Below are 54,877 nucleotides of genomic sequence, written 5' to 3'. Positions count from 1 at the left end.
GAGTGTTCTCCCTGCCGCGCAGGTTCGCGCAGGAGACCGGTGTCGCGGGCGCCCTGATCGCCTGGGCGGTGGCAGGCACCGGCATGCTGATGCTCGCCTTCGTCTTCCAGACGCTCGCGCTGCGCCGCCCCGAACTCGACGCCGGTGTCTACGCCTACGCCAAGGCCGGCTTCGGCGAGTACCTCGGCTTCTTCTCCGCCTTCGGCTACTGGGCCAGCGCCTGCGTCGGCAACGTCACCTACTGGGTGCTGATCATGTCGACGATCGGCGCCATCGCGCCCGCGCTCGGCGACGGCGACACGGTCCTCGCCGTGGTGCTCTCCTCGGTCGGACTGTGGCTGTTCTTCTGGCTGATCAGCCGCGGAGTGAAGGAGGCGGCGGCGATCAACCGGATCGTCACCATCGCCAAAGTGGTGCCGATCATCGTCTTCGTCATCATCGCGCTCTTCTACTTCGAGCCGAGCGTCTTCGCCGACAACTTCGCCGGGGCCGACTACGCGGGGTCCCTCTTCCAGCAGGTCAAGGGCACCATGCTGGCCACGGTCTTCGTCTTCCTCGGCGTCGAGGGCGCCAGCGTCTACTCCCGGCACGCCCGGCGCCGCGAGGACGTCGGCAAGGCGACCGTGCTGGGCTTCCTCAGCGTCTTCTCGATCTTCGCCTCGGTCACCATCGTGTCGTACGGCCTGATGCCGATGGAGGAGATCGCCGAGCTGCGCCAGCCGTCCATGGCCGGGGTGCTGGAGCACGCGGTCGGCGACTGGGGGCAGGTCTTCGTCAGCGTCGGCCTGATCGTCTCCGTCCTCGGCGCCTACCTCGCCTGGACGCTGATGGCGGCCGAGGTGCTGTACGTGGCCGCCAAGGACGACGACATGCCGCGCTTCCTCAAGCGCGCCACGCCCGCCGACGTGCCGATGCCCGCGCTGGTGATGAGCACGGCGCTCAGTCAGATCGTCCTGATCGTCACCCTGTTCTCCGACGACGCCTTCGACTTCGCCCTCAACCTGACCAGCGCGCTGACCCTCATCCCGTTCCTGCTCGCCGCCGCCTTCGCCCTGAAGATCGCCGCGGCCGGGGACCGGCAGCGCACCGCCGAACTCGTGATCGCCGCGCTCGCGACGGTCTACACCGCGTTCCTCCTCTACGCGGCCGGGCTGAAGTACCTCCTTGTCTCCCTGATCGTCTACGCGCCCGCCACGGTGCTGTTCGTGATGGCCCGCCGGGAACAGGGCCGACGCCTGTTCACGCCGCCCGAACTGGTCGTCCTGGCCGTCTCGGTGGCCGGAGCGGTGATCGGCGTGGTGGCCCTGGCGCTCGGCTGGATCAGCCTCTGAACCCCGAAAGGTGCACCGTGACCAGTCAGCAGAACCCTCCCGAGTACGGCGTCCACTCCGAGGTCGGACGGCTGCGCAAGGTACTGGTCTGCGCGCCGGGACTCGCGCACCGCCGCCTCACCCCGACCAACTCCGACGACCTGCTCTTCGACGACGTGATGTGGGTCGAGAACGCCCAGCGCGACCACCTGGACTTCGTCAACAAGCTGCGCGAGCGCGGCGTGGACGTGGTCGAGCTGCACGACCTGCTGGCGCGGACGATGCGGGTGCCGGGCGCCCGGGACTGGCTGCTCGACCGCAAGATCGTGCCCAACGAGGTCGGCCTCGGCCTCGTCGACGGCACCCGCGCCTACCTGGAGACCCTCGAACCGGCCGAACTGGCCAAGTACCTGATCGGCGGTCTGGCCGTCGACGACCTGCCCGACGACTACCGCTCCGGCTATCTGGCGCTGGCCCGCGAGTCGACCGGCGTGCGCGAGTACCTGATGCCGCCGCTGCCCAACACCCTCTACACCCGCGACACCACCTGCTGGCTCTACGGCGGCCTCACCCTCAACCCGCTGTACTGGCCCGCCCGGCACGACGAGACGCTGCTGATGAAGGCGGTGTACAGCTTCCACCCCGACTACGCGGGCTCCACCGTGTGGTGGGGCGACCCCGAGCAGGACTGGGGGCAGGCCACCTTCGAGGGCGGCGACATCATGCCGGTGGGCAACGGCGTCGTCCTGATGGGCATGAGCGAGCGCACCTCGCGCCAGGCCATCACCCAGGTCGCCAAGGCCCTGTTCGAGGGTGGCGCCGCCGAGCACGTCGTCGTCGCCGGGATGCCGCGGCTGCGCTCGGCCATGCACCTGGACACGGTGTTCACCTTCGCCGACCGCGACCTGGTCACCCTCTACCCGGCCATCATGGACGGCGTCCACCCCTTCTCCCTGCGGCCCAGCGACAAGGCCCCGGGCCTGGAGATCGTCGACGAGGCCCCGGCGTCCTTCGTGGAGGTCGTCGCCAAGGCCCTCGGGCTCCCGAAGCTGCGGGTGGTGGAGACCGGCGGCGATGTCTACGCCTCCGAGCGCCAGCAGTGGGACAGCGGCAACAACGCCGTTGCCCTGGAACCCGGGGTGGTCTTCACCTACGACCGCAACACCCAGACCAACACCCTGCTGCGCAAGGCCGGCGTGGAGGTCGTCACCATCGTCGGCGCCGAACTGGGCCGCGGCCGGGGCGGCGGCCACTGCATGACCTGCCCGATCGTCCGGGACCCGGTGGACTTCTGAGGCGCCCTGATCAGGCCGCCGCGGGAACGGAGATCGTTCCCTGCGCCACCGCGCACAGCGCCGGTTCGCCGTCGCCCGTGACCGTGCGCAGATCGCAGCGCACGACCACCCGGGTGCGGCCCGCGCGGACGACCCGCGCGTGCGCGCGCAGCACGTCCCCCTTGGCGGGGCGCAGATAGTCGATGGTGAAACCGGCGGTCAGCAGCCGCGGGCCGGCCACGGTACCGGCGGCGAAGGTCAGGGCGTTGTCCGCCGCATAGCTGAGCACCCCGCCGTGCACATGGCCGTTCTGCTGGAGCAACTCCTCGCGGATGTCGAGTTCCAGTACTGCCTCTCCGTCGCCGAAGGCGGTCAGCCGGGCGCCGAGCAGCACGCTGAAGGGCTGCGCCGCCAGGATCCGCCGGGCCAGGTCCAGTTCCGCTGTCTCGTTCACATCGAACCTCACTTCACTAGTGAACTGAGGGTGGCGGGGCTCCGGCGCCTCTGTCAAGATCGGCCCATGTCCGAGCCCGGCCAGCGCCTGTACTTCCTGCTCCAGCGCGCGGCGCACCAGCTGCGCACCGCCGCCGACCGGCGCTGTCTGGCCGCCGCCGGAATCACCACCGCCCAGCTCGGCGCCCTGTTCGCCGTCGAGGACCGCCCCGGCGTCACCCAGCAGCAGCTCGCCCGCACGCTCGGCCTGCGGGAGTCCGCCGTCACCGGCCTGGTGGCCCGGCTGACCGCGGCCGGGCTGCTCGCCAGGAGCGCGCACCCCACCGAACACCGCGCCGTCGTCCTGGAACTGACCGAGGCCGGGTCCGCCGCCCTGGACGCGGCCCGCCCCGAGATCGACCGCTTCAACGCCGAACTGCGCGCCCTGCTCGGCGACGACGGCTTCGACCGGACCGCCGCCGCCCTGCACCGCATCGTGCACGGCGGGGAGTGAGCCGGCTCAGCGCGCCTCGTCCTCGTCCTGGCCGCAGGAACTGCCGTTCGGGGGCAGGGAGCCGTACAGCAGGAAGTCGTCCACCTTGCGCTGGACGCAGGCCGAGGAGGCGTACCCGGTGTGGCCGCCGTCGCGGTTGTCCAGGACCACCGCGGGGGAGCCCAGCCGCTCGGCCGTCTGGACCGTCCAGCGGTACGGCGTCGCCGGGTCGCCCCGGGTGCCGACCAGCAGCATCTTCGGCGTGTCCAGGTCCTTGACCTGCTCGCGGATGAAGTCGGTGCCCTTGGGGCGGCCGTAGCACATCAGCACCTCGGTGAGCCGGTACGGGCCGAAGACCGGGGAGGCCCGCTCGTACTCGGCGCGCCACCGGTCGAGGTTGCGGGTGATGCTCTCGGCGGTGGGCCGGTCGGGGTCGTCCGCGCAGTTGATCGCCATCAGCGCGGCCGGGAGGTTGTCCAGCGGGATGTCCTCCGGGTCGGCGAGATCGCCGTGGTCGCCGCGGAGGGGCACGGCGAGTCCGCCGCCCGCCAGGCTCTGCAGAGCCCGGGTGTCGCCGTCCTCGACCAGGGCGGCCAGCGCCCGTTCCAGGGTCGGCCACATCTCCTCGCTGTACAGCGCCTGGCTGAGGGCGCTCACCAGGTCCTGCCCGGTGAACACGCCCCCGAAGTCCGTCGGCACGGGATCCTCGTCCAGCGACTCCACCAGCCGTACGACCTCCTCGCGGGCGGTGCGCGCGTCCTGGCCGAAGGGGCAGGCGATGTCCTCGGTGCACCAGTCGATGAACTCGTCCAGCGCCGCCTGCTGCCCCTTGGCGCCCGCCACGCCCTGCTCGGTGAGCGGCTCGGTCAGGGTGTCCACGCCGTCCAGCACCATCCGGCCCACCCGGTCCGGGAACTGCTTGGCGTAGACCGCGCCGAGCCGGGTGCCGTAGGAGAAACCGAGGTAGTTGAGCCGGTCGTCGCCGAGGGCGGCGCGCATCACGTCCATGTCCCGGGAGGCGTACACCGTGCCGATGTACGGCAGCACCGGCCCGGAGTGCTTCGCGCACGCCCTGGCGGTGCGGCGGATCTCCTCCAGCACCGCCCGCGGGTCGGCGCCGAGTTCGCTGCTGTCGTCCGTGCCGTCGGGGATGTCCTCCACGCCCTCGCCGCAGCTGACCGGGGAGGACCGGCCGACCCCGCGCGGGTCGAAGGACACCACGTCGTAGCCGTCGGTCAGGCCCATGAAGTCCTTGCCTCCGTAGGCGAGCTGGTCCACGCCCCCGCCGCCCGGCCCGCCGAAGTTGAGCAGCACCGAGCCGCGGGAGTCACCGGTGGCCCGGTAGCGGGCCAGCGCCAGGTCGAGCGTCCCGGCCTTCGGGTCGGCGTAGTCGAGCGGGACCGTCACCTTGCCGCACTGGAGGTCCTTGGGCGCGTCGAGGGTGTCGCACCTGCCCCACTTCACGTGCTGCCGGTAGAACCGCTCCAGGCCGGGGTCGTCCTCCTGGGCCGTCGGCAGACCGAGGCCCAGCAGCGTCACCACGGCCGCCGCGAGTACCGCGCAGCCCCGCAGTGCGGGCCGCTTCGACAGCTTCACCGGCATGAAGGCCTCCACGGGCGCCCGTCGGCGAACCGGGTTCCGGCGCCCCCCGATCACGATAGGCGGCCCCCGGACGGCTCGCCTCCGGGGCGCGCGCCCCGCATGCGCATACGCGGGCCCGTATTCCCATACGTCGGTTTTGCCCCGCGTTCGATATCTGTGCCGCTCGATGGGGTGAAAGTTCGATCAGCCATAACTCGCATGGTTCGCCCGCGTTTTATCCGGTGCGGGCGAGTGCCCGTATATCCATGTGTGGAAGGCAGGGAACCTATGAGAAGGGTTACCCGAAACGGTGTGATCGCCGTCGCCGCGGCCTCGGGAGCGATGGCCGTCGCGATGCCCGCGTACGCGGACTCCGGGGCGAACGGCACCGCGGTGGGCTCGCCCGGGGGGATCTCCGGCAACACCATTCAGCTCCCGGTCCATGTGCCGGTCAACGCGTGCGGCAACACCGTCAACGTCATCGGGCTGCTCAACCCGGCCGCGGGCAACACCTGCGTGAGCAAGGGCGAGGGCGCGGGCAGGCACAAGGGCCGCGCACCGAGCGGGGCGACCGCCGAGAGCGACGCGAAGAACTCGCCCGGCCTGGTCTCCGGCAACGGCCTGGAACTGCCGGTCGACCTCCCGGTCAATGTCAGCGGCAACAGCGTCAACGTGGTCGGCGTCGGCAACCCCGTCTTCGGCAACCAGTCGGTCAACTCCCCGGAGGGCCGCCCGGTCGTCCCGGAGCGCCCGCGGACCCCCGAGCGCCCGGAGAAGCCGACCCCCGAACCGCCCAAGGAGCACACCCCGCACCAGCCCCCGGCGCACGAGCCGCACGGCCCGGCGCCCGTGCTCGCCCACACCGGTGCGGACCACACCGTCCCCGCGGTCGCCGGAGCCGCGGCCCTCGTCCTCGGTGGCGCCCTGCTCTACCGGCGCGGCCGCCCCGGCGCCCTGCGCTGACTCCCCCTGGACGGAAGGCCCCACCGGGCGCACCACCGGTGGGGCCTCCGTCATTGCCGGACTCCGCGCGCCCGGCCGGTCAGCAGCACCATCCCGGAGTCGCCGTAGTCGGGGAGTGTCGGGTCCTCGTCGATGTGGGTGACCGACAGCTCCCGGGTGAGCGGGGTGAACACCTCCTCGACCCGGCCCGGGTCGATGGGGCAGCCCGGCCAGCGCGAGGCCGGTCCGATCCGGTAGGTCGGCATGTTCTCCATGAACGCCGCCACCAGATGACCGCCCGGCTCCACACACCGCACAAAGGCCCGGCAGAACGCGGTGAACTCCGCGAAGTCCTCCGTGGCGCCCTCCGCCACGAAGTGCATCGAGGCCAGCTGATAGGAGTGCGGCGGCAGATCGCGGACGTCGGCGTGCACCACGTACACCCGGGCCAGCGCCTGCGCCGGGGTCGGCGGGACAGCGGGGTTGAGCCGCCGGCACAGCTCGTGGAAGGGCAGCCAGCTCGCCTCGGGCCCGCACAGGATCTGCCGCTCCAGATAGGCCACGTTCCCGGCGCCCGCCTCCACAGCCTCGATCCGCCGGCTCACCGCCGAGGCCAGCATCAGCGGATACAGGTTCGGGCCCGCCCCGAACTCCACCGAGCGGGCCACCGAACCGGGGGCCAGCCCCCGGTAGTACGCCGAGTGGTGCGCGATCACTGCGGCGTCCGAGGGGTGCACGTCCCGGTAGTTCTCGGCCAGGTAGTCCGCGATCGGCCAGCGGTCCCAGTCGACGTCGTCGTTGTGCGTCGTCACGAGCGGCTCACCCCTCCCGACCCGGCCACGGCGCCCTGCCTTCCGCCGCGCCGCAGCGGGAACCTGGCCGCCAGCCGGGTCAGCGTGTCGTTCAGCCGGTCGATGTCCTCGTCGGAGTTGAGCGCCGTCAACTGCACCCGGAACCCCACCCGGTCGCGCGGCACCAGCGGGTACGCGGCCAGCGTGACGTAGATGCCCTCGTCCCACAGCATGCGCGCCACCGCGTCCAGATCGTCCGGATCGGCCAGCGGGATCTCCACGATCGGCAGCTCGTCCCGGTTGAGGGTGTAGATGTCCAGCGCGTCCAGATGACGCAGCACCTTCGTCGTCTTGCGGTACAGGTCGGCGCGCACCTCGTCGCCGCGCCGGTCGTTGACGTCGAGCCCGGACATCGCCGTGGCCAGCGACGCCGTGGGCGAGGGCCCGGAGTACAGGTAGGGCGCCGCCGCGGTCTTCAGCCGGTTCTTCAGATCCGTCGGCAGCGCCAGGAAGGCCAGCAGGGAGGAGTACGCCTTGGAGAACCCGGCCGCCATCACGATCCCGTCGTACGACTCGCCCGTGTGCCGCACCAGACTGTTGCCGCGCGAACCGTACCGGCACGGCTCGTTGGGCGAGCGCTCCCCGATCACCCCGAAGCCGTGCGCGTCGTCGACGTACAGCAGGGCACCCCGCTCGCGGCACACCGCCGCCAGCGCGGGCAGGTCGGGGATGTTCCCGCTCATGCTGTTCACCCCGTCCAGGCACACCAGCCGGGGCACCCCGGCGGGCGCCGAGGCCAGCAGACCGTCGAGCTCGTCGGGCTGCTCGGCGTGGAAGCGGCGCAGGGTCGCGCCCTGGCTGCGGGCCACCAGACAGCCGTCGTAGACCGTGCGGTGGGCGGTGGCCTCGACGAAGACATGGCCCTGGTCGGCGAGGACGGGGATGACCGAGGAGTGGATGAGGGTGAGCGTCGGCAGCAGCAGCGTGTCCGGCGCCCCCAGGAGGTCCGCGAGCCGCTCCTCGATGTCCGGGTACAGCCGCGGACTGCCCAGCAGCCGGGACCAGCTCGGATGGGTGCCCCAGTGCTGTACGGCGGGATCGATCCCGGCCATGATCTCCGGATCCCAGTCGAAGCCGAGGTAGTTGCAGGAGGCGAAGTCGATCAGCCAGTGGTCGCCGCAGCGGATGTGCCGGCCGCGCACCTCGTCGAGCACCGCGTCGCTCATCGGGTTGGTGCGGCGCAGCCGCTCCAGCTCCGCCGCACGGCCGAGCCGGTCGGTGGGCGTACCGCGGGTGGCCAGCGGCCGGGGACGCTGCGGCGGCCTGCGGCTGCCGCTGTTGCGCCGCCGCAGCACCCGCTCGGTCTGGTCCACTGTCATCGGCCGGGCGAACAGGTACCCCTGGCCCAGCCGGCACCCCATGCCCGCCAGCAGATCCCGCTGGGCCGGGTCCTCGATGCCCTCGGCGATCACCTGCAGGCCCAGCGTCTCCGCGAGCCGCACAATGCCCTCGACCAGCGCGACCTGCTGGGGGTCCCGGGTGATGTCGTCGATGAAGGACTTGTCGATCTTCAGTACGTCGATGGGGAAGTCCCGCAGATAGCGCAGCGAGGAGAACCCGGTGCCGAAGTCGTCCACCGCGATCCGCACGTCCAGGTCCTTGAGCGCGTGCAGCACCGACTGGATCTGGGCGTCCCGGCGCAGCAGCACCGTCTCGGTCAGCTCCAGCTGGAGCGAGCCCGGCGCCAGCCCCGGGGTGCGCAGGGCCCGGCCGACCTGGTCCAGGAAGGTGCTGTCCCGGAACTGCCGGGCGGAGACGTTGACGCTGATGAACGGCGCCCCGTCCCGCTTGTGGGTGAGCGGCTGCAGCCCCGCGAAGTCCTGCACCGCGTTCCGCAGCACCCACGCCCCGAGCGCGCCGATGTGCCCGGTCTCCTCGGCCAGGCCGATGAACTGCTCCGGCAGGATCGGCGGACGCGGCGCGCCCGGCCAGCGCACCAGCGCCTCGAAGCCGACGACCTGGCCGACGCTGATGTCCACCACCGGCTGGTAGCGCAGCGTGAACTCCTCCTCGGCCACCGCGCGGGCCAGCCTGCTCTGCAGATCGTGCCGCTCGACCATGCGCGTGTGCAGCAGCTGCCGGAAGCGCCGCCACTGCCGCTTGCCGGCCGCCTTCGCCGCGTACAGCGCGAGGTCGGCGTGGCGCAGCAGCTCCTCCGCGTCGGTGCTGTCCCGCGCGGTGGCCACCCCGACACTCGCCGACACCGTGACCGTCCCCTCGCTCAGCAGGAACGGCCGCGACAGCGCCTGGATCACCTGCGCCGCGAGCAGTTCGGCGTCCAGCGGCTCCCGGGCGTCCTCCATCAGTACGGCGAACTCGTCGCCGCCGAGCCGGGCCGCGGTGTCGCTGCGGCGCAGCGTACGGGACAGCCGTGAGCCCACGGCCTCCAGCAGCCGGTCACCCGCGGAGTGCCCGAGGGTGTCGTTGACCTGCTTGAAATCGTCAACGTCGATGAAGAGCAGACAGGTCAGCGCCGACTCGCGGCGGCCACGCAGCAGGGCACGCTCGATCCGCTCCAGCAGCAGGGTGCGGTTCGGCAGACCAGTCAGCGAGTCGTGGAAGGCGCGCTGGGTGAGCTCGTGCTGGAGCCGCCGCTGCTCGGTGACGTCCCGCAGGGTCACGACCAGGCCGCCCACGGTGGGCTCGGAGACGAAGTTGGTGCACCGCACCTCCACCTCGACATGGCCGTCGCTGCGCCGCACCCACCAGTGGTCGTGCCCGGCCCGCGACTCCTCCTCGCGCACCGACGCCAGCGCCTGGGTAGCCCGCTCCGTGTCCCGGGGGTCCACCAGCGCCGGGAGGGACTTGCCGGCCAGGTCCGCGGTGCCGAACACGGCGCGCGCCGAAGGGCTCGCGTAGCGGATGGTGTTGTCCCTCTCCACGATCAGGATGACGTCGGAGGTGTTGCGCACCAGCGTGCGGAAGTACGCCTCGCTCTCCCGGCGCACCACCTCCCGGCGCAGCATCACCCGCTCCATGGCGAGCCCCGCGTGCGAGGCGAGGATGTCCAGCGAGCCGCGGGTCTCGGCGAGCGGCCGGGCGGGACCGGCCACCAGCAGCGCGCCCGCCACCCCGCCGGGCGGACGGTCGGGTGGCGTCATGGGACACACCAGCACGGACGGCAGCCCGGCGAACCGGGCGGCCAGTTCGGGCCCCAGCACGGCCGGTTCGACCACGTGGGACTTGCGCAGGACCGGATCGGTGGCCTCCTCGGCCGAGAGCACCAGCGTCCGGTGCCGGACGGTCGGCCCGAGCAGGGTCTGCACGCCGTCCGCACAGGAGCGGGTCACGTCGGAGCTGCGGAACGCCGAGACCAGGGACGCCGCCGCCCCGCGCAGCGCCAGCTCCCTGGCCACCGCCTTGCGGTGGGCCACCACCATCACCGACAGCCGCAGGATGACCAGCAGGAACAGTGCCGCCGAGAAGGCGGCGATGGCGGCGGCGTCGTGCATGGTGCCGCGCGCGGCCGCGTGCAGGAGCACCGCCGGGGCGATCAGGGTCGCCAGGGCGAGCATCATCAGACGGCGGGTGGGCGGGAGGAGGGAGGCGCGCGTGGGCACGGAGGCGGTCAGCTCGACCATGGCCGGGTTGAGCGCGGCCAGGCCCCAGGCCGTGTAGAAGACGACCCACCCGGTGTCGAGGATCGTGCGGGTCTGCCACAGGTCGTTGAGCTGGAGGATGCCGTAGGCGATGTCGAAGCAGAGCAGTGTCAGGGTGCCGACGACCAGCAACTGCACCGAGCGGTTGGGCCCCTCCAGCGGGTTGGGCGCGAGCAGGCGGACCAGGAGGGCCAGCACCAGGACGTCGCCGAGCGGATAGGCGATGCTGATCGCCCGCTGCTCCCAGGTCAGCCCCTCGATCTCGGTCAGCGGCTCCACCAGATAGACCCAGACCGGCAGGCCGAGCGCGGCAGTGAAGATCAGCGCGTCCAGCAGGCTCGGCAGGTCGTGGCCGGCCCAGCGGTAGCGCACCAGCCCGGACAGGCCGATCGCGAAGAGGACGTAACAGACGAGGTAGAAGGCGTCGGCGGGGGAGGGGAACGGGTTGGAGGCGCCGAAGTACTCCTCCATCGCGTTGTAGTAGGTGTCCCCGGTGATGAAGGCGAGCAGTCCGGCCGCGAGCACCCACCACGGCCAGCGATGGGCGGGGCGGTTGAGCCGGACCCCGATGAGAACGGCACCGACGCCCATCAGACCGATCAGCGCCCACATCGGGGTGTGGGTCACGGGTACCGCCATGTAGACGACCGTGGCGACCGCGACCGATGTCACCAGGGCAACCGCGAGGCGCTGAGCGGGTTGCAAGAGCATCGCCTCCCCGGCCGGGGCCTTTACCGATCGTAGGCAGCGCCGACCGGCCCCTGCATCTCGGCGGGAGCGACGTCGTGCTCAGGCCTGCCGCTGGTGGAAGCGGACGTGCAGCGCGCGTACCTCGTCGGTCAGTTCGGGCACCGGGCCCTCGACGACCACGCCGGGTGCGATGTCGTTGACCGGCAGTGGCCGCACCGGCGCGGCGGGCGCGCCCAACTCGGTCAGCCAGGCGGACAGCTGGGCGGAGGAGGCCACGTACACGATGCGGCCGAGGCCCACCCAGGCATGGGCGGCCGCGCACATCGGACAGTGCTCGCCGGAGGTGTAGACGGTGGCCGCCGCCCGCTGCTCGGGCGTGAGATGCGCCGCCGACCAGCGCGCCAGCTCGAACTCCGGGTGCCGGGTGCGGTCGCCGGAGGCGACCCGGTTGTGGTCCTCGGCAAGGACGGCGCCCTCGGACACGAGCACCGACCCGAACGGTTCGTCCCCGGCCTCCAGCGCCTGCGCGGCCAGCTCCACACAGCGCCGCAGATAAGTCAGCTCGGACTCCTGGACGACCATGACGGGTACGCCCCTTTCCGACTCGGGTGATCTTCTCCCGCACCTTACGCTCGGCACCCCCGGCGGCGCGGCTGGGATACTCGGCCGGGTGGCGGAGCACTTTCTGGACGGCGGAGCCGTCAACCAGGTCGTACGGGTGGGCGCCACGGTGCGGCGCACCCCCTCGCCGCGAGTGCCGTACGTGCACAGCCTGCTGGCTCACTTCGAACGGCACGGCTGGCCCGGCGCCCCGCGCTTCCTCGGCACCGACGACCAGGGGCGGGAGACGCTCGGCCACATCGAGGGGCGGGCGGCGCTGAGCGCCGGCGAGCGGGCCGCCGTCCGCACGGACGAGGCACTGACCCGGATCGCCCGCATGGTGCGCGAGTTCCACGACCTGACCCACGGCACCCCGCTCGCCGGTGACGCCGACGTGGTCTGCCACAACGACCTGGCGCCCAAGAACACCGTGTACGACCGGCACGGGCGGCCGAGGGCCTTCATCGACTGGGACCTCGCCGCGCCGGGCGAGCGCGTGCACGACATCGCCCATGTGTGCTGGCAGTACCTGGACCTCGGCCCGGGCGTCACCGATGTGCCCGAGGCGGGCCGGCGGATCGCGCTGGTCCGTGACGCGTACGGCGCGGCGGACCTCGACGGGCTGGTCGACACCGTCCTGTGGTGGCAGGACCGCTGCTGGCGGGGGATCGCGGCCGGGGCCGGGCGGGGCGAGGCGGCCATGGTCGGGCTGCGGGACCGCGGCGTCGTGGAGGAGGTGCGGGCCGCGTACGAGTGGGTCGCCCGGCACCGCGGTCGGCTCGGGTGACCCCGGGCATGTGGAGCCGGCCGGTCCCGGGTGCCTGGGCCGGCCGGCGTCTCCTCCTTCTACCTCTCGTTTCCGATCACTTCGTGGCTCCTACGGCCTCGGGGCGCTCTTCGCCGCCGTACCGGCGCACATCAGCCCGAGGATCAGCGCCAGCGCGCCGATGATGATGTTGTTCCACACCACGCCCGCGTCGGGGCTGTCGCCGACGATCCACGGCGACACGATCATCCAGACGCCCAGCGCGCACATGGCCCAGCTCAGGCCGTACATGCGCTCCGGAGCCCGGGTGAACCCCAGGGCGAGCAGGGCGATCGCGATCCCGATGACCAGGTTGTGCGGGACGAGGTCCGGCTGGCTGGTCGTGTAGTGGACGATCCACGGGGATACGGCGCAGTACAGACCGAGCAGGAACACCGGTCCGTCCATGAGCGCCACATCACGACCGCCGAGCATGCGGGCGTACCGTTCCCGCATTTCCATGGCATCCGGGTGGCTCGTTATGTCACCTCTGGTGGGCGAGACGTTGGCCATGACTCGTCTCCTTTGACTAGCAGGGCCTGACCGCGTCTGGTGCGGTTGTGCGGGTAAGCGCCGCTTACCAGCATTCTGCGCTTATTTGGTCCTTATGTGTAGAGGTCACAGCGCGAATCAGACCCATGCCGTCTCAGCTTTTGACCAGCAGGCCGCGGCTGAGCAGGACGCGGCGTTCGAGGGGGCTGAAGATGAGCAGGTCGATGGCGATGCCGACGAGGAGGATGAGGAGGATGGCGAGGAAGACCTGGGACATGCTGGCGTTGTTGCGGCCGTTCTCCAGGAGCTGTCCCAGTCCGACGCCGAGGTCGGGGGAGGAGGCGATGATCTCGGCGGCCATCAGGGAGCGCCAGGAGAACGCCCAGCCCTGCTTGAGTCCGGCGAGGTAGCCGGGCAGGGCGGCGGGCATGACGATGTGCCGGGCGCCCTTGAGTCCGGTGGCGCCCAGGGTGCGTCCGGCGCGCAGGAACAGCGGCGGGATCTGGTCGATGCCGGCGACCAGGCCGTTGGCGATGGACGGGACGGCGCCGAGGAGGATGACGGCGAACATCATCGAGTCGTTCAGGCCGAGCCAGATCACCGCCGGGGGCACCCAGGCGACCGAGGGCAGGGACTGCAGGCCGGACAGGATCGGCCCGATCGCGGCGCGCACGAACCTCACCCGGGCGACGATCAGGCCGAGGGGGGTGCCGATGGCGAGCGCGAAGAGGAAGCCGAGCAGGCCGCGCGAGACGCTGGTCCAGATGTAGTCCAGCAGCGTGCCCTGGAGCCAGGCGGTGCGGACCTCCTCCCAGACCGCGCCGGGGGAGGGCAGCTTGTAGGAGGGGGCGACCTCCAGCCACACCAGCAGCTGCCACACCGCCAGCACCAGCGCGACAGCGGTGATGGGGGGCAGGACCTTGCGGAGGAGGGTTTCGCGCAGGGGGGTGCGGGTGGTGGTGACGGCGTCCAGGGCGTCGAGGCCCGCTTCCAGGCCGGCGAGGTCGGTGCCGTCCTTGGCGGTGGTGTCAGTGCTGGCCATGGCGGCGGATCTCCCCACGCAGTTCTTCGGTGATCTCGACGGACAGCTCGGCGACCGCACTGTCCTCGATACGGCGCGGATGGGCGATCCCGACCGTCCACTCCCGGGCGATACGCCCGGGCCGGGAGGACAGCAGCACCACCCGCTGGGCCAGGCGCACGGCCTCACGCACGTTGTGGGTGACGAACAGCACCGACAGGCCGGTCTCGCGCCAGATCCTCGTCAGCTCGTCGTGCAGCACATCCCGCGTGATCGCATCCAGCGCCGCGAACGGCTCGTCCATCAACAGCAGCTTGCTGTCCTGGGCGAGCGCACGGGCCAGCGCGACCCGCTGGCGCATACCGCCGGACAGTTCGTGCACCCGCTTGCCGTACGCGCCGTGCAGGCGGACCAGCTCCAGCAGCTCCTCGGCCCGCCCGCGCCGCTCGGCCTTCGGTACGCCCCGCAGTTTCAGGGCGAGTTCGATGTTCTTGCCCGCGGTCAGCCACGGGAACAGGGCGTGCTCCTGGAACATCAGCGCCGGACGCCCGTCCGTGCTGATGCTGCCCGCGCTGGGCTTGTCCAGGCCCGCGACCAGGTTCAGCAGCGTCGACTTGCCGCAGCCCGAGGCTCCCAGGAGGGTGACGAACTCGCCCGGTGCGACATCGAGGGTGATGTCGTCGAGGACGAGCTGCTGCCCCGCGGGGCCCGCGAAGGACTTCGAGACGTGCTCGATACGCGCGGCGTGCGCGGTCGCTGTGCCGCCCTCGGCGGCCTTGGCGATCGTGGTGGCCATGGTCGTCACCTCCTGGGAAACTCGACGGGATCCGCTACTTGACGCCGAGACCGGCGTCGTCGACCTCGGGCTCGCCCTCGGCCTTGAGGACCTTGTTGAGCGGGGCGAGGTCGTAGATGCCCTTGAGGTTGGGCTCCTCCAGCAGGCCGGCCTTCACGGCGTACTGCGCCTGCGTGTCGAGGGTCGAGGCCAGCGGGTCGTTGAGGAAGGTGATCGACTCCCAGGCCGGGTCGAGGATCTCGGTGGGCAGCGCCTTGCCGGTCAGGCCCTCAAGCGCCTTGTTGGCGGAGGCCTTGGCCTGGTCGGGGTTGGCGGTGATCCACGCGTTGGTCTTTACCGAGCCGCGCAGCACGGCCTCCACCACGTCCGGGTGCTCCTTGAGGAACTTCTGGGACACGATGATGTTCGTGATCACGAACTTCTTGTCCGGCCACAGGTCCTCGGCCTCGTTCAGCAGTACCTTCGCGCCGTCCGCGATCAGCTTGGACGCGGTCGGCTCGGGCACCCAGGCGCCGTCGATGGAGCCGGACTTGTAGGCGTCCGGGGTCACCTTGTTGTCGGTGCGGACCACGGACACATCGCCCCGGCCGCTCTGCGCGTCGACCTTCCAGCCCTGCTCGGCGATCCAGTTGAGGAAGGCCACGTCCTGGGTGTTGCCGAGCTGCGGGGTGGCGATCTTCTTGCCCTTGAGGTCCTTGAGGGACTTGACCTTCTTGGGGTTGACCACCAGCTTCACGCCGCCGGAGGCCGAGCCGGAGACGATCCGCAGGTTCTCGCCGTTGGACTTGGTGTAGCCGTTGATGGACGGGGACGGGCCGATCCACCCGATGTCGATGGACCCCGAGTTCAGCGCCTCGATCTCGGAGGGGCCGGCGTTGAAGGTGGACGGCGAGATCTTGGTGCCGCCCAGTTCCTTCTGCAGGATGCCCTCCTGGACGCCGACCAGGGCGGTGGCGTGCGTCAGGTTCGGGAAGTAGCCGATCCGCACCTCGTCGACCGAGAGCTTCTTGGCGTCTGCGGCGACCTGGGCCTGCTTGGGGTCGTCGTCGTTGTCGGAACCGTAGCCGCAAGCGGTGAGCAGGAGGGGGAGGGCCGCTATCGCGGCGATGGCACGCAGGGTGGTGAGCGGTCGTGCGGCAGACACAGAGGTGTCCTCTCGAAGTCAGGTGGAACAAGGGGTACGTCGGGCGAAGGACCTCAGAAGGGTCGACAGATCGCGCTCGACGTCCGCAGGAAGTCGATGTGGCGGCGAGAGGTCAGCAGGGGTGTCGCCAGCCGGACGCGCACGGAAGTGCCCATGGCTGTGTCCCCCCATCGATTCCTAGTTTTCCTACCTGGTTGCTAGGGATCGTGGCAGACGGCGGCCCTTGCCCCAAGGGGTTGTTCAGATGTTGGACGGCTTGATCTCATGAGGTGAGAAACCGCAGGTGAAAAGGGGAGAGCCGTTCCGGCGAACGGGCGGCCTATACCGGCAACTTGAACGCCGGGTGCGCCCCGTTGAGGAAGTAGTCGCCGACATCCCGCAGCCGGTGGGCGACGGGTTCGTACAGGGTGTGGGTGCGGGCGTTGCGCCAGAACCGGTCCAGGCCCAGGCGGGCGGAGGCCGAGCGGGCGCCGATGATGTCCAGGGCGCGCGCCGTGGACTCGTGGGCGGCGCGGGCCGCGGCGGCCTCGGCGACCGCCACCAGGATCGAGACCTCCGCGCAGTCGTCGTAGGTCAGGCCCGGCCCGGCGCGCAGCCCGTTCTCCAGGGCCGCCACCGCCTCGGCGGCCAGCGCGGAGGCGGACCGGGTGAGAACGGTGAGTTCGCCGTAGGCGGCCAGGGTCTGCGGGTCCTGCGGTGAACCGGCGGGCCACTCCGGGTGCCAGGGGGAGTGACCGGCCCTGCTGTATTCGCGGGCCTCGCCCAGCACGCCCTCCGCGATCCCGAGGCGCAGGTGGACCGAGACGAGCCGGCCGAGCGGGGCGGCCAGCGAGGCGGCCGGGGACAGGACGTCCTCGTCGGCGGAGAGCGGGCCGAGTACGTCGTCGGAGCCCAGCCGGACGCCGTCGAACTCCACGCTTCCCCCGGCCGCGAGGCGCTGGCCGAAGGGGTCGGCATCGTTGTCGATCCGCACGCCCGGCCCGGCCGGGTCGACGACGACCGCGAGGGGTTCACCGGTGTCGGCGGACACGGCGCGTACCGCCAGCCGGTCGGCGACCAGCACGCCGGTGCTGTAGCTCTGCCGGCCGTTGAGGACGTACCCGTCGCCGGACCTGACCAGCGCCAGCCGCGGCTCCTGGCGGCCGACGCCACCGCCCCAGCACCACTGCCCGGCCGCCGACCGGCGCTCGATGTGCTCGGCGGACCCCGGCTCGGCCAACAGCCGGGCGGCGTACGCCAGGACGTAGTGACAGCCCAGGAGCTGGCCGATGGCCGCGTCGGCGGTGGCGATCTCCCGGACCACCGCCAGGGCGGTGTCCCAGTCGGCGCCGCCGCCCCCGGACCCGGCCGGGACCAGCAGGGTCAGCAGGTCCGCCTCGCGCAGCCGGGACACCTCGTCGAAGGGCGCCTTGCCCGCCTGCTCCCTGGCCACCGCGTCCGTGGCCAGGTCGTCCGCCGTCTCGCGCGCCACGTGCAGCCAGTGCGCGCGGTCGAACCGGGGCGGGCCGGACGGGCCGGACGGCGGGAGCTGCGGGACGGTGCGGGACGGGGCAGGGGCGACGCCCATGAGGTGCACTCCTAAGGTCGGCCGCGTCGCGCGGCGTCGGGGCTGACGCGCCGTCCGGGCACGTACTTGTAGCCCACGCTGCGCACGGTGACGATCCGTTCCCGGTGGGCCGCGCCCAGCTTGCGGCGCAGCCGTGCGATGTGGACGTCCACGGTGCGCCCGTCTCCGACGTGGTCGTATCCCCAGATCTCGGACATCAGCCGCTCACGGGAGTGGACGTGGTGGGGGTGGCCCACCAGATGCGCCAGCAGCGCGAACTCCAGGTAGGTGAGGTCGAGTTCGTGCCCGTCGACCTCCGCGACATGACGCTCGGGGTCGATGCGCACGGCATCGTCCTCCCGGTGCCGGGTCGGGACGGGCCTGGTGGAGCCGACTCCGGCCCGGCTGAACAGCTCGGCGGGGTCGGTGCCTTCGGGTACGAAGACCAGGTAGCCGACGAGCGGCGCGGAGCCGGGCTCGGCCGGGAGGTCCTGCGGGAGGTCGTCGACGAGGTGCAGGTGGCGTACGTCGGACAGCGTGGTGGAGGGAAGTGCCGTGGTCATGGCGTTCGTCCTTCGGGAGCGAGGAAGGGGGGTGACCCCAGGTAGGAAGGAGCGGAGCGGCAGCGCGGATGCTTGCCTTACGCGCGACAGCAGGCGGCACTGACGACGTGACCAAAGTCGACATGCCGACGACGTACGAGTCGTTGCTGCGTGTGGGGCATGGTCCCCATCCTGCGCAACGCCCACGGCTCCCGTCAATGCTTTCCTAGTAACTCGATAGGAAAAGTGGAGAACGAAGGCCCCGAGCTTGACGGAACGCGAAATGCCCTGCTCAATTGGGGGCATGAACCTCCAGCCGCACCTGGTCTCACGCGACCACATCGACTTCGGTCGGGTGTGGTCCGCCGCGTGTTGCGCCTGACGCGGCTCCGGGCCGCCCGACCGGCCCCGCGCTCTCTCTGACCCCCGTTCCCGGGTCGAGCCCTCTTCTTCTCCTCCGCGCTGCCGCGGCACTGACGTTCTCCCCGATGCCCCGCGCCGGGCGTCGGCGCCCACTCCTGTCCCCGTCCCGCTGACGGACGGTCACCCCTGCCCCGCCGCCGCAAGGCCGCCGTGCCGCTGCCGCGTGCGCCCGTCCCCGAAAGGCCAACGCCATGCCCGTGGAGTACCCCGACATCCCCTCGGCCCGCGCCGTCCGGCACCCCTCGGCGGCGCGCCGATGACCTCCGCACCCGAGCTGACGTTCCTGCGCACCGTCGTCTCCGACCCGCGGGTGCGGCCCCTGATCAGGGAACTCGGCGAGGAGTACTCCGCCCGCTACGGCAAGAACGCCCACGCCGAACTCGCCCGCTGCACACCGCTCTTCGATACCGCCGCCTACCACGCCGCCAGCACCGGCAAGACCGAGGTCGTCGGCACCTACTCCGGCGCCGGCGCCACCCTGCAGGGCCTCATCGCGGCCACCACCAAGAAGGACAGCGGCCTGGCCGAACCGCTCGCCGGCGCGCTCAACGAGGTCATCGACAACGGCACCTACGCCCAGGTGCTGAAGCGCTGGGGCCTGTCCGACGAGGCCGTGCAGAAGTCGGAGATCAACCCGCCCGGCCTGCCCAAGAACGCCTCCTGACCACACCCTCGTACTCCCCGAAAGGTCTCCCTTCCCATGGCCACCGTTCTGTCCGTCTCCGGCAGCCCCTCCGCCACCTCCCGCACCGCCCGCCTGCTCCGCCACCTCGACGACCGCCTGCGCGCCCAGGGCCACGAGGTCATAGCGCTCGACGTCCGCACCCTGCCCGCCGAGGCGCTGCTCGGCGCCGACTTCGGGCACCCCGCGATCGTCGAGACCACCGCCCTGTTCGAGCGCGCGGACGGGATCGTGATCGGCACGCCCGTCTACAAGGCGGCCTACTCCGGGCTGCTGAAGTCCCTGCTCGACCTGCTCCCGCAGTACGCGCTCGCGGGCAAGACGGTGCTGCCGCTGGCCACCGGCGGCAGCACCGCCCATGTCCTCGCCATCGACTACGCCCTGCGCCCCGTCCTGAACTCCATGGGACCCGCCCACATCACCCCGGGCTGGTTCACCCTGGACAAGGACATCACCGTCGCCGACGACGGCACCCTGACCGTGGCCCCGGCCTCCGCCGAGGCGCTGGCCCAGGTCACCGACCAGTTCTCGCTGGCCCTCGGCGTCCGTCCCGCGGTGCTGGCCGCGGCGAGCTGAGCCGGTCCGACAGCGGTGGGCGCGGCTCGGCGCCGCGCCCACCGCACATCAACCCGCGGAACCCGTCACCGGGTAGTGGTCCGACAGATTGGTGTACGTGTACTCGGTGCCCCAACTCGACACCGTCCAGGGCGCGCTCTGCTCCTTGACCACGTCGTTCTTCCACACGGCCGGACGGGCGTGACCCGCGCGGTGCAGGACGTAGTCCAGATCCTCGCGCGGGTCGTCCGGGTAGCGGTCCCGGGCTATGGAGTTGTCCCGGGTGTCGAAGGAGTACGGGTGCCCGGTGCGCTCCTCGGCGCCGACCAGGCCCGCGTCGGCGAGCATCGTGCCGTACTCGGCGGTGCGCGAGTCGACGTTCATGTCACCGGCGACCAGCACCTGTTCGTCCGCCGGGATGTTCTTGGCGTCCAGGAACGCGTCGATCGCCCTGAACTGACGGCTGCGCATCGCGGCCGCCTCACCGGCACCGCACCCGGGGTCGGTGGACTGGGCGTGCGTGCCCAGGACGTGCACCTTGGTGCCGTTCACGTTCAGAACGACGTACGCGAACCCCTTGTTGGACCACCAGTCCGCCCCGCACGCGTCCTTGAACACGTACTGCTCCTTGCGCAGGATCGGCCACCTGCTGAGGATCGTGACCCCGCCGTCCTCCGGCGTCAGCGCCGAGTAGGCGCCGCCCGTCGCGTCCCACCCGGACTTGCTGCGCCCCACCACCGGCGTCTGGTACGGGTACGCGCCCGCCGCCGCGGACTTCAGCGCGTCCGAGGAGGAGTTGTCGAACGCCTCCTGCAGCACCACCACGTCGTTGCCCTGGAAGAACGGCGTCCTGACGATCTCGGCGGCGCGGTGGTCCTGGCCCCAGTTCGGGTAGAGCGTCTTGCTGAAGAGGAAGGTGTTGTACGACAACACCTTCAGCTCCGGCGCCGGAGCGGCCGCCACCGCGGGCGTCGTACCGGACAGCGCGGCGGCGGCGAGCGCGAGGACGAGCACGGCCGAGCCCTGTGCACGGCGCTGTGCGAAGAGCGTCACGGGATCTCCTGAGGGTGAGGGGGGTGGAGTGGCGCCGCACATCAAACCACCGGGGATTACTCCCTGGTAACTCCCGTGCACGAGGAGAATGACGTCCTCCGGAACACCCGGCTCACACCAGCCAGTTGCCGTCCCGCAGCAGGAACCGGCCGCGCATCTCGTGCTCGCCGTTGCGCGCCTGCACCGTGCGCGGACGCACCCGGAAGAAGACGTACGGCGCCTCGTCGGCCCGGGGGTCCCAGCCCGTCTTCGCGAGGAACGCCGCCGCAGCGTCGGCGGGCACCTCGTCCACGCCGTACATCTCCGCGTCGCCGTCGATCAGCACCACGTCCAGGGTGTCACCGAGAGCCAGCCGGGCCCGGCGGCCCTCGCGCAGATTGCGGCCGGTCGGGGTGGCCGGCCGGGTCGCCAGCCACAGGCACTCCTCGTGCCGGACGAACCAGAGCGGGACCAGACACGGCACCCCGTCGGCGTCGGCCGTGGCCACCCAGATGTCCATCTCCGTCTCCAGCCGGCGCAGGAGATCGCGCTTGCGCCGCTCGGGCGTGCGGGGCGTTCTGGTGATCTTCATGGGGCGGACGGTACCTGGGGAGCGGACGGCGCGGATCGGGCCCGGGACCCGGCTTCGACCGGCCCGGAGTCCTAGGTCCAGGGGTCTGTGCGGCGGGTGTCGGGCGGGGTTGCGGGGGTCCGTGCGGCAGGCGATCGGCGCGCTCCGGGAGGTCCGTACCGCAGGCGATCGGCGCGCTCCCGGAGGTCCGTACCGCAGGTGACTGGCGCCCGTCGGGTTTTACGTATAACCTCTCCCGTCAATCACACCTCCGGAAGGCATCGATGAGCCGTATCGCCCTGGTCACCCTCGTCGTCGACGACTACGACGAGGCGATCCGCTTCTACACCGAGGCCCTCGGTTTCCGTCTCGTCGAGGACGCCCCGCGCCCCGACGGCTCCCGCTGGGTCGTCGTGAGCCCCGGTGACGGCGGCGCCGCGCTGCTGCTGGCCCGCGCCAAGGGCGACGGGCAGCGCACCCGGGTCGGTGACCAGACCGGTGGGCGTGTCGGCTTCTTCCTGCACACCGACGACTTCGCCCGCGACCGCGCCCGGATGCTCGCCGCTGGCGTGACCTTCCTGGAGGAGCCGCGCCACGAGCCCTACGGCTCGGTCGCCGTCTTCCGGGACCTGTACGGCAACCGCTGGGACCTCCTCCAGCCCGCCCGCTGACCTCCTCACTCCGCAGCCTTCCGCAACCCTCGCCCAAGGAAAGACCCGCCATGACCGCTACGCGCGTAGACATCGAAGCGATCCGCCGCCTCCCCAAGGCCGTCCTGCACGACCACCTCGACGGCGGACTGCGCCCCGCCACCCTGGTCGAGCTCGCCGCCGAGGTCGGCCACACCCTGCCCACCACCGACCCCGACGAGCTGGCCGCCTGGTTCTTCGAGGCCGCGAACTCCGGTGACCTGGTCCGCTACATCGCCACCTTCGAGCACACCCTCGCCGTGATGCAGACCCGCGAGGGCCTGCTGCGCACCGCCGAGGAGTACGTGCTGGACCTGGCCGCAGACGGCGTCGTCTACGCCGAGGTCCGCTACGCCCCCGAGCTGAACACCCGCAAGGGCCTCTCCCTCGCCGAGGTCGTCGAGACCGTCCAGGAGGGCCTGGCCGCCGGTATGGCGAAGGCCGCTGCCGCCGGTACCCCGGTGCGGGTGGGCACCCTGCTGTGCGGCATGCGGATGTTCGACCGGGTGCGCGAGGCCGCCGACCAGGCCGTCGCCTTCCGGGACGCCGGTGTCGTCGGCTTCGACATCGCCGGTGCCGAGGCCGGTTTCCCGGCCGCCGACCACCTGGCCGCCTTCGAGCACCTGCGCCGCGAGAACGTCCCCTTCACCATCCACGCCGGTGAGGCCGACGGACTGTCCAGCATCCACCAGGCCGTGCAGATCTGCGGCGCCCAGCGCCTCGGCCACGGGGTGCGCATCACCGACGACATCGTCGACGGCAAGCTCGGCCGCCTCGCCGGCTGGGTGCGCGACCGCCGGATCGCCCTGGAGATGTGCCCCACCTCCAACCTCCAGACCGGCGCCGCCACCTCCATAGCCGAGCACCCGATCACCGCTCTGAAGGAGCTGGGCTTCCGGGTCACTCTCAACACCGACAACCGTCTGGTCTCCGGCACCACGATGACCCGTGAGATGTCCCTGCTGGTCGAGCAGGCGGGCTGGACGGTGGAGGACCTGCGCACCGTCACCGTGAACGCCGTCAAGAGCGCGTTCATCCCGTTCGACGAGCGCAAGGCCCTCATCGAGGACGTCGTCCTGCCGGGCTACTCCGCCTGAAGCAGCCCGCGCACGTAGGCGGCCTGTCCGATGTGCTGAAGGTCGTCGGACAGGACGCTCACCAGCCGCACGCCCAGCGTGACCGGCGGGTCCCACCGCTCGTCCACCACGCGCTCCAGATCCTTGGCGGCCAGCTCCCGCAGCGCGCCGAGGGTCCGGGCGTGCACGGCGTCGTAGTACCCGGTCAGCAGGTCACCGGAGTCGGCCCGCACCTTGGCGACCTTCGCCGGGGAGTGGCCGTAGCCGGTGTCGTGCGGGGGCAGGTCGAGGCCGAAGGTCTTGTGGAAGTCCTGGGCGAGCCACACCTGCTCCAGACCGAAGGCGTCGGCGATGTGGTCGTCCTGCACCCGGGTGAGGTGCCAGACCAGCCAGCTGATGGAATTGGCCGCCGGGCCCGGCCGGGCGTTGAGGTCGTCGGGATCCAGGCCCTCGACGGTGGCGTGGACTTCTTCCTGGATGCGGCCGTAGCCGTCGATGAGGATGTCCTTGGCATGCATGGCTCCACCATCGCGCACGGGCGCCGCTCACGCGTCCCGTCCGTCGCCCTCCGCCGCGAGCAGTTCCATGAGCGCGCGCGCCGCCGGACTGGTGGCCTGCGGGGGAGGAAGCAGCGCGACCGTCTCGTAGACCCGTTCGTCGGTGCCCTTCACGGGCACGGCGGTCAGTGACCGGCGCTTGTGCCGGAAGTGGCGCGGGACGACGGCGATACCGAGGTTCTCGTCCACCAGGTCCAGCAGGCTGTGCACGTCGTTCACCTCCAGGGCGACCGACCGGCGGACCCCGGCGGCGGCGAACGCCGCGTCGGTGGTGCGGCGCGGCCCCCAGTCCGGGTGGAAGTCCACGAACACCTCGCCGCCCAGCTCCTCCACGGTGACCGGGGCCCCGGCGGCGGCGAGCCGGTGACTGGGGTGGCACAGCACCGTCATCGGCTCACTGGTCAGCGGTACGGCGCGCAACTGGTCCGCCGGCTGCTGGGCCGTACGCACCGCGAACGCCAGGTCCAGACGGCCCGCCGCCACCTCCTCCTCCAGCGCCCCCGAGCCCGCCTGCCGCAGACAGATCTCCACGTCCGGATGGCGCCGCCGGAACGCGGCCAGCAGCCCCGCCACATGCACCCCGGCTATGCACTGCTCGGAGCCCAGCGCGAGCATGCCGCGCAGCACGCCCTGTACCGCGGCGACCGCCTCGTGGGCCGAGCGCACCTGCGCCAGGATCCGCTCCGCCTCGCCCAGCAGCGCCCGCCCGGCCGGGGTCAGCGTCACACTGCGCGTCGTCCGCACGAACAGCGGGGTCTGCAGCTCCCGCTCCAGGGAACGGATCGAGGCCGACAGGCCGGACTGGGAGACCATGAGGCGTTCGGCGGCCCGGGTGAAATGCTGGTCCTCGGCGACCGCGACGAAGTGCTGGAGATGGCGCAGTTCCATGACTGAGAAGCCTAAGCGCTGAATTCCATCGGATTCTTCTGTTGGACCAATGCCCACAGGTCACGAAAGAGTGGAGACCGGTCCCAAGGGAACGCGTCTGAACCCGCTTCCCCTCGTGCCCACTCATCTGGAGTCGCGTTGTACACCGCACACCCCGACCGCTACGCGGACATGCCCTACCGGCGCACCGGACGCAGCGGCCTGAAGCTGCCCGCCCTCTCCCTCGGCCTGTGGCACAACTTCGGTCCGGACCGCCCGGTCGACACGCAGCGCGCGATCCTGCGCCGCGCCTTCGACCTCGGGGTCACCCACTTCGACCTGGCCAACAACTACGGCCCGCCGCCCGGCGCGGCCGAGTCCGCGCTCGGCGAGGCGCTGAAGGCGGACTTCGCGCCGTACCGCGACGAACTCGTCATCTCCACCAAGGCCGGATACCTGATGTGGCCCGGCCCGTACGGCGAGTGGGGCTCGCGCAAGTACGTCCTGTCCTCGCTGGACCAGAGCCTGCAGCGGATGGGCCTGGACTACGTCGACATCTTCTACTCGCACCGCCCCGACCCGGAGACTCCGCTGGAGGAGACGATGGGCGCGCTGCACTCGGCCGTGCAGCAGGGCAAGGCGCTCTACGTCGGCGTCTCCAACTACTCCGCGGAGCAGACCCGGGAGGCGGCCCGTATCCTCGGCGAGCTGGGCACGCCGCTGCTGATCCACCAGCCGCGCTACTCCATGCTCGACCGGCGCCCGGAGGACGAGGGCCTGCTGGACGCCCTGGACGAGCTCCAGGTCGGCTCGATCGTCTACTCCCCGCTGGAGCAGGGCGTGCTGACCTCCCGCTACCTCGACGGCATCCCCGAGGGTTCGCGGGCCGCGAGCGACAGCCCCTTCCTGAACTCCGACGCGCTCACCGAGGACCTGGTGGGCAAGCTCCGCGAGCTGAACGAGATCGCCGGTGCGCGCGGCCAGTCGCTGGCGCAGATGGCGCTCGCCTGGGTGCTGCGCGGGGGCCGGGTGACCTCCGCGCTCGTCGGTGCCAGCAGCGCGCGGCAGATCGAGGACAGCGTCGCCGCCATCAACAACCTCGACTTCGACGCCGAGGAGCTGGCCCGTATCGACGCGGTCATCAAGTCGTAGGCCATACCCGGGGGTTCCCGGTGACGGGCGGTGACCGTCACCGGGAACCCCCGTTCCCCAGGGCGCTTTCGGCCAGTGATCTTCCGGAATATGCCAGGAGACTGGCCGGAAAGTCATGGTGACAGTGATTCAGTAGTGAACATACTCAACTCAAGAGTGGCCCTCACGCGGAGCGAAGAGCTGATCACGCACCGCACGGGAAGCGAGGCCCGGCTCCGGGGCCGGCGTCACGGGGGAGTGAGACGTGCACGACGAATTTCTGTGCCATGTCACCGCGTACGGCACCTGCGGCGGCCGGCGTATCGGGGTGCCGCTCGGCACCTACCGGGCCCCCACACTGGCCCTCGCCCTGTGGTGGTTACGGGACCGGGCGACCTGGATCGCCGAGCGATTAGACCCGCAGCCCGAGACCGAGCACTTCCCGGCCGGCGCCCTCGTCCCGGTCGCCGGGACCGTCCCCGACGTCCCCGCGGTACTGCGCGCCTGGTGTGCCGACGCCGGCCAGCAGGACCTGGTCGCCGGGCAGTTGGCCGCCGGACGGCTGATCCGGATCGCCACCAGCGACGACACCACCGAGTACGAACTGCTCGCCGAGTCCGTCGACGCCCTGCGCATGCAGCGCACTGTCCCCGCCCTGGTCGTGCCCGTCGGCTGAGCCGCCCGCCGCCGACGCGTTCCATGCCGCCCGTCGGCTGAGCCGCCCGCCGCCGACGCGTTCCATGCCGCCCGCCCGCAGGTCACCGGTCACCGGCGCCTGCCGGACGCCAGGGTGTGCCAGGCGCACTAGCAGGCAAATCGTTAGAATCCAGGCATGGCGGAGCGACCGCTCGCACCGACTGCGCCCGTACTCGTGCTGGAGACCGAGTCGGGCTCCACCGTGATGACCCCGAGCCGCGACTACCACGTCGGCCGCGACCCCCTCAGCGACATCGTGCTCGACGATGCCCGGGTCTCCTGGCACCACGCGGTCCTGCACCCCGAGAGCGACCACTGGACGATCCAGGACGACCACAGCACCAACGGCACCTACGCCGATGGGCGCCGCATCCAGGAGCGGTACGTCGGACCCGGCACCGTGATCCGCTTCGGCAACCCCGCCGACGGACCGCGCGCCGTCGTCCTCGGCCGCCCCGAACCCCGGCCGGAACGCCCCTCGGCCGTCTCCGCGCCCGCCCAGACCGGCACCTTCCGGCAGCCCACCACCGTACGGCCGCTGCCCCAGGCCCGGACCGTGCGTATCGGCCGCGCCCCCGACAACGACCTCGTCATCGACGACCTCACCGTCTCCCGCCACCACGCCGAACTGCGCGGCCGTCCCGACGGCGGCCACGAGATCGCCGACCTGGGCAGCCACAACGGCACCTACCTCAACGGCAGCCCCGTCAACCTCGCCGAGGTCCGCTCCGGCGACGTCATCGGCATCGGCCACTCGGCGTTCTGCCTGGTCGGGGACGAACTCCAGGAGTACGTCGACACCGGTGAGGTCTCCCTGGAGGTGCAGGACCTCACCGTCGCCGTCGACCACGGCCGCAAGACCCTCCTCGACGACGTGTCCTTCCCGGTCGGGGAGAAGTGCCTGCTCGCCGTCGTCGGCCCGAGCGGCGCGGGCAAGTCCACCCTCCTCAACGCCCTCACCGGACAGCGCCCCGCCGACCACGGCACCGTCGTCTACGACGGCCGCGACCTCTACCGCGACTACGCCGAACTGCGCCAGCGCATCGGCCTGGTCCCGCAGGACGACATCCTGCACGCCCAGCTCACCGTCCGCGCCGCCCTGTCCTACGCCGCCGAACTGCGCTTCCCGCAGGACACCGCCAAGGCCGAACGGCAGGCCCGGGTCGACGAGGTCATCCGCGAACTCGGCCTGGAACAGCGCGCCGGACAGCCCGTGCACAGCCTCTCCGGCGGTCAGCGCAAACGCGTCAGCGTCGCCCTGGAACTGCTCACCAAGCCCTCCCTGCTCTTCCTGGACGAGCCGACCTCGGGACTCGACCCCGGCATGGACCGCTCGGTGATGCACATGCTGCGCGGCCTGGCCGACGACGGCCGCACCGTCATCGTCGTCACCCACAGCGTGCTCAGCCTCGACGTCTGCGACCGTCTGCTGGTCCTCGCGCCCGGCGGCCGGATCGCCTACTACGGGCCGCCCGAGGAGGCACTGCCGTTCTTCGGGTTCGAGGAGTGGCCGGAGGCCTTCGAGGCCTTCGAACGCGACCGGGAGCGCAACTGGTCCGGCGCCTACACCAGCTCGCCGCAGCACCGCCGGTACGTCGTCGACGCCACCGCGCAGCCGCGCCTGATGCGCGAGGGGCCCGTGGTCATCACCCCGCCGCCGCGCCCGCGCAGCCGCGGCGCCCAGCTCGGCACACTGATCCGCCGCTACGCCGCCGCGCTCAGCGCGGACCGCACCTTCCTCGCCATCATGATCGCCCTGCCGTTCGTGATGGGCGCCATGGCCCGCGCCCTCGCGGGCAGCTCGCTGACCCGGGACACCGCGATGAACGCGCTGCTCATCCTGTGCGTCGGTGCGGTCCTCACCGGCGCCGCCAATGCCGTGCGGGAACTGGTCAAGGAGCGCACGATCTACCAGCGCGAGCGATCCGTCGGCCTGTCCAGATCCGCCTACCTGATGTCCAAGGTCGTCGTCCTCGGCGCCATCACCGTGCTCCAGGCCGTCGTGCTGACCCTCGTCGCCCTGCTCGGCGTCGACCTCAACGCGCCCGGCGGCAAGGGCGTACTGATGCCACCGCTCGTCGAGATCACCGTCGCGGTGGCCCTGCTCGCCTTCACCGCGATGATGCTCGGCCTGCTGGTCTCGGCACTGGTGCGCAAGGAGGAGGTGACGATGCCGCTGCTGGTGCTGCTGGCCATCGTCCAGGTGGTGTTCTGCGGCGCCCTGCTCAAGCTGGACGGCGTGCCCGGCCTGGAACAGCTCGCCTGGCTGGTGCCCTCGCGCTGGGCGCTCGGCGCGATGGCCGGGACCGTCGGTCTGGCCCGGATCGTGCCCGGCGACCTCACCGGCGACCCGCTCTTCGAGCACTCGACGGGCGTGTGGCTGCTCAACATCGGCATGCTGATCGTGCTGTCGGCGGTCTTCGGCTACGTGGTCTCCCGGCTGCTGCGGCGCCAGGAACCCGTCGTGATGCGGAAGTAGGGGCAGGCCATGGCGACTCCCGGATTCCGGCCCACCCATGTCGTCCCCGGCCACGGGATGCCGGCCTGGGAACTGCCCGATCCGTCCCGGCCCACGGTGCCCCTGGACGCGCTGCTTCCGGTGCAGCTCCTGGAACGGCGCGGGGACTGGGGGCGCGTGCTGTGCGCCAACGGCTGGTCGGCCTGGGTGGACGCCCGGGAACTGGTCGCCGTACCGCAGGACCCGCCGGTGCCGGGCGCGTCCCCGGCCCGTACCGCCGACCCGCTGCCGTACCTCGCCCGCGCCGAGCAGACCCTGTCCCGGTACCGGTCCGCGATGGAGGACCTGGCGTCGGGCGGCCTCGACGGCGAGTCCTTCCGGGACCGCACCCACGGACTGCGGATCGGGGTGGTCGTCGAGGGCGAGCACGTGTGGCTGTACGACGCCGAGCACGGGCGCTGGGTGTACGCGGACGGGATGCGGCTGAGCACATTCACCACCGACGAGGGGCCCCGCGCCGACACCGGGGACCCCGGCCTCACCGCCACCCGGGTGGTGAGCCCGGATGGTCCGTGAGACGAGCCTGTTCTCGGGCAGTCCCTCCGAGCTGATCGGCCGGCAGGTCGCCGGGTACCGCATCGAGGAGGAGATCGGCCGCGGCGGCATGGCGGTCGTCTACCGCGCCCGTGACCTGCGCCTGGACCGCTCGGTCGCGCTCAAGCTGCTCGCGCCGGAACTCGCCCGCAACGACACCTTCCGGCGCCGCTTCAGCCACGAGTCCCGGGCCGCGGCGGCCATCGACCACCCGCACATCGTGCCGGTATTCGAGGCGGGCGAGACGGACGACGTCCTGTTCATCGCGATGCGGTACGTCGCGGGCAGCGACCTGCGCCACCTCCTGGACCGCCAGGGCCCGCTGTCGCCGCCGACGGCCGTACGCATCGCCGGCCAGGTGGCCTCCGCCCTGGACGCGGCCCACGAGCACGGCCTGGTCCACCGGGACGTCAAACCCGGCAACATCCTGGTCGCCCGCGGCACGGACAGCGACCACCCCGAGCACGCCTACCTCACCGACTTCGGCCTGACCAAGAAGTCCCTGTCCCTGACGGGGCTCACGACCGTCGGCCAGTTCGTGGGCACGCTCGACTACGTCGCCCCGGAACAGATCTCCGGCAAGCCGGTGGACGCCCGCTGCGACGTCTACGGGTTCGCCTGCGTCGTCTACGAGTGCCTGTCCGGCCACCCCCCGTTCCAACGGGACGACGACATGGCCCTGCTGTGGGCCCACCAGTACGACCAGCCCCCGCCCCTGACCGGCTCCCGCCCCGACCTTCCCGCACCGGTGGACACCGTCTTCGCCAAGGCCCTGGCCAAGTCCCCGGAGAGCCGCTACGAGTCCTGCCTCTCCTTCGTGGCGGCGCTGCGGATGGCGCTGCGCGGCGACGCGGCACCCGCGGAAGGGGACGCCGCTGCGCACCCTCCGACCCAGGTGGACGTCCCGGTGCTCGGCCGCGACCACCCGGAACCGGCGGACCCCCCGAGGCCCCCGCCCCGGTGGGCGGAGCCGTTCTTCTAGAGCGGTTCTACCGGAGCCGTTCCTCTAGCGGCGCTGCACCGGCCGGGCCGCCAGCCCGCCGATGAAGCCCGCGACCAGCCCCCACGCCAGGGCGAGGCCGAGGGCTGTCCAGAGCCGGGGTTCGAGGAGCAGTTCCCCGCCCAGGTCTCCGCCGAGGTCGCCGATGCCCAGGACCGAGAGGCCGTAGTGGGCCGAGACCCGGGCGACCAGGCAGATCATCAGGACCGTCAGGGCCAGGGCGACCGCCATGTGCACCGCGTGCTGCCAGGCGCGCATCCGGCTGGGGGAGCGGGCCGCCATCACGAAGGCGGCGGCCAGGACCAGGACCGCCGTCACGACCAGCAGCCACCACACGCGGCTGTCGTACTCGGACAGGGTGCTCAGGTTCAGATCCGTCGTCTCGGAGCCGCGCAGTACCTCGTCCAGGACATGCGGCATCGGCAGGCCGAAGGGCCCGTCGACCCTGCCCTCCCAGGTGGCGCCCAGGCCGACGGTCAGGGCCAGCCACATCAGGTTCGGCAGGCCCAGCAGGATCACGGCGAGGGTCTCGCGGGCGTGGCCCCGGGTCAGGGCGACGACCACGCCGATCACCACGCCCAGCGCCACGCAGGCCAGCAGCAGGGCCACCATCGCGTAGGCCGCCGGGCGTACCGACTCCTGGAAGCGCAGCAGCCTCGGCGGCAGGGGGGCGCCCCGGGCCACCAGCAGGGCCAGGACGAGCACCCCCACCAGCCATAGCAGGCCGAAGAACAGGGTCAGCGGCACGTCCGTGCGGAAGCCGACCTTCGGGGAGACACCGAAGAGGTCGCCGATGTCGCCGATCGTGTCGTCGCCGAGAGAGATCTTGAAGTCGTGGCGGGCGAACAGCGACAGGCCCAGCAGCGCCAGCAGCCAGAGCACTGCGAGGCGGGCCGCCCAGCCCGCCAGCTCCCGCGCACCCGTCACCGCCCGGTGCCGCAGCGGGCGCAGGAACCCGGCGGCTGTCACCAGGGCGCCCACCAGGGTCACGGACAGGGGGATCACCGTGAGATCAGCCGCCGACTCGGCGAGGCCGCCGGCGTCGCCCTTCATCTCCACCGTGCCGCCCACGGCGGTGACCACCGTCGCGGCGACGACCCGGGGATAGGCGTTGTCCGGCAGGTCCGTCGCCCCCGCCGCCCACAGCCCGAGCGCGGCGACCACGCCCATGGCGATCATCCCGGCCGCCACGGCGACCAGGGCCTGCGGCCAGCCGTGGCGGGCCACGGCCCGGCCGGAGGTTGTGCGAACGCTCACGCTGCCACGCTAAGCAGCACCCGCGGGCCCCGCCCGCCGAGAGGGGCCGTCCGCGTCGGCTTGCGAACCGGGCCGCACCGGAGCACACAATGGTCACGATGTGGAAATGTGGCTATTGGCATGAATTGCCGCGATTGTCCCGCATCGGGAAGAAGGGATCGTGAGCGTCGAACCTCCGTCCTCAGGCCGACCCACAGGACCCCCGTCGGGCCCCCCTGTCCGGTCCCTCGCAGCCGCCCTCCGGACCCCCCTCCCAGCCCCCGGGCAGCGGCGGAGGCGGCATCCCGCCCACCCCGCCCCCGGCAGCGGCGGCGGCGCGGTCCCCCCGGAGCCCGAACCGCACCAGCCCTGGTGGCGGTCCGTACCGAGGATGGCCGTCCTGGCCACGGTGGTCGTGGCCGCCGTGGTGGTCGCGGTCGTCCTGGGCCGGGGAGGCGGCGGAGGTTCCGGCTCCGGCGGCGAGGTCTTCCTCCAGGCCGCCGGCAAGAACGGCCCCGATCCCTTCACCGAGTCCACCGCCACGAACAGCTCTGCCGCGCCCGTCACCCCGTCCCCGGCCACCGGCTCCGGCGACGCCAACGCCGTACGCGGAGTCGACGGCGGCGCCCCCGGCCTGTACGGCGGCACCCGCAACGTGGCCGCCTGCGACGTGGAGAAGCAGATCAAGGCGCTCCAGTCGCAGCCGCAGAAGAACAAGGCGTTCGCCTCCGTCGCCGGTGTCGCCCCCGACGCCGTCCCGGACTACCTGCGCGGACTGACCCCCGTACAGCTGCGCATGGACACCCGCGTCACCAACCACGGCTACCGCGACGGCGGCGCCACCAGCTACCAGGCCGTCCTCCAGGCCGGCACCGCCGTCCTCGTCGACGACCACGGCATGCCCCGGGTGCGCTGCGCCTGCGGCAACCCGCTGACCCCGCCGGTCGCGCTGAACGACACACCGAAGCCCACCGGCGACTCCTGGCCGTCGTACAGCGCCTCGAACACGGTGGTGGTCTCGCCCTCCACCGAGGTGATCAAGGTCTTTGTGGTCTACGACCACCAGCACGACGAGTGGTTCCACCGGCAGCACGGCGACAACGGCCACAAGGACAAGAAGACGCACCCGCCGCACCACCCCTCCCCGCCGGTGACCAAGTCGCCCTCGACCTCGCCGCACACCACGACGGCCTGCCCGTCGCCCCCGACGGCCGGCAACGAGACGGGCTGCCCGCCCACCTCGCCGTCCGTGCCGACCTCCCCGTCGACCCCGACCTCGCCGTCGACCCCGACCAGCCCGCCGACCTCGGACACCACGACGGACACGCCGCTCACGCCGGACACCTCCACCCCTGAGTCGCCGCTGGCGTCCGACTCGATCAGCGAGTCGCTGACGACCAGCGGCAGCCCCGGACTCACCTCGACCCCGGCGGTGTGACGCACCCGGCCCGGATGCGGGGGACTGCACGGCGCGGCACTGGGTACGAACACTGGTGCAGTAACGTCCGGCCTCCTGTGGCCTTCCGAGAGAGAAACGCATGATCGAACACGACGGGGCGGTTATTCCGAGCGGATTCGACGTGCCCGTGGAACCGCTGCGCGCGGCGGCCCACTACAGCGGGGAACCGGGGTGCATCGCGGAGGCCCGCTCCTTCGCCGCCTCCTTCCTCGACCGGCTGCGCACGGAGTGGTGCGCCGAGATCCCCGACCGGATCCACGAGGTGGTGCTCCTCGTGGTCAGCGAACTGGTCACCAACGCCGACCGGCACAGCAACGGCCCGTACATCCTCGACCTGGAGGGCACCGACGCGCGCGTCGCGGTCACCGTCTACGACAGCAGCGCCGCCCTGCCCCGCCGCTTCGCCCGCGACCCCGGGCGCGTCGGAGGGCACGGTCTGGAGATAGTGCACGCCCTGGCGGGCGAGGTCGCCGTCGAACGCGTCCCGGTCGGCAAGCGCGTCCGCGCCGTGCTGCGGCTGACCGCGGCCTGATCCACCGGCCCCTCAACTCGCTGTTCGCGCTGGGCGATTCTCCCCAGGGCAGAACGCCACGGCCTTCCCCGCGGGCCCGCGGCTCCTAGGCTGGGAAAGTGACCGATCACGCGCCGAACGAAGCCCGAGTCATCCCGCTCCGCCCGCCCGCGCGCCAGGAGCCCCCGCGTCCGGACACCGCCGGACCCGCCGCCAGGGAACCCCTGTGGCGGGACCTGGTCGGCGACGTCCTGCGGCGCGAGCGCCTCGCCCAGGAGCGCACCCTGAAGGACGTGGCCGACGCCGCCCGGATCTCCATGCCCTACCTCTCCGAGGTGGAACGCGGCCGCAAGGAGGCCTCCTCGGAGGTCCTCGCGGCCGCCGCCCGCGCGCTCGGCCTGAGCCTCGGCGACCTGCTGTCCCTGGCCCACGGCGAGCTGATCCGCCTGACCTCCCGGCACGGCAGGACCGGCGGACGGGACGCGGCCCCCTCGTCGTACGACGGACTGTGCCTGGCCGCCTGACGGACCGGACCCGGCGCCTCAGACCGTGACGAGGCGCCGGCTCACCACATGGTCGGCGAGGCCGTACGCCACCGCCTCCTCGGCGGTGAACACCTTGTCGCGGTCCATGTCGGCGCGCAGCGTCGCCACGTCGTGGTGGGTGTGCCGGGCCAGTACCTCCTCCACCTGGGCGCGGATCCGGACCATCTCCTTGGCCTGGAGCGCCAGGTCGGAGACCACGCCCTGGCGCCCGCCGCTGGCCGGCTGGCCGAGCAGCACCCGGGCGTGCTCCAGCACCGAGCGCCGCCCCGGATCGCCGCCCGCCAGCAGCACCGCCGCCGTGGAAGCCGCCTGCCCCACGCAGAACGTGGAGATCGGGGCCTGCACATAGGTCATCGTGTCGTAGATCGCCATCAGCGAAGTGAACGATCCGCCGGGCGAGTTGATGTAGATCGCGATCTCGTGCTCGGGTGCCGTCGACTCCAGGTGGAGCAGTTGCGCGATGACGACATTGGCGACCCCGTCGTCGATCTCGGTGCCGAGGAAGATGATCCGCTCGTTGAGCAGCCGGCTGAACACGTCGAAGGACCGCTCGCCCTGCGGGGTGCGCTCGATGACGTTCGGAATCGTGTAACTGCCCATGCCTACAGCCCCATCCGTCGCTTGCCGGCGGCCGGGCGGACGTCCGCGAGGGACTCCACGACCCGGTCGACGATCCCGTACTCACGGGCCTCCTCGGCCGTGAACCAGCGGTCCCGGTCGCCGTCCCGGGAGATCGTCTCCGGGGTCTGGCCGGTGTGCTCGGCGGTGATCCGCTCGATGGTCCGCTTGGTGAACTCCAGGTTCTCCGCCTGGATCTCGATGTCCGCGGTGGTGCCGCCGATCCCGGCCGACGGCTGGTGCATCATGATCCGCGCGTTGGGCAGTGAATAGCGCTTGCCCGCCGTGCCCACGCTCAGCAGGAACTGGCCCATGCTGGCCGCGAAGCCCATCGCGAGCGTGGAGACGTCGTTCGGGATCAGCCGCATCGTGTCGTAGATGGCCAGGCCCGCGTGGACCGAGCCGCCCGGGCTGTTGATGAACAGGCTGATGTCGGTGCGCGGGTCCTCGGCGGACAGCAGCAGCAACTGCGCGCACACCCGGTTGGCGGAGACCTCGTCGACCTGGGTGCCCAGCAGCACGATCCGCTGCCCGAGCAGCTGGCCGGCGAGCTGGTCGTCGAACCGGGTGGGCGGGGTGTCGCCCTCCTCCGCCCGCGGCGCGAGCGTGGTCGGTGGAGTCATGGGACCTCCTCGTCGTGGTGTGGATGCCGTCGACCCCACTGTTGCCCGGCACACCGCCCCACCGGGCATTTCTCTGCCCGCGGCAGATTCGCCACGGGCAGAGCGCGCCTCGGGCCGGGGCGCGGCCGATGAGTTCCGGGCCGAGGACCAGTCGGTAGAGGTGACCGCGTTCCACATCCGGGAGGTACTCATGACCGCCAAGGGATTCACCACGTGTCTCTGGTTCGACGACCAGGCCGAGGAGGCCGCGCACTTCTACGTCTCCGTCTTCAAGAACTCCAGCATCGGCAGCGTCGCCCGCTACCCCGAGGGCTCCATGCGCCCGGCCGGCATGGTGATGACGGTGGCGTTCACGGCCAACGGCCACCCGTTCCTCGCCCTCAACGGCGGACCCGATTTCACGTTCAACGAGGCGATCTCGTTCATGATCTACTGCGAGAACCAGGAGGAGATCGACTACTACTGGACGAAGCTCACCGAGAACGGCGGCGAGCCCGGCCCCTGCGGCTGGCTGAAGGACAGGTACGGGGTGTCCTGGCAGGTCATCCCGGAGAGCCTGGACGCCATGGTCAGCGACCCCGACCCGGAGAAGGCGTCCCGCGCCACCCAGGCCATGCTCGGCATGCGCAAGCTCGACATCGCCGCCCTGAAGAAGGCCTACGACGGCGAGTGAGCCCCGGCCTCACCGGGCGCCGCGGATCACCCGGGTGACCTCCTGGGCCATCCGCAGGATGCCGGGGGAGCGGACCGGGCACGGCTTCGGGGTCGAGGTGGTGGGCGCCAGACAGAAGTGCAGATAGTCGTCCTCGCGGTGCAGGGCGGTGCGGTCGCGGCCCGGATCGGTGCAGTAGTCCGGGTGCGCGCGCTCGTAGGCGGTGCACGGCAGCTGCCGCACCCAGGTGTAGCGGGCCCCGTCGGCGCTCACCGTCCGTCCCGCGTCCGCGACGAGGTCACCTGCCGCGCCTGCCCGCTCCTCGTACAGGGCGTTCACCTTCCGCACCCGGTCCGGGGTGATCGGGTCGGGGCCCTGGAGCACCCATACGATCCGCGGGCGGTGCTCCCCGCCCGCGGCGGCGATCTGCGAGGTGAGCCGGTCCAGGTCCGCGGTGTACCGGTCGAAGTAGGCCCGGGGACCGGCGTCGTGCGTGATGCCGTCCATGCAGGGCGTGTAGCCCCAGGAGTTGCCCCAGAACTGGAGCACCACGAAGTCCGGCCGGTGCGCGCGCACCAGCGCGGCCGCCTTGTCCGCGTCCGGCACCAGCGACCGCTCACCGGTGCCCTCCAGGTAGTCGCAGACGGTCGTGCCCGAGTACGGGGCACTGGTGTAGGCGGCGCGCAGCTTCCCGCGCAGCTCGGCGCCGAGCACGTTCTGCGCCTCCATCGCCAGGGAGTCGCCGAGGTAGAGCACCTTGGGGGGTTTCGCCGGGGCCTTCGGTGATGCGGGTGCCCGTTGCTGGGTGGTGGCCGACGCCCGGGGCTTGGCGGGCGCGGGTGCCCGCTCCGGCTCCGACGCCGGGTCCCCGCAGCCGCCGAGCAGTGCCACTCCGAGCGCCAACCCCGCCATCCACGCCCTGCGCATGCGGCAACTCCCGCCCCGGTAACGGAGAAACGGCTCCCCAGGCAAGCACAGCCACGCCGCAGGCGGAAGACCCGTGTCGGCCAGACACCGCCAACTGCCCTGTCAGCTCAGGTCGTTGACGAGCACCGCCGCCCCGTCGAACCGCCCCGCCTTGAGGTCCCGCAGCGCCACATCGGCCCGGGACAGGGGATAGGCGTGCGTGGTGGCGTGGACCTTGTACCGGGCGGCGAGGGTGAGAAACTTCCGTGCGTCCGCGCGGGTGTTGGAGGTGACGCTGCGCAGTTCCTTCTCGTAGAACAGATCGGTCTCGTAGTGCAGCGGCGGGGTGTCGGTGAGATGGATCCCGGCGACGGCGAGCACCCCGCCCCGGTCCAGCGCGCGCAGCGCCACCGGCACCAGGTCGCCGACCGGGGCGAACAGGATGGCGCTGTCCAGGGGCTCCGGCGGCATCGCGTGCGCCTCGCCCGCGGACGCCGCCCCCAGCTCCAGGGCCAGCCGCCGTGCCGCGGCGCCCCGGGTCAGCACATGCACCCGGGCGCCCTCCGCGAGCGCCACCTGGGCGCACAGATGGGCGCTGCCCCCGAAGCCGTACAGGCCGAGCCGTCCGCCCGCCGGGAGGGAGGCCCGGCGCAGCGCCCGGTAGCCGATGATTCCGGCGCACAGCAGCGGCGCCAGCGCCAGGTCGGTCAGGCCCCCGGGGAGCGGGTGGGCGAAGTCGGCGGGGACGGTCGTGTACTCGGCGTAGCCGCCGTCCGTGTCCCAGCCGGTGTACCGCGATCCGGGGCACAGGTTCTCCGCGCCGCGCAGACAGTAGGCGCAGGTGCCGTCCGTCCACCGCAGCCAGGCCACCCCGACCCGGTCGCCGACCGTGAAGCCGCTCACCCCGGCGCCGAGCCCGGCGACTTCCCCGACCACCTCGTGCCCGGGTGTCACCCCCGCCCGGCGCACCGGCAGATCGCCCTCCGTGACATGCAGATCGGTGCGGCACACCCCGCAGGCCAGCACCCGGACCAGCAGCTCCCCGTCCCCGGGCACCGGTACCGGCTTCTCCACCAGCCGCAGCGCGCCTTCCTCCACCGGTCCGGGCGCCACCACCGACCACGCGCGCATCGTCCCGTCCGCCATAGGGCTGCCCCGTCCTGCCACTGGACCCTTTCCTCCCAGTGTGAAACGGACGGCTGCTTCGGCGCGCGGTTCGCGCCACGGGTGGCTAGCGTGAGGAACCGACCCCACCACCGATGCGGAAGAGGCCGTGGTCATGGCCGTACAGCCAGAGGGAACCCCCTGTTGGGCCGACGCGATGTTCAGCGACTTCGAGGGAGCCAAGAGCTTCTACGGAGACGTCCTCGGCTGGACCTTCGGCGAGTCGTCGTCGGAGTTCGGCAACTACACCCAGGCGTACGCGGACGGCAAGGCGGCCGCCGCGGTCGTCCCGCCCATGCCCGGACAGGAGGGCATGTCGCAGTGGTGCCTGTACCTCGCCTCCCCCGACGCGGCCGAGACCGCTCGGCGGATCCGGGACAACGGCGGCGAGGTGCTGATGGAGCCGATGCAGGTCAGTGACTTCGGCACCATGTGCCTGGCCCGCGACCCGAGCGGAGTCGTCTTCGGTGTCTGGCAGGCCGGTACCCACGAGGGTTTCGAGGCACCGCCCGAGCAGCCCGGCGCGTTCGCCTGGGCGGAGGTCTTCACCCGGGAGCCGGACAAGTCCGACGCCTTCTTCCCGGCCGTCTTCCCGCGCTACACCGCGCAGCAGATGGAGGACGACGGCATGGACTTCCGGGTCTTCAACATCGCCGACACCCCCGTCCTCGGCCGGATGAAGATGACGGAGGAGTTCCCGCCGGAGGTACCGGCCTACATCAACGTCTACTTCTCCGTCCCCGACGTCGACGCGACCGTGGCGAAGGCGACCGAGCGGGGCGGGGTGCTGCGGTTCGGGCCGGTGGACACGCCGTTCGGCCGGATCGCGGCGCTCAGTGACCCGCAGGGCGCGAACTTCTCGGTGATCGACGTCACCACCACCGAGGGCGAGATGCCCAAGCTCACCGACGTCTGACCGGGGCACCCTCGGGCCCGTGGCATGATCGGCACATGCGTGAACGAGTAGTGGCCGCGTGCGACGGGGCTTCCAAGGGCAACCCCGGACCCGCGGGCTGGGCCTGGGTCGTCGCCGACGAGAGCGAGACCCCGGCCCGCTGGGAGGCCGGACCGCTCGGCAGGGCCACCAACAACGTCGCCGAACTGACCGCGCTGGAGCGCCTGTTGTCGGCCACCGACCCGGCGGTGCCGCTGGAGGTCCGGATGGACTCCCAGTACGCCATGAAGGCGGTCACCACCTGGCTGCCCGGCTGGAAGCGCAACGGCTGGAAGACCTCGGCCGGCAAGCCGGTCGCCAACCAGGAGCTCGTCGTACGCATCGACGAACTCCTGGCCGGACGGTCGGTGGAGTTCCGCTACGTCCCCGCCCACCAGGTCGACGGCGACAAGCTGAACGACTTCGCGGACCGCGCCGCCAGCCAGGCCGCCACCGTGCAGGAGCCCGCGGGCAGCGAGCTGGGCTCGCCCGAGCCGCCGCCCTCCCCGGACACCCCCGTCAAGGCGCCGCGCCGCCGCCCCGCGGCCGCGAAGAAGAGCGGCGGCGGTTCCTCCGCCCGCACCATCAAGGCGAAGTTCCCCGGCCGCTGTGTGTGCGGCCGCTCCTACGCGGCGGGCGAGCAGATCGCCAAGAACGCGCAGGGCTGGGGCCACCCGGAGTGCCGTACCGCCGAGGCGTGAGCCCGGTCAGGCCACGTCGAAGGTGTAGTGCCGGGTGTGGTCCAGCAGTTCGGCGGGCCGCACGTTGTTCCACGGCTTCATCGTGCCGTTGAGGTGGACCACGTTCGGCGTGCCCGTCGCCGGGAGGTAGGGCGAGTTCGGGTGGCGGCGCTGCCACTGGGACCACAGCTTGTCGACGTAGGCGTGGTGCAGCCAGAACACGGGGTCGTTGGGGGAGACCCCGGTGGCCATCTGGCCGCCGACCCAGACGTGCACCCTGTTGTGCAGGTTGACCCCGCGCCACCCCTCCAGGTGGTTGCGGAAGCCGTCCGAACCGCTGTTCCAGGGCGGCATGTCGTACGTCTCGATGGCCAGCACCGACTCCACCTCGGCCCGCGTGGGCAGCGGACGGCCGCCGGAGCCGAGGGAGCGGCGCAGGTAAGTGCGGCCGTCGACACGGACGTTGATGGGCCAGTTGCCGGTCGAGGCGGCGAACGGCCCGTCCATCACCCGCCCGTCCAGGCTGCGCCCGGTGCCGCCGAGGAAGTCCGGCGCCCACAGCGAGGCGCGCGGTGTGCGGTCGGTCGTCCAGTCCCAGTAGGGCAGCGCCACCGAGGCGTCCACCTCCTGCAGGGCGGCCTCGAACTCCAGCAGGAATCTGCGGTGCCAGGGCAGGAAGGACGGCGAACGGTGGCCCGTGCGCTCGCCGTTGTCGGTGTCGCCGACGATGAAGTCGTTGTGGATGCGGACGAAGTCGTCGTAGCGGCCGCTGCGCTTGAGCTCCAGGAGGGCGGCGACGAGGCGGCGCTTCTCGTCGGCGGTCAGGTTCGCCTGGTTCTTGCGGACGGTCATGTGCGGATGCTCCAGGTAGTGCGTGAGGGGCGGTTCAGTTGGCGGGGAACGGCAGGAGCTCGGCGCCCTGGAGTTCGTCGACCGCGGCCCGCGCCGCGGCGCGCGGGGTGGCCACCGGGTCGTAGTGGCTGACGACGCTGATCCAGCTGCCGTCGGCGTTGCGCATCACATGCAGCTCCACGTCGTCGATGTAGACGCCGTAGCCGCCGCCGTGGTCGTGGTGGTGGCCCCCTCCGGAGCGCACCCGGCCCTGTATCCGGCGGCCCTTGTAGACCTCGTCGAAGGCCGCGGGGGAGGGGTCGGGGTGGTGACCGGCGGCCCGTGCGGCGGGGGCGGCGAGGGTGGCGGCCCCCGATGCGGCGGCGAGTGCGGCAGCGGCCGTGAGCGCGCGGCGGCGGGTGAGTTCGGGCATACGGATCTCCCGGTTCGGATGTGGGCTGGTGACTTCCGTATGCCTATCGGGGCCGCCGAGATGGGGAGAAATCGGTCCGGAGTGGTTGGCTGTGATCCGGACAATTACCCACATGTGGTGCAAGGTTGAACCAAGATGATCTTGCTCCACGCATATGCCGCGTGCGCGCGGAACGGGTAATTCCTTCTCCTCGGGCCCCCGATTCGGGTGGTTCTTGACGGGCGGGCGCACGGCTCGTGGCCTGCGTCACGCCGGGAAAGTGACGCGATCCGGAAGCCGGGACTCGCCTCCGCGCGCTGCTACTCTCCGTCTCGCAATGATCGCTACGAGTGATACCGAGGGGCGCGCGTGAAGGTCGTCTGTGTCGGCGGAGGGCCCGCCGGGCTGTACCTGTCGATCCTGCTGAAGCTGGCGGACCCGTCCCACGACATCACGGTGTACGAGCGCAACCCGGAGGGCTCCACCTACGGCTGGGGCGTCACCTACTGGCGCGGACTGCTCGACAAACTGCAGAGGCACGACCCCGTCTCCGCCCGGGCGATCGCCGACCACTCGGTCACCTGGAACGAAGGCGTCGCCCGGGTCCGCGACCAGGTCACCCGGCACCGCGGCGACCAGGGCTTCGGCATTGGCCGCCACCGGCTGCTCGAACTGCTCGCTGCCCGCGCCCGCTCCCTCGGCGTCCACCTGGAGTACGCGCACGAGATCGACGCCGACGGGCCGCTCCCCGAGGCCGACCTCGTCGTCGCCGCCGACGGCGTGCACAGCGCCCTGCGCACCCGGCACGCGGAGCATTTCGGCGCCCGGCTCACTCCGGGCCGCAACCACTACATCTGGCTCGGCACCAGCAAGGTCTTCGACACCTTCACCTTCTCCTTCGTCGAGACCGAGCACGGCTGGATCTGGGCCTACGGCTACGGATTCAGCCCCGAGCGCAGCACCTGCGTCATCGAGTGCTCCCCCGAGACCTTCACCGGCCTCGGCCTGGACCGGGCCGACGAGGCCGACGGGCTCGTGCTGCTGGAGAAGCTGTTCGCCGACACCCTCGACGGCCACGCCCTGATCGGCCGGGCACCGGCCGACGGCAGCTCCCCCTGGCTGCACTTCCGCACCCTCACCAACCGCACCTGGCACCGCGACAACCTCGTCCTGCTCGGCGACGCCGCCCACACCACCCACTACTCCATCGGCGCCGGCACCACCCTCGCCCTGGAGGACGCCCTCGCCCTGGCCGGCGCCCTGCGCGACCACACCGACCTCCCGCAGGCCCTCGCCCACTACGAACGCGCACGCAAGCAGGAACTGCTCCCGCTGCAGAGCGCCGCCCGGCACAGCGCCCAGTGGTACGAGAACCTCACCCGCTACATCGACCTCCCTCCGGAGCAGATGTTCGCCCTGCTGGGCCAGCGCCACTCACCCCTGCTGCCGTACGTCCCGCCGCAGCTCTACTACCGCCTGGACCGGGCGGCGGGGCGGCTGGAGGCACTGCGCCGCCTGAAGCGCTGGCTCGGCCCGAAGCTCGCGCGGGTGACAGACTGACGCCATGGAAGAGCGCACATTCAGCAGGTCGCAGCAGCACGCCTCCGTCATCGGCCTCGGCACCTGGCAACTGGGAGCCGACTGGGGCGACGTCGACGACAAGGAAGCCCTCAAGGTGCTGGAGACGGCCGCCGAGACCGGGGTGACCTTCTTCGACACCGCCGACGTCTACGGTGACGGCCGCAGCGAACAGACCATCGCCGCGTTCCTCAGCGGCCGTCCGGACCTGCATGTCATGGTCGCCACCAAGATGGGCCGCCGGGTCGAGCAGATCCCCGAGAACTACGTCCTGGACAACTTCCGGGCCTGGAACGACCGTTCGCGCCGCAACCTCGGCGTCGACCGGATCGACCTGGTGCAGCTGCACTGCCCGCCCAGCCCCGTCTACTCCAGCGACGAGGTCTTCGACGCGCTCGACACCCTGGTCGCCGAGGAGCGCATCGCCGCCTACGGCGTGAGCGTGGAGACCTGCGCCGAGGCGCTCACCGCGATCGCCCGGCCGGGCGTGGCGAGCGTGCAGATCATCCTCAACCCGTTCCGGATGAAGCCCCTGTACGAGGTCCTGCCCGCCGCGCGGGAGGCGGGCGTCGGCATCATCGCCCGCGTTCCGCTCGCCTCCGGCCTGCTGTCCGGCAAGTACACCAAGGACACCGTCTTCCCGGAGAACGACCACCGCACCTACAACCGGCACGGCGAGTCCTTCGACCAGGGCGAGACCTTCTCCGGCGTCGACTACGCCACCGGCGTCGAAGCCGCCGCCGAGTTCTCCGCCCTCGCCCCCGAGGGCTTCACCCCGGCCCAGCTCGCCCTGCGCTGGATCGTCCAGCAGCCCGGAGTGACCACGGTGATCCCCGGCGCCCGCTCACCCGAGCAGGCCCGCGCCAACGCCTCGGCCGCCGCGCTGCCGGAGCTGTCCGCCGAGACCCTGGACGCGATCCGTGAGCTGTACGAGCGGCGGATCAAGGAGCAGGTCGAGGCCCGCTGGTAACTGTTTGAAGGATCAACACCGGGAGACCCGGACCGTATGGCGATGCAGGAACCCGCGAAACGCACCGGCCGCAACGAGACCGAGGACGAGCGTGCCGACCGCATGTGGGGCGAGCTCATGCAAGAGGTCCGGGTCGCCCAGATGGGCGTCCAGATCCTCTTCGGTTTCCTGCTCACCGTCGTCTTCACCCCGAAGTACGACGACCTCGGAGACACCGAGAAGACGATCTACCTGGTGACGGTGGTGGTGGGCGCCGCCGCCACCGGCGCCCTCATCGGACCGGTGTCCCTGCACCGCATGGTGTCCGGGAGGCGCATCAAACCGCGCGCGGTCGAATGGGCCTCCCGGCTCACCTTCATCGGCCTGGTGCTGCTGCTGATCACCATGGCGTCCTCGCTGCTGCTGATCCTCCGGGTCGCCACCCACGACGGCTATGTGCCCTGGATCGTCACCGGCATCGTGCTCTGGTACCTGGTGTGCTGGTTCGGCCTGGGCTGGTGGATCAGGCGCCGCTACACCTCGCGGGACTGACCGCCCTTCAGCGCGGCGATGCACGAGGTGATGGCCTGCTGGAGGTCCTCCAGCTGCCGCACCATGTCGTCCTCGGCGAACTCCTGCACATCGTCGAAGGTCAGCTCCTCGAACACCTTCGTGGCCCGCTGGAGGCTGCTGTAGAACTTCGTCCGGCGTTCCTGGACGCGCAGTTCGGGGTCGGCCTCCACGGTCTCGGCGACGAGGCTGCGCAGGGTGTCGTAGGCCTCGGTGGCCCACTCGCCGGTGTCCTCGTCCTCGTCCAGCTCGTCGATGAGGGACAGATGCCGCTCGGCCTCCTGGCGCAGTTCCACGGGCGCCTCGATGGTCTGCCCGGCAGGCGTCTTCACCTGCCCCGACTCGGCGATCTGGCGGACATAGCCGATCCGGTCGGCGGCCCGGCTCTCACTGGCGACGGCCTTCTTCAGATCGTCGGTGCGCACCACGTCCCGCGCCAGCTCGACCTGGAGCTCGGGGTCCTCCTTGACGCGGTCGAGCAGCGCGCTGCGGGCCGCGCGGGCGGTGGAGGGGTCGGCGAGGATCGCCGCGCGCAGCGCGGTGGGGTTCTCCGCGACCTCCAGCGCCTTCGTCGGCCGGATGCCCTCCGCCTCGGCCGCCTCGGCGATCGCGGTGCCGCGCTCGGAGGTGGCGCTGTTGCGGGAGACGTAGTAGCTCAGCCACACGTCCGCGTCCGGCAGTTCCACCTCGGCGCCCGGCCGGAGCGCCTCGAACTGCGGGACCAGGCCGTCGTCGGCGGCCCGGTCCCAGGCCCTGTAGTAGCGCATGACCCGCTCCGGGGAGCAGCCCGCCAGCTCCGCGAACTCCTTCGCGGACACCTTCGGCGTCTCCTCGGCGCCCTGGCCGCCGGGCCGTACGCTCCGCGCCACCATCAGGGCAAAGGCCCAGCCGCCGGTGCGCGCGTACGCCCCGAACTCACGCGCGTCCCGCGCGACGAGGTCGGACAGGGGCACGGGTGACGTCTCGGACGGGACGAGGGCTAGGGTCACGGATGACTCTCCTGAGGCTGGAACCGCAAGTGCAGACAGGCAGCCTATATGCGCCCGCATGCGGCGGTTTGACCGCCCCGGGGGCGTGTCATCCGAAGGCGTTCCGGAGAGCGGGCAGCAGGGTCTTCTCCGACCAGTCCAGATAGGCCGGTTGCGACTCCCCGCCGATCTGCACCAGGGCCACCTCGTCGAACCCGGCCTCGACATAGGGCCGTACCGCCTCGACGAAGTCGTCCGGGTCGTCGCCGCACGGTATCGCGGCGGCGACGTCGTCGGGGGTGACGTACTGGGTGGCCGCCTCGAAGGAATCCGGGTGCGGCAGCTCGGAGTTCACCTTCCAGCCGCCGCCGAACCAGCGGAACTGGGCGTGGGCACGCCTGACCGCGGTGTCCCGGTCGGCGTCGTGGCAGACCGGCAACTGGCCGACCCGCGGCTTCCCGCTCCCGCCGAGCCGGTCGAAGGAGTCCAGCAGCCCCGGCTTCGGCTCGGTGGCGATCACCAGGTCCGCGAGCCGCCCGGCCAGCGCGCAGGACCGCTCCCCGGAGACGGCGACGCCGATCGGCGTCGGCGGGTCGGGCAGGTCCCACAGCCGGGCGGAGTCCACGTCGTAATGGGTGCCGTGCCGGGAGACATGGCCGCCCTCGAAGAGCGCCCGGATGATCCCGATCGCCTCCTCAAGCATCTCGTGCCGCACCTCCACCGACGGCCAGCCCCCGCCCACCACATGCTCGTTGAGGTTCTCCCCGGAGCCGAGCCCCAGCCGGAACCGCCCCTCGGAGAGCAACTGCACCGTCGCCGCCTTCTGCGCCACCACCGCCGGGTGGTAGCGGAACGTGGGACAGGTCACGTACGTCATCAGCGGAATCCGCCGGGTCGCCTGTGCGGCCGCGCCGAGCACGCTCCACGCGTACGGCGAGTGCCCCTGCGCGCGCAGCCACGGAAAGTAGTGGTCCGAGGTCACGGAGAAGTCGAAGCCGGCCTCCTCGGCGCGCACCACGTGGTCGACGAGGTCACGCGGGCCGGCCTGCTCGGTCATCATCGTGTATCCGATCTGCACCATGGGCCCCGAGTCCCCGGCCCGCGTCGGGGAAAACGATCCGCCGGGGCGGGTACGGATGACGGCATGACGACACGTGCGCTCCTCACCAGTACGCCCGCGGCCCAGGGCGTCGACTCCTCCCGTGTGCACGCCTTCCTGGACGCCCTGGAGTCCGACCCCGACATCGAGCCGCACAGCCTGATGATCCTGCGCCACGACCACCTGGTGGCCGCCGGCTGGTGGGCGCCCTGCGCCCCCGACCGGCCCCAGCTGCTGTACTCCCTCAGCAAGAGCTTCACCTCCACGGCGGCCGGGTTCGCCGTCGCCGAGGGACTGATGAGCCTGGACGATCCGGTGATCTCCTACTTCCCGGAGTACGACGCCGAGGTCACCGACCCGCGCACCCGCGCCATGCTGGTCCGGCACGTGGCCTCCATGGCCAGCGGACACGAGGACGAGACCCTCGACCGGGCCCGCGCGATCGACCCCGACGACCTGGTGCACGGCTTCCTGCTGCTGCCGCCCGACCGTGACCCGGGCACCGTGTTCGCGTACAACCAGCCCGCCACCTTCACGCTCGCCGCGATCGTCCAGCGCGTGACCGGCCGGACGCTCACCGACTATCTGCGCCCCCGACTGTTCGACCCGATCGGCATCGGCGAGGTGGCGTGGCTGCGCGACCGGGCGGGCCGGGAGCTGGGGTTCAGCGGGCTGCACGCCACGACCGACGCGATCGCCCGGCTGGGGCAGCTGTATCTGCGGGGCGGGACGTGGGACGGGCGGCAGGTGCTGCCGCGCTCCTGGGTGGCCGAGGCGAGCCGTGTCCACACCCCGAACGCCGACGGGCCGATGGCCGGTGCCGACTGGCGGCAGGGGTACGGGCTGCAGTTCTGGAAGTCCCGGCACGGCTACCGCGGGGACGGCGCCTACGGGCAGTACTGCCTGGTCCTGCCCGAGCAGGACGCCGTGATCGCCCTGACCTCCGCCACCGTGGAGATGCAGCGGGTGCTGGACCTGGTCTGGACGCACCTGCTGCCCGCCTGCGGCCCCGACCCGCTCACCGGCCGCGAGCGGGCCGACGCCGCCCTCGCCGAACGGCTGGCGGCCCTCGCGCTTCCCCCGGCCCCCGGCAAGCACGCGCCCGAGCCGTGGACGGCCGTCTCCTTCGGCTCCGACTGGGTCTCCGCGGAGGTCGACACCGCGCCCGACGGCTACCGGCTGACGCTGGTGGAGGACGGGCACCGGATCGATCTCCGTCTGGTGCCGGGCGAGTGGACCGTCACCGAGGAGCCGGTGCCCACCGCGGTCAGCGGCGGCTGGAGCGACGCCGACACCCTGGAGGCGGAGGTGCTGTTCCTGGAGACCCCGCACCGGCTCGCCGTGACCTGCTCGCTCCCGGACCGCACCTGCACCGCCCGCTGGCGCACCGTGCCCCTGCACCCGCGCCCGCTGCGCAGGACCGGCGCGCCCCGCAGGTCACTCTGACGGCTCCCGGAACGTGCGCAGGGCCGTGGCCAGGGCCTCGCGGTTGTCCGGGTCCTCCCAGGCATCCGCGGGGGCCGTCCAGCGCAGCGAGTAGCCGCGGCTGCCGCCGAGGAGGAAACCGCGGCCCAGGGTGCGGACCTGGGTGCCGTCGGCGTTCATGAGCCACTCCATCTCGGCGGCCTCCCGGCCCCGGTAGGTCGTCGCCCGGATGTCGCCGATCCGGCGGTACCCGCCGTCCTGCTTCAGGCCGGGCTCCACGTCCCGCCACACCTCGACGGGGTCCGGACCCACCCGTTCGCTGTAGGTGACGGTCAGCGTGCGGTCGTCGCCCTTGGCGCCGAGCACGATCCGGTACGCCAGGTCCTGGACCCGGTCGGTGCTGAGCGGCTTCCACCCCTCGGGGAGCGTGACGGAGAAGCCCTCGGGCGACTCGTAGCGGCTGAACGGGGACTTCCCCTCCGGGCTGGGGGTGGCGGTGGCGGTGGGGGTGGGGGTGGCCGGGGCGGACGGCGGAGCTGCAGGAGGGGACGTCGGGGTGCGCGTCGGGGCCGGGCGGGGCGAGGAATCGGCGGCGGTGGAGTCCGAGCCGCCGGGCAGCCCGCCCGTGACCGCGAGCACGGCCACCGCGACCGTGACCACGGCCAGCGCGGTCCCGGCGACCATGGTCCGCCGGCTCCAGCGCGCCGGGCCGAGGGGCCGGCCCGGCAGCCCCGGGTCCGGCGTCTCCGCCCCCGAGGTGCCTTCGTCCAGGACGTCCAGCAGCGCCTCACGGACCACCGAACGGGGCAGCCGCTCCACGGGGTCCTTGCGGAGCAGGCCCTGCAACGTCGGGCCGAGCGACCCGGCCCGGACCGGGGTGCGCAGCGGCAACCGGTCGACCGCCTTCAACGTGGCCTGCGGGCGGCCCCGGTCCCGGAACGGCGGGCGGCCCTCCACCATCGTGTAGAGCAGCGCGCCGAGCGCCCACAGATCGGTGGCCGGGCCGATCCCCTCGTCGCGGGCCTGCTCGGGGGAGGCGTACGCGGGCGCGGCCAGCCGGGGTGCCAGGGTGGCCCCGGCCAGTCCGAAACCGGAGACCACCACGGGGCCCTGGTCGCGCACGAACACCTGCGCCGGGCTGAGTTCGCCGTGGGTGACGCCCTGCCCGTGCGCCGCCTCCAGTACGTCGAGCAGCTCCAGCCCGATCCGGGCCGCCCGCACGTGGTTCAACGCGCCCCGCTGGGTGAGGAGTTCGCCCAGCGGCTGACCGTCGATCCACCGGGTCACCACCCACAGGGTGTCCGACTCCACGACCACGTCGACAACTTCGGCGACCCGGTCGGGCATCATCAGCGACAGCCGCTCGGACGTGCGCAGAACGCGGTTGACGACCTGCGGCGCCTCCTCGCCGCCGGGATCCTCCGGCAGCCCGACCCCGGTCACCAGACAGGGCCGTTCCGCCTGGCTGTCCTCGGCGTACCAGCAGACGCGGTTGGTCTCCCGGTGGACGATGTCGACGAGCCGGTACCTCCCGGCGACCCACACGGGCGTGGAGACGTGCGCCTTGACCATGGTCATCCCTCGCTGAACCCCGGGCTCTCACCTTTCCCAGAGGTACGGCGCGCGTGACCGGGTCCGTTCAAGGATCCGTCGACCGATATGCGCCAACTCCCGTACGCCGACCGGTGGGTCGAACACGCGTCCCGGACCGGGGGTGATCCGGTGGGCGCCGGCCGGCGGATCGAACGCGCGGTTCAGAGCTGTCTGCCCACCAGGAACTCCAGCAGCGCCCCCAACTCCCGTTCCGTGCCCGCGTCCAGGGGTACGGCGGCCAGGGCGGACCGGGCGGCGGCGATCCGGCGCCGCGCCTCGCGCAGGGCCGCCGACCGGCCGCCCGCCTCCTCGATCAGCGCCGCCGCTGCCTCCGGCCGCTCGCCCGAGTCCAGCAGCCCGGCCAGCCGCCCCGCGACCGGCGTGTCCAGGGCGACCAGCACCGGGTAGGTCTTCTTGCGGGCCCGCAGATCGTTGTGCACAGGCTTGCCGGTGACGGCCGGGTCGCCCCACACGCCGAGCACGTCGTCGACGATCTGGAAGGCGATGCCCAGTTCGCGTCCGGCCCGGTCGAGCGCGGCGACCGTGGTGGGCGGGGCCCCGCCGAGCGCGGCGCCCAGGGCGGCGGCGCAGCCCAGCAGGGCGCCCGTCTTGTGCTCGGCCAGCGCCCGGTACTCCTCCGGCCGCACCCGGTCCGGGCCCAGCCAGGGCCGGTCCGCGAACTGCAGATCGTCCGCCTGTCCGCGCACCAGGTCCCCGAGCGCCGTGGACAGCAGCCGTAAACCGGGTGCGCCGGCCGGGGCCTCGGCGATCGTCTCCACGGCGAGGGCGAACAGGGCGTCGCCCGCGAGGACGGCCGGGCCGGTGCCGTAGGCCCGCCACGCGGTCGGGCGGCCGCGGCGGGTCGGGTCGCCGTCCATGATGTCGTCGTGCAGCAGGGAGAAGGCGTGCACGAGTTCCACGGCGACGGCCGCCGTGGTACCGGCCCGGGCCGGGCCGCCGACCGCCTCGGCGCCCAGCACGGCCAGCGCCTGCCGCACTCCCTTGCCTCCCGGGGCGGTGGCCGGGGCGCCGCCCACCTCGCACCAGCCGAAGGAGTAGGCGGCCATCTCACCGACCCAGGGATGCAGCCGGGCCACGGCCCGTTCCAGCTCCGGGCGGACCAAGTCCCGGCAGCGGTGCAGTACTTGGGCGGCGGTCGGGGGCGCCGTCGACGGGGCCGCGGTCACCGTGCCGCCTCCGTACCCAGCTCCTCCTGGGCGCGGGCCACCATCTCCCGGGCGTGCCGCAGGCCGATGCGCTCCAACGTGCCTGCCAGCTCCGCCAGTTCGGCGGCCGTCTCGGCGTGGTCGCGGCCCAGCCGGGCCCGGGACTTGGCGAGCCCGAGCCGGGACAGCGCCTCGCCGCGCGGCTCACCCATGGCACGGAACTCGTCGAGCGCCTGCGTGTACAGGTCGCGGGCCTCGGTGTAACGGCCCGCGCGGTACAGGACGTTGCCGCGCATCTTGTGGTTGTAGGCCAGCGCGCTGGACAGCTTCATCTGCCGGCAGGTCGCCTCCGCCTCCGTCAGCAGCTCCAGAGCGCGCTCGATGTCGCCGTCACGCACCGAGACGATGTCGGCGAGTCCGCGCAGCGCCCAGGCGTGCCCGCGCCGGTCCTCGGCGCGCGCGGCGATCTCGGCGGCCTCCTCGAACAGCGCGAACGCGGTGTCGTAGGAACCGGTGTTGCGGTGGATCTGCGCGATGCCCTCCAGCGCCCACACCGTGTGGCGGGCCTCGCCGCGCCGCCGGGCCTCGGCCAGCAACTGCTCGTGCAGCCGGGTCACGGCCGCGTAGTCGCCCTGGATCCGGCCGGTCTCGGCGAGCCCGGCCAGCGAGTAGCCGCGTACGACGACGTCGCCGCCGCGCTCACCGAGGTCGGCGGCGAGCTGGAGCAGCCGCCGGGCCAGCGCGAACGCGCCGCGCTGCCGGGCCAGGGTGCCGCCGCTCCACAGCGCCCACGCCATCGCCGCGGTGTCCCCGGCCGTGCGGGCGGAGCGGTAGCTCGCCTTCCACGCCCGGTCCGCCTCCCCGATCTGCCCCAGCCTGCGGTGCGCCTCGGCGACCGCCAGCCCGGATCGCGCCGCCTCGCCGTGCCGCCCGGTCCGCTCGGCGGCCCGCAGTTCCTCGGTGCCGGCCGCGAGTACGTCGGTGAGCGAGGAGTTCACGGAGAGGGTGGTCAGGGCCCCCTGGTACTCCGGGGCGAATGCCTTGCCGTACATGGATGCCTTTCGGTCCGTATGCACCCCATCTATACATTGCATGTATACATGGTGTGTATAGAGCAACGGAAACCACCCCCGGCCCCAGGGGGCCAGGGGGGTGTCATCTGTTGTCGATCAAGACGCGGACCGGGCGTACGGGGTTGCCCGTGAGGCGCAGATCACCTCACGGGCCCTCGGGCTACTGGGTCTTGGGCGGTGTCACCTCGCTCGGCCGGACCACCACGAAGCCCTCGCCGCTGAGCATCAGCTGCACGGCCTCGCCGGAACCGCCGCGCAGCATCGAGCCGATGGACTGCGAGCGGTGCAGCGAGGTCCCCAGGCCCGCGCTCCAGCCGACCACCGCGTCGGTGTCGACGTAGACCGGGTACTGCGCGGACACCGGTATCACCAGCGGATTCCCGTCGCAGACCAGCCCGAGCCGCCCGTGCCCGGTGAACACGCTGTTGAACAGCCCGCCGCCGGTGATGCCCGCCCCCTTCACGGTGGATATCCGGTAGGACAGTGTGGCGTCGAAGCACAGCACGTTGCGGCCGTTGACCGTGAACTCGTCACCGGGGTCGAGCTCGACGATGAAACAGTTCTGCGCCTCGTGCGCGAACCACGCCTCACCCTGCCCGCGCACCGCCATCAGCGGCAGCCCCTCCCCGGTGACCGCGCGCTTGAGCATCCCGCCCACGCCCTGGCCCTTGCGCTCGAACTGGAGACTGCCCCGGTAGGCGACCATCGCCCCCTGCCGGGCCAGCATCTCGCCGCTCACCGCGTACCGGATGCACTTGGCGTTCTCGACCGTCATGCCCGGCGCCGTGGCGGGCTGGACCATGTGCTCGCTGGAAAACAGGTCACCCTTCATGCGGGCATCGTGTCGCGGACGAGGTCCCTCCGCCAAGATCGCGTCCCACGATCCTTCAGGCGCCGAAGAGTTGGGTCCAGTACATACCGGACGGGCCGCCGCCCGCGAAACCGATGCCGATGTGCGTGAAGCCCGGCTTGAGGATGTTGGCGCGGTGGCCGGGACTGTTCATCCAGCCCCGTACGACTTCGGCGGGGGAGCGCTGCCCGCAGGCTATGTTCTCGCCGATCGACCGGCGCCGGGCGCCCGCCGCGGCAGCCCGGTCCCAGGGCTGCGACCCCTCGGGCGAGGTGTGCGAGTAGAAGGACCGCGCCACCATGTCCGCGCTGTGCGCCTGGGCGGCGGCCGTGAGGGCGGAGTCGGTCCGGAGCGGGCGCAGACCGGCCCCGGCGCGCTCCCGGTTGGTGAGGTCGACGACCCGCGCGGCGGTCCGGGCCAGGTCCGCCGGGCTGAAAGGGCGGGCCCACAACGCCGTCCAGTACACATCGCCGGAGCGGGCGGGCACGTGGGCCAGTCCGGCGTGCGTGAACTCCGGGTCGCACAGGGTTACGCGCGTCTGGCCGGTGCGCAGGCAGTAGTCGACGAACTCGGCGGGGGAGCGCGGTCCGGACACCAGGTGCTCCCCGATGGTGAGGTACGCGTACCCGGCTGCCGTCACCCGCTGGTAGACGGAGACCCCGTCCCTGCCCTCCACACCCAGCCGTCCCGCCGCGGCCATGGCGGCGGCGTGCTCCCGGGCGGCGGCGGTGAGCCGGGCGTCCAACGTCACCGGCGGCGAACCGGCGCCCGCACGGGCCGAGTTGACCAGTCCCGCGATGCCGTCGTGGTCGGGTGCCGCGGCCGCGGCGGGCGGCTCGTCGACGACGTCCACCCCGAAGTCCCGGGCCAGTCCCGCCAGTCCGTCGGCGTACCCCTGGCCCAGCGCCCGCAGCTTCCAGCCGCCGCCGCGCCGGTACAGCTCGGCGAGCAGCAGCACCGTCTCCTGCCGGGGGCGCGGCGGGGCGAACCGGGCGAGGGTACGGCCGCCGGAACCGGTGACCCGGAGCGTGGGGGCGGGCAGGGTGCCCAGGGCGGTGCCGGGCTCGGCGGGGCTGACCACGACCGTGACCCGGGTGGCGCCCGCGCGCAGCCGGGCCGGGTCGACGGTCAGGGTGTCGCCGTCCAGCCGCACACCGGGGGCGGACGGCTGGTTGTAGAACACGAAGTCGGCGTCCCCGCCCACCTTCCCGCTGTCGTCCGTGACCAGCGCGGACACATCGAAGGGGCCGGGCACCCGGACGGCCACGGCACCGCCCGGGAGAGGCACATTGCCCCCGGGGACCAACTCGCTCATCAGGCCGTCCAGGTGTCGTCGTACGTGGTGCTCGGACAACGCGGACGACCCGGCTCGGGTTCCCGGCCGATCAGTGCGCGGCGGCCCCCGGATCGACGGCCTCGGCCCGCTCACCCACCGAAGTGCCGCGCACCGCCTTGGTCTTCTTCCCGCAGAACGCCGACTCCAGCGAGCCGAGCATGGTGGTGTGCACGGCGCCGTTGTTGGAGGTGTTGACGAAGGCCGCCAGGCTCCGCTTGCCGTCCTTGGAGGCGAACGCGTAGGTGTAGTAGCCCTGGACGGCCCCGGTGTGCCCGTACACCGAGACCCCGCAGGACAGATCGCGCCGCCGCAGCCCCAGCCCGTACGCCTGGCCGGTGCCCGCCGGCACCCACTTGCGCATCTGTGTGAGCTGCGTGCCCGACATCAGCCTGCCCTCCATCAGGGCGGTCAGGAAGACGTTCAGGTCCCGGGTGCTGGAGATCAGCGCGCCCGCGCTCTGCGCCCAGGACGCCGTCTGCTCGGTGGCGTCGACCAGCGCCGCGCCGGACGTGTCCGGGGTGAGGTAGCCGCGCGCGTACCGTCCCGGGATCTTCTTCCCGGGGTGCACGTAGAAGGTGTCCTTCAGCCCCAGCGGCACGACGATCCGCTGCTGGTACTCGGTACCCACCGGGTTGCCGGTCAGCTTCTCGATGAGCATCCCGGCGACGACGAAATTGGTGTTGGAGTACGAGTACGGGCCGCCCGGCGCGGTGGTGCGCGGCTTGCGCAGGGAGCGGTCCACGAGCTGGCGGTAGGTGAAGACCTTGGAACGGACCGCCTCGAAGCCGGGAACCGTCCTGGCGAACATGTCGTTGGTGTAGTCGTACAGGCCGCTGCGGTGGCCGAGGACATGGCGCACGGTGATCCGGTCGTCCGGCAGCAGCCCGGGCAGATAGCGGTTGACCGGGGTGTCGAGCTTGAGCTTCTTCTCGTCGACCAGTTGCAGCAGCACGACGGCGGAGAAGATCTTGGTCACGCTGCCGATGCGGAAGCGGTCGGTGGCGGCCAGAGACCGTTCGGTGCCGCGGTCGGCGATACCGGCGGACGTGGTGACGACCGTGCCCTCGTCGTCGATCCGCGCCACCGCGCCCGGCGCGCCCTGCTTCATCGCGGTGCGCAGCACGCCCCGCAGGGACGCCAGGTCCGGGTCGGGTGCCTGGGGTGCCGCGTGCGCCGGTGCCGCCAGGAGGGAGAGCAGGACCGCTGTCCCGAACGCCGTGACCTTGCCCGCCGATACCGAGTTCATCCGG

53 protein-coding genes and 2 pseudogenes (1 of these 55 cut by a window edge) are annotated in these 54,877 nt (G+C 72.0%); 24 read left to right on the top strand and 31 right to left on the bottom strand.

Going from position 1 to position 54,877, the window contains the following annotated elements:
- Both GA0115233_RS15315 and GA0115233_RS15310 read left to right on the top strand, forming a co-directional pair.
- Positions 1-1,331, top strand: the 3' portion of a protein-coding gene (locus GA0115233_RS15315) for a basic amino acid/polyamine antiporter (RefSeq protein ID WP_093720763.1). It extends 103 nt beyond the left edge of the window; the window shows 1,331 of its 1,434 coding nt (coding positions 104-1,434); its start codon lies off the left edge, out of view; its stop codon occupies positions 1,329-1,331.
- A gap of 17 nt (positions 1,332-1,348) precedes the next feature.
- Positions 1,349-2,605: an arginine deiminase gene (locus GA0115233_RS15310; RefSeq protein WP_093720762.1), complete on the top strand. Its 1,257-nt coding sequence runs from the start codon at positions 1,349-1,351 to the stop codon at positions 2,603-2,605.
- A gap of 10 nt (positions 2,606-2,615) precedes the next feature.
- Here the strand turns inward: GA0115233_RS15310 and GA0115233_RS15305 are convergent, their stop codons facing one another.
- Positions 2,616-3,038 carry a PaaI family thioesterase gene (locus GA0115233_RS15305; protein WP_093720761.1) on the bottom strand — a complete coding sequence of 141 codons (423 nt, stop codon included), beginning with the start codon at positions 3,036-3,038 and terminating at the stop codon, positions 2,616-2,618.
- A 66-nt stretch (positions 3,039-3,104) separates the two neighbouring features.
- On the opposite strand from GA0115233_RS15305, the gene GA0115233_RS15300 reads away from it, so the two are divergent.
- The gene (locus tag GA0115233_RS15300; RefSeq protein WP_093720760.1) at positions 3,105-3,530 is read left to right on the top strand and encodes a MarR family winged helix-turn-helix transcriptional regulator; all 426 of its coding nucleotides are present in this window, start codon (positions 3,105-3,107) and stop codon (positions 3,528-3,530) included.
- Positions 3,531-3,536: 6 nt separating this feature from the next.
- On the opposite strand, the gene GA0115233_RS15295 is transcribed toward GA0115233_RS15300, so the two are convergent.
- Positions 3,537-5,111, bottom strand: a complete 1,575-nt coding sequence (locus tag GA0115233_RS15295; RefSeq protein WP_093720796.1) for an alpha/beta hydrolase — start codon at positions 5,109-5,111, stop codon at positions 3,537-3,539.
- Positions 5,112-5,378: 267 nt separating this feature from the next.
- Between GA0115233_RS15295 and GA0115233_RS15290 the strand changes: the two genes are divergently transcribed.
- Positions 5,379-6,053 carry a chaplin gene (locus tag GA0115233_RS15290; protein ID WP_176711792.1) on the top strand — a complete coding sequence of 225 codons (675 nt, stop codon included), beginning with the start codon at positions 5,379-5,381 and terminating at the stop codon, positions 6,051-6,053.
- A gap of 50 nt (positions 6,054-6,103) precedes the next feature.
- Here the strand turns inward: GA0115233_RS15290 and GA0115233_RS15285 are convergent, their stop codons facing one another.
- The 3 genes from GA0115233_RS15285 to GA0115233_RS15275 all read right to left on the bottom strand — a co-directional run bounded on the left by GA0115233_RS15285 (position 6,104) and on the right by GA0115233_RS15275 (position 11,754).
- On the bottom strand, positions 6,104-6,844 hold the full coding sequence (locus GA0115233_RS15285) for a methyltransferase (RefSeq protein ID WP_093720758.1): 741 nt from the start codon (positions 6,842-6,844) through the stop codon (positions 6,104-6,106).
- Positions 6,841-11,193, bottom strand: coding sequence for an aminotransferase class I/II-fold pyridoxal phosphate-dependent enzyme (locus GA0115233_RS15280; RefSeq protein ID WP_093720757.1), 4,353 nt, complete (start codon positions 11,191-11,193; stop codon positions 6,841-6,843). The genes GA0115233_RS15285 and GA0115233_RS15280 overlap by 4 nt, the downstream gene beginning before the upstream one ends.
- A gap of 78 nt (positions 11,194-11,271) precedes the next feature.
- The gene (locus tag GA0115233_RS15275; RefSeq protein WP_093720756.1) at positions 11,272-11,754 is read right to left on the bottom strand and encodes a nucleoside deaminase; all 483 of its coding nucleotides are present in this window, start codon (positions 11,752-11,754) and stop codon (positions 11,272-11,274) included.
- Between the two features lie 88 nt (positions 11,755-11,842).
- On the opposite strand from GA0115233_RS15275, the gene GA0115233_RS15270 reads away from it, so the two are divergent.
- Positions 11,843-12,559, top strand: a complete 717-nt coding sequence (locus GA0115233_RS15270; RefSeq protein WP_255310201.1) for a phosphotransferase — start codon at positions 11,843-11,845, stop codon at positions 12,557-12,559.
- 90 nt (positions 12,560-12,649) lie between these two features.
- Here the strand turns inward: GA0115233_RS15270 and GA0115233_RS15265 are convergent, their stop codons facing one another.
- The 7 genes from GA0115233_RS15265 to GA0115233_RS15240 form a co-directional block, all read right to left on the bottom strand.
- Positions 12,650-13,090 (bottom strand): SPW repeat protein, encoded by a 441-nt coding sequence (locus GA0115233_RS15265; RefSeq protein WP_093720754.1) that lies wholly within the window; start codon positions 13,088-13,090, stop codon positions 12,650-12,652.
- 133 nt (positions 13,091-13,223) lie between these two features.
- A complete protein-coding gene (locus tag GA0115233_RS15260; protein ID WP_093720753.1) occupies positions 13,224-14,111 on the bottom strand; it encodes an ABC transporter permease in 888 nt (295 codons plus the stop codon).
- On the bottom strand, positions 14,098-14,886 hold the full coding sequence (locus GA0115233_RS15255) for an ABC transporter ATP-binding protein (protein WP_093720752.1): 789 nt from the start codon (positions 14,884-14,886) through the stop codon (positions 14,098-14,100). The genes GA0115233_RS15260 and GA0115233_RS15255 overlap by 14 nt, the downstream gene beginning before the upstream one ends.
- A gap of 34 nt (positions 14,887-14,920) precedes the next feature.
- The gene (locus tag GA0115233_RS15250; RefSeq protein ID WP_093720751.1) at positions 14,921-16,030 is read right to left on the bottom strand and encodes an aliphatic sulfonate ABC transporter substrate-binding protein; all 1,110 of its coding nucleotides are present in this window, start codon (positions 16,028-16,030) and stop codon (positions 14,921-14,923) included.
- Between the two features lie 53 nt (positions 16,031-16,083).
- Positions 16,084-16,185 (bottom strand): putative leader peptide, encoded by a 102-nt coding sequence (locus GA0115233_RS42340; protein ID WP_354429161.1) that lies wholly within the window; start codon positions 16,183-16,185, stop codon positions 16,084-16,086.
- A 164-nt stretch (positions 16,186-16,349) separates the two neighbouring features.
- Positions 16,350-17,597, bottom strand: coding sequence for an acyl-CoA dehydrogenase family protein (locus GA0115233_RS15245; RefSeq protein WP_093720750.1), 1,248 nt, complete (start codon positions 17,595-17,597; stop codon positions 16,350-16,352).
- 11 nt (positions 17,598-17,608) lie between these two features.
- Positions 17,609-18,139, bottom strand: coding sequence for a winged helix-turn-helix domain-containing protein (locus tag GA0115233_RS15240; RefSeq protein WP_093720749.1), 531 nt, complete (start codon positions 18,137-18,139; stop codon positions 17,609-17,611).
- A gap of 808 nt (positions 18,140-18,947) precedes the next feature.
- On the opposite strand from GA0115233_RS15240, the pseudogene GA0115233_RS15235 reads away from it, so the two are divergent.
- Positions 18,948-19,205 (top strand): annotated as a pseudogene (locus tag GA0115233_RS15235) (ABC transporter substrate-binding protein); the annotation flags it as partial.
- 36 nt (positions 19,206-19,241) lie between these two features.
- On the top strand, positions 19,242-19,799 hold the full coding sequence (gene ssuE, locus GA0115233_RS15230) for an NADPH-dependent FMN reductase (protein WP_093720748.1): 558 nt from the start codon (positions 19,242-19,244) through the stop codon (positions 19,797-19,799).
- A 48-nt stretch (positions 19,800-19,847) separates the two neighbouring features.
- On the opposite strand, the gene sph is transcribed toward ssuE, so the two are convergent.
- Together sph and GA0115233_RS15220 are read right to left on the bottom strand one after the other, a co-directional pair.
- Positions 19,848-20,873 (bottom strand): sphingomyelin phosphodiesterase, encoded by a 1,026-nt coding sequence (sph, locus tag GA0115233_RS15225; protein WP_093720747.1) that lies wholly within the window; start codon positions 20,871-20,873, stop codon positions 19,848-19,850.
- A gap of 70 nt (positions 20,874-20,943) precedes the next feature.
- On the bottom strand, positions 20,944-21,402 hold the full coding sequence (locus GA0115233_RS15220; RefSeq protein WP_093720746.1) for a pyridoxamine 5'-phosphate oxidase family protein: 459 nt from the start codon (positions 21,400-21,402) through the stop codon (positions 20,944-20,946).
- 263 nt (positions 21,403-21,665) lie between these two features.
- Here GA0115233_RS15220 and GA0115233_RS15215 point away from each other — a divergent pair, with 263 nt between their 5' ends.
- Positions 21,666-22,052: a VOC family protein gene (locus GA0115233_RS15215; protein WP_093720745.1), complete on the top strand. Its 387-nt coding sequence runs from the start codon at positions 21,666-21,668 to the stop codon at positions 22,050-22,052.
- A gap of 50 nt (positions 22,053-22,102) precedes the next feature.
- Positions 22,103-23,167, top strand: coding sequence for an adenosine deaminase (locus GA0115233_RS15210; protein WP_093720744.1), 1,065 nt, complete (start codon positions 22,103-22,105; stop codon positions 23,165-23,167).
- Here the strand turns inward: GA0115233_RS15210 and GA0115233_RS15205 are convergent.
- Together GA0115233_RS15205 and GA0115233_RS15200 are read right to left on the bottom strand one after the other, a co-directional pair.
- Positions 23,155-23,664, bottom strand: coding sequence for a mycothiol transferase (locus tag GA0115233_RS15205; protein ID WP_093720743.1), 510 nt, complete (start codon positions 23,662-23,664; stop codon positions 23,155-23,157). The genes GA0115233_RS15210 and GA0115233_RS15205 overlap by 13 nt on opposite strands.
- A 27-nt stretch (positions 23,665-23,691) precedes the next feature.
- Positions 23,692-24,591 (bottom strand): LysR substrate-binding domain-containing protein, encoded by a 900-nt coding sequence (locus GA0115233_RS15200; protein ID WP_093720742.1) that lies wholly within the window; start codon positions 24,589-24,591, stop codon positions 23,692-23,694.
- Positions 24,592-24,729: 138 nt separating this feature from the next.
- On the opposite strand from GA0115233_RS15200, the gene mgrA reads away from it, so the two are divergent.
- From mgrA to GA0115233_RS15175, 5 genes are all read left to right on the top strand, one after another.
- Positions 24,730-25,722 (top strand): L-glyceraldehyde 3-phosphate reductase, encoded by a 993-nt coding sequence (mgrA, locus tag GA0115233_RS15195; RefSeq protein ID WP_093720741.1) that lies wholly within the window; start codon positions 24,730-24,732, stop codon positions 25,720-25,722.
- 244 nt (positions 25,723-25,966) lie between these two features.
- Positions 25,967-26,377, top strand: coding sequence for a hypothetical protein (locus GA0115233_RS15190; RefSeq protein WP_093720740.1), 411 nt, complete (start codon positions 25,967-25,969; stop codon positions 26,375-26,377).
- Between the two features lie 156 nt (positions 26,378-26,533).
- Positions 26,534-28,876 carry an ABC transporter ATP-binding protein/permease gene (locus tag GA0115233_RS15185; protein WP_093720739.1) on the top strand — a complete coding sequence of 781 codons (2,343 nt, stop codon included), beginning with the start codon at positions 26,534-26,536 and terminating at the stop codon, positions 28,874-28,876.
- A 9-nt stretch (positions 28,877-28,885) separates the two neighbouring features.
- Positions 28,886-29,431 carry a hypothetical protein gene (locus GA0115233_RS15180; protein WP_093720738.1) on the top strand — a complete coding sequence of 182 codons (546 nt, stop codon included), beginning with the start codon at positions 28,886-28,888 and terminating at the stop codon, positions 29,429-29,431.
- Positions 29,421-30,431: a serine/threonine-protein kinase gene (locus tag GA0115233_RS15175; RefSeq protein WP_093720737.1), complete on the top strand. Its 1,011-nt coding sequence runs from the start codon at positions 29,421-29,423 to the stop codon at positions 30,429-30,431. Before GA0115233_RS15180 ends, GA0115233_RS15175 begins: the two co-directional genes overlap by 11 nt.
- 24 nt (positions 30,432-30,455) lie before the next feature.
- Here GA0115233_RS15175 and GA0115233_RS15170 read toward each other — a convergent pair whose 3' ends face one another.
- The gene (locus tag GA0115233_RS15170; RefSeq protein WP_093720736.1) at positions 30,456-31,706 is read right to left on the bottom strand and encodes a streptophobe family protein; all 1,251 of its coding nucleotides are present in this window, start codon (positions 31,704-31,706) and stop codon (positions 30,456-30,458) included.
- A 160-nt stretch (positions 31,707-31,866) separates the two neighbouring features.
- Between GA0115233_RS15170 and GA0115233_RS15165 the strand changes: the two are divergent.
- The 3 genes and pseudogenes from GA0115233_RS15165 to GA0115233_RS15155 all read left to right on the top strand — a co-directional run bounded on the left by GA0115233_RS15165 (position 31,867) and on the right by GA0115233_RS15155 (position 34,179).
- Positions 31,867-33,123 (top strand): annotated as a pseudogene (locus GA0115233_RS15165) (DUF6777 domain-containing protein).
- Positions 33,124-33,223: 100 nt separating this feature from the next.
- Positions 33,224-33,676 carry an ATP-binding protein gene (locus GA0115233_RS15160; protein ID WP_093720735.1) on the top strand — a complete coding sequence of 151 codons (453 nt, stop codon included), beginning with the start codon at positions 33,224-33,226 and terminating at the stop codon, positions 33,674-33,676.
- A gap of 98 nt (positions 33,677-33,774) precedes the next feature.
- Complete coding sequence (locus GA0115233_RS15155; protein ID WP_093720734.1) at positions 33,775-34,179, top strand: helix-turn-helix domain-containing protein; 405 nt, start codon at positions 33,775-33,777, stop codon at positions 34,177-34,179.
- 18 nt (positions 34,180-34,197) lie between these two features.
- On the opposite strand, the gene GA0115233_RS15150 is transcribed toward GA0115233_RS15155, so the two are convergent.
- Both GA0115233_RS15150 and GA0115233_RS15145 read right to left on the bottom strand, forming a co-directional pair.
- Positions 34,198-34,800, bottom strand: a complete 603-nt coding sequence (locus tag GA0115233_RS15150; RefSeq protein WP_093720733.1) for a ClpP family protease — start codon at positions 34,798-34,800, stop codon at positions 34,198-34,200.
- A 2-nt stretch (positions 34,801-34,802) separates the two neighbouring features.
- On the bottom strand, positions 34,803-35,441 hold the full coding sequence (locus GA0115233_RS15145; RefSeq protein WP_093720732.1) for an ATP-dependent Clp protease proteolytic subunit: 639 nt from the start codon (positions 35,439-35,441) through the stop codon (positions 34,803-34,805).
- A 190-nt stretch (positions 35,442-35,631) separates the two neighbouring features.
- On the opposite strand from GA0115233_RS15145, the gene GA0115233_RS15140 reads away from it, so the two are divergent.
- A complete protein-coding gene (locus GA0115233_RS15140) occupies positions 35,632-36,114 on the top strand; it encodes a VOC family protein (protein WP_093720794.1) in 483 nt (160 codons plus the stop codon).
- Positions 36,115-36,123: 9 nt separating this feature from the next.
- Here the strand turns inward: GA0115233_RS15140 and GA0115233_RS15135 are convergent, their stop codons facing one another.
- Together GA0115233_RS15135 and GA0115233_RS15130 are read right to left on the bottom strand one after the other, a co-directional pair.
- A complete protein-coding gene (locus GA0115233_RS15135) occupies positions 36,124-37,020 on the bottom strand; it encodes a hypothetical protein (protein ID WP_093720731.1) in 897 nt (298 codons plus the stop codon).
- A 102-nt stretch (positions 37,021-37,122) separates the two neighbouring features.
- Positions 37,123-38,130: a zinc-binding alcohol dehydrogenase family protein gene (locus GA0115233_RS15130; RefSeq protein ID WP_218063477.1), complete on the bottom strand. Its 1,008-nt coding sequence runs from the start codon at positions 38,128-38,130 to the stop codon at positions 37,123-37,125.
- Between the two features lie 148 nt (positions 38,131-38,278).
- On the opposite strand from GA0115233_RS15130, the gene GA0115233_RS15125 reads away from it, so the two are divergent.
- Together GA0115233_RS15125 and GA0115233_RS15120 are read left to right on the top strand one after the other, a co-directional pair.
- Positions 38,279-39,079 carry a VOC family protein gene (locus tag GA0115233_RS15125; protein WP_093720793.1) on the top strand — a complete coding sequence of 267 codons (801 nt, stop codon included), beginning with the start codon at positions 38,279-38,281 and terminating at the stop codon, positions 39,077-39,079.
- A gap of 35 nt (positions 39,080-39,114) precedes the next feature.
- Positions 39,115-39,798, top strand: coding sequence for a ribonuclease H family protein (locus tag GA0115233_RS15120; RefSeq protein ID WP_093720729.1), 684 nt, complete (start codon positions 39,115-39,117; stop codon positions 39,796-39,798).
- A gap of 6 nt (positions 39,799-39,804) precedes the next feature.
- On the opposite strand, the gene GA0115233_RS15115 is transcribed toward GA0115233_RS15120, so the two are convergent.
- Positions 39,805-40,629, bottom strand: a complete 825-nt coding sequence (locus GA0115233_RS15115; protein ID WP_093720728.1) for a tyrosinase MelC2 — start codon at positions 40,627-40,629, stop codon at positions 39,805-39,807.
- Between the two features lie 34 nt (positions 40,630-40,663).
- The gene (locus GA0115233_RS15110; RefSeq protein WP_093720727.1) at positions 40,664-41,041 is read right to left on the bottom strand and encodes an apotyrosinase chaperone MelC1; all 378 of its coding nucleotides are present in this window, start codon (positions 41,039-41,041) and stop codon (positions 40,664-40,666) included.
- A gap of 348 nt (positions 41,042-41,389) precedes the next feature.
- Here GA0115233_RS15110 and GA0115233_RS15105 point away from each other — a divergent pair, with 348 nt between their 5' ends.
- Genes GA0115233_RS15105 through GA0115233_RS15095 form a run of 3 tightly spaced genes read left to right on the top strand, consistent with a single transcriptional unit; the run spans position 41,390 to position 44,099 of the window.
- Complete coding sequence (locus GA0115233_RS15105; RefSeq protein WP_093720726.1) at positions 41,390-42,580, top strand: FAD-dependent monooxygenase; 1,191 nt, start codon at positions 41,390-41,392, stop codon at positions 42,578-42,580.
- 4 nt (positions 42,581-42,584) lie between these two features.
- Positions 42,585-43,568, top strand: coding sequence for an aldo/keto reductase (locus tag GA0115233_RS15100; RefSeq protein ID WP_093720725.1), 984 nt, complete (start codon positions 42,585-42,587; stop codon positions 43,566-43,568).
- A 42-nt stretch (positions 43,569-43,610) separates the two neighbouring features.
- On the top strand, positions 43,611-44,099 hold the full coding sequence (locus tag GA0115233_RS15095) for a DUF6328 family protein (protein WP_176711790.1): 489 nt from the start codon (positions 43,611-43,613) through the stop codon (positions 44,097-44,099).
- Here GA0115233_RS15095 and GA0115233_RS15090 read toward each other — a convergent pair.
- Positions 44,081-45,106: a hypothetical protein gene (locus GA0115233_RS15090; RefSeq protein WP_093720723.1), complete on the bottom strand. Its 1,026-nt coding sequence runs from the start codon at positions 45,104-45,106 to the stop codon at positions 44,081-44,083. The genes GA0115233_RS15095 and GA0115233_RS15090 overlap by 19 nt on opposite strands.
- A gap of 88 nt (positions 45,107-45,194) precedes the next feature.
- The gene (locus GA0115233_RS15085; RefSeq protein ID WP_093720722.1) at positions 45,195-46,166 is read right to left on the bottom strand and encodes an LLM class F420-dependent oxidoreductase; all 972 of its coding nucleotides are present in this window, start codon (positions 46,164-46,166) and stop codon (positions 45,195-45,197) included.
- Positions 46,167-46,229: 63 nt separating this feature from the next.
- On the opposite strand from GA0115233_RS15085, the gene GA0115233_RS15080 reads away from it, so the two are divergent.
- A complete protein-coding gene (locus GA0115233_RS15080) occupies positions 46,230-47,630 on the top strand; it encodes a serine hydrolase domain-containing protein (protein ID WP_093720721.1) in 1,401 nt (466 codons plus the stop codon).
- Here the strand turns inward: GA0115233_RS15080 and GA0115233_RS15075 are convergent.
- The 6 genes from GA0115233_RS15075 to GA0115233_RS15050 form a co-directional block, all read right to left on the bottom strand.
- Positions 47,622-49,181, bottom strand: coding sequence for a protein kinase domain-containing protein (locus tag GA0115233_RS15075; protein ID WP_176711793.1), 1,560 nt, complete (start codon positions 49,179-49,181; stop codon positions 47,622-47,624). The two genes, GA0115233_RS15080 and GA0115233_RS15075, sit on opposite strands and share 9 nt — an antisense overlap.
- 182 nt (positions 49,182-49,363) lie before the next feature.
- Positions 49,364-50,389 (bottom strand): polyprenyl synthetase family protein, encoded by a 1,026-nt coding sequence (locus tag GA0115233_RS15070; RefSeq protein WP_093720719.1) that lies wholly within the window; start codon positions 50,387-50,389, stop codon positions 49,364-49,366.
- Complete coding sequence (locus tag GA0115233_RS15065) at positions 50,386-51,420, bottom strand: tetratricopeptide repeat protein (RefSeq protein ID WP_093720718.1); 1,035 nt, start codon at positions 51,418-51,420, stop codon at positions 50,386-50,388. The genes GA0115233_RS15070 and GA0115233_RS15065 overlap by 4 nt, the downstream gene beginning before the upstream one ends.
- A gap of 181 nt (positions 51,421-51,601) precedes the next feature.
- Positions 51,602-52,273 (bottom strand): AIM24 family protein, encoded by a 672-nt coding sequence (locus GA0115233_RS15060; RefSeq protein ID WP_093720717.1) that lies wholly within the window; start codon positions 52,271-52,273, stop codon positions 51,602-51,604.
- A 55-nt stretch (positions 52,274-52,328) separates the two neighbouring features.
- Complete coding sequence (locus tag GA0115233_RS15055) at positions 52,329-53,606, bottom strand: CAP domain-containing protein (protein WP_093720716.1); 1,278 nt, start codon at positions 53,604-53,606, stop codon at positions 52,329-52,331.
- Between the two features lie 70 nt (positions 53,607-53,676).
- Positions 53,677-54,873 carry a serine hydrolase domain-containing protein gene (locus GA0115233_RS15050; RefSeq protein ID WP_093720715.1) on the bottom strand — a complete coding sequence of 399 codons (1,197 nt, stop codon included), beginning with the start codon at positions 54,871-54,873 and terminating at the stop codon, positions 53,677-53,679.
- Between the last annotated feature and the right edge of the window lie 4 nt (positions 54,874-54,877).

The organism is Streptomyces sp. DI166, from assembly GCF_900091315.1.
GTDB classification, from domain to species: Bacteria; Actinomycetota; Actinomycetes; order Streptomycetales; family Streptomycetaceae; genus Streptomyces; species Streptomyces fuscus.
This window is presented reverse-complemented; position numbering and strand designations above follow the sequence as displayed.

Bases quoted from the DNA above. Each gene is read 5' to 3' on its own strand.
- GA0115233_RS15300 (WP_093720760.1), top strand. From the start codon at position 3,105: ATGTCCGAGCCCGGCCAGCGCCTGTACTTCCTGCTCCAGCGCGCGGCG.
- GA0115233_RS15295 (WP_093720796.1), bottom strand. From the start codon at position 5,111: ATGCCGGTGAAGCTGTCGAAGCGGCCCGCACTGCGGGGCTGCGCGGTA.
- GA0115233_RS15290 (WP_176711792.1), top strand. From the start codon at position 5,379: ATGAGAAGGGTTACCCGAAACGGTGTGATCGCCGTCGCCGCGGCCTCG.
- GA0115233_RS15280 (WP_093720757.1), bottom strand. From the start codon at position 11,193: ATGCTCTTGCAACCCGCTCAGCGCCTCGCGGTTGCCCTGGTGACATCG.
- GA0115233_RS15275 (WP_093720756.1), bottom strand. From the start codon at position 11,754: ATGGTCGTCCAGGAGTCCGAGCTGACTTATCTGCGGCGCTGTGTGGAG.
- GA0115233_RS15265 (WP_093720754.1), bottom strand. From the start codon at position 13,090: ATGGCCAACGTCTCGCCCACCAGAGGTGACATAACGAGCCACCCGGAT.
- GA0115233_RS15260 (WP_093720753.1), bottom strand. From the start codon at position 14,111: ATGGCCAGCACTGACACCACCGCCAAGGACGGCACCGACCTCGCCGGC.
- GA0115233_RS15255 (WP_093720752.1), bottom strand. From the start codon at position 14,886: ATGGCCACCACGATCGCCAAGGCCGCCGAGGGCGGCACAGCGACCGCG.
- GA0115233_RS42340 (WP_354429161.1), bottom strand. From the start codon at position 16,185: ATGGGCACTTCCGTGCGCGTCCGGCTGGCGACACCCCTGCTGACCTCT.
- GA0115233_RS15245 (WP_093720750.1), bottom strand. From the start codon at position 17,597: ATGGGCGTCGCCCCTGCCCCGTCCCGCACCGTCCCGCAGCTCCCGCCG.
- GA0115233_RS15240 (WP_093720749.1), bottom strand. From the start codon at position 18,139: ATGACCACGGCACTTCCCTCCACCACGCTGTCCGACGTACGCCACCTG.
- ssuE (WP_093720748.1), top strand. From the start codon at position 19,242: ATGGCCACCGTTCTGTCCGTCTCCGGCAGCCCCTCCGCCACCTCCCGC.
- sph (WP_093720747.1), bottom strand. From the start codon at position 20,873: ATGTGCGGCGCCACTCCACCCCCCTCACCCTCAGGAGATCCCGTGACG.
- GA0115233_RS15220 (WP_093720746.1), bottom strand. From the start codon at position 21,402: ATGAAGATCACCAGAACGCCCCGCACGCCCGAGCGGCGCAAGCGCGAT.
- GA0115233_RS15215 (WP_093720745.1), top strand. From the start codon at position 21,666: ATGAGCCGTATCGCCCTGGTCACCCTCGTCGTCGACGACTACGACGAG.
- GA0115233_RS15210 (WP_093720744.1), top strand. From the start codon at position 22,103: ATGACCGCTACGCGCGTAGACATCGAAGCGATCCGCCGCCTCCCCAAG.
- GA0115233_RS15205 (WP_093720743.1), bottom strand. From the start codon at position 23,664: ATGCATGCCAAGGACATCCTCATCGACGGCTACGGCCGCATCCAGGAA.
- GA0115233_RS15200 (WP_093720742.1), bottom strand. From the start codon at position 24,591: ATGGAACTGCGCCATCTCCAGCACTTCGTCGCGGTCGCCGAGGACCAG.
- GA0115233_RS15185 (WP_093720739.1), top strand. From the start codon at position 26,534: ATGGCGGAGCGACCGCTCGCACCGACTGCGCCCGTACTCGTGCTGGAG.
- GA0115233_RS15180 (WP_093720738.1), top strand. From the start codon at position 28,886: ATGGCGACTCCCGGATTCCGGCCCACCCATGTCGTCCCCGGCCACGGG.
- GA0115233_RS15175 (WP_093720737.1), top strand. From the start codon at position 29,421: ATGGTCCGTGAGACGAGCCTGTTCTCGGGCAGTCCCTCCGAGCTGATC.
- GA0115233_RS15160 (WP_093720735.1), top strand. From the start codon at position 33,224: ATGATCGAACACGACGGGGCGGTTATTCCGAGCGGATTCGACGTGCCC.
- GA0115233_RS15150 (WP_093720733.1), bottom strand. From the start codon at position 34,800: ATGGGCAGTTACACGATTCCGAACGTCATCGAGCGCACCCCGCAGGGC.
- GA0115233_RS15145 (WP_093720732.1), bottom strand. From the start codon at position 35,441: ATGACTCCACCGACCACGCTCGCGCCGCGGGCGGAGGAGGGCGACACC.
- GA0115233_RS15140 (WP_093720794.1), top strand. From the start codon at position 35,632: ATGACCGCCAAGGGATTCACCACGTGTCTCTGGTTCGACGACCAGGCC.
- GA0115233_RS15135 (WP_093720731.1), bottom strand. From the start codon at position 37,020: ATGCGCAGGGCGTGGATGGCGGGGTTGGCGCTCGGAGTGGCACTGCTC.
- GA0115233_RS15130 (WP_218063477.1), bottom strand. From the start codon at position 38,130: ATGCGCGCGTGGTCGGTGGTGGCGCCCGGACCGGTGGAGGAAGGCGCG.
- GA0115233_RS15125 (WP_093720793.1), top strand. From the start codon at position 38,279: ATGGCCGTACAGCCAGAGGGAACCCCCTGTTGGGCCGACGCGATGTTC.
- GA0115233_RS15120 (WP_093720729.1), top strand. From the start codon at position 39,115: ATGCGTGAACGAGTAGTGGCCGCGTGCGACGGGGCTTCCAAGGGCAAC.
- GA0115233_RS15115 (WP_093720728.1), bottom strand. From the start codon at position 40,629: ATGACCGTCCGCAAGAACCAGGCGAACCTGACCGCCGACGAGAAGCGC.
- GA0115233_RS15110 (WP_093720727.1), bottom strand. From the start codon at position 41,041: ATGCCCGAACTCACCCGCCGCCGCGCGCTCACGGCCGCTGCCGCACTC.
- GA0115233_RS15100 (WP_093720725.1), top strand. From the start codon at position 42,585: ATGGAAGAGCGCACATTCAGCAGGTCGCAGCAGCACGCCTCCGTCATC.
- GA0115233_RS15095 (WP_176711790.1), top strand. From the start codon at position 43,611: ATGCAGGAACCCGCGAAACGCACCGGCCGCAACGAGACCGAGGACGAG.
- GA0115233_RS15085 (WP_093720722.1), bottom strand. From the start codon at position 46,166: ATGGTGCAGATCGGATACACGATGATGACCGAGCAGGCCGGCCCGCGT.
- GA0115233_RS15080 (WP_093720721.1), top strand. From the start codon at position 46,230: ATGACGACACGTGCGCTCCTCACCAGTACGCCCGCGGCCCAGGGCGTC.
- GA0115233_RS15075 (WP_176711793.1), bottom strand. From the start codon at position 49,181: ATGGTCAAGGCGCACGTCTCCACGCCCGTGTGGGTCGCCGGGAGGTAC.
- GA0115233_RS15065 (WP_093720718.1), bottom strand. From the start codon at position 51,420: ATGTACGGCAAGGCATTCGCCCCGGAGTACCAGGGGGCCCTGACCACC.
- GA0115233_RS15060 (WP_093720717.1), bottom strand. From the start codon at position 52,273: ATGAAGGGTGACCTGTTTTCCAGCGAGCACATGGTCCAGCCCGCCACG.
- GA0115233_RS15055 (WP_093720716.1), bottom strand. From the start codon at position 53,606: ATGAGCGAGTTGGTCCCCGGGGGCAATGTGCCTCTCCCGGGCGGTGCC.
- GA0115233_RS15050 (WP_093720715.1), bottom strand. From the start codon at position 54,873: ATGAACTCGGTATCGGCGGGCAAGGTCACGGCGTTCGGGACAGCGGTC.